This is a genomic window from Botrimarina sp. (assembly GCF_040219535.1).
In the GTDB taxonomy this organism is placed as follows: domain Bacteria; phylum Planctomycetota; class Planctomycetia; order Pirellulales; family Lacipirellulaceae; genus Botrimarina.
Genome location: NZ_JAVJSH010000024.1, coordinates 173014 through 230684, shown reverse-complemented (window position 1 = coordinate 230684; position 57671 = coordinate 173014). Strand labels below are relative to the sequence as shown.

At 68.6% G+C, this 57671-nt stretch carries 40 protein-coding genes (1 of these 40 running past the window's edge); 31 read left to right on the top strand and 9 right to left on the bottom strand.

What is annotated here, in order from left to right:
* Positions 1-530: 530 nt before the first annotated feature.
* From RIC11_RS14690 to RIC11_RS14620, 15 genes are all read left to right on the top strand, one after another.
* Positions 531-1046, top strand: a complete 516-nt coding sequence (locus RIC11_RS14690) for a sigma-70 family RNA polymerase sigma factor (RefSeq protein ID WP_350212590.1) — start codon at positions 531-533, stop codon at positions 1044-1046.
* A gap of 53 nt (positions 1047-1099) precedes the next feature.
* A complete protein-coding gene (locus RIC11_RS14685; protein WP_350212588.1) occupies positions 1100-2971 on the top strand; it encodes a lectin-like protein in 1872 nt (623 codons plus the stop codon).
* A 76-nt stretch (positions 2972-3047) separates the two neighbouring features.
* The gene (locus RIC11_RS14680) at positions 3048-3980 is read left to right on the top strand and encodes a PEP-CTERM sorting domain-containing protein (RefSeq protein WP_350212586.1); all 933 of its coding nucleotides are present in this window, start codon (positions 3048-3050) and stop codon (positions 3978-3980) included.
* Between the two features lie 161 nt (positions 3981-4141).
* A complete protein-coding gene (locus RIC11_RS14675) occupies positions 4142-5344 on the top strand; it encodes a hypothetical protein (protein WP_350212585.1) in 1203 nt (400 codons plus the stop codon).
* 75 nt (positions 5345-5419) lie between these two features.
* Complete coding sequence (locus RIC11_RS14670; RefSeq protein ID WP_350212583.1) at positions 5420-6487, top strand: DUF1559 family PulG-like putative transporter; 1068 nt, start codon at positions 5420-5422, stop codon at positions 6485-6487.
* Positions 6488-6538: 51 nt separating this feature from the next.
* The gene (locus RIC11_RS14665; RefSeq protein WP_350212581.1) at positions 6539-7018 is read left to right on the top strand and encodes a hypothetical protein; all 480 of its coding nucleotides are present in this window, start codon (positions 6539-6541) and stop codon (positions 7016-7018) included.
* Positions 7015-8085, top strand: a complete 1071-nt coding sequence (locus tag RIC11_RS14660) for a carbon-nitrogen hydrolase family protein (RefSeq protein ID WP_350212579.1) — start codon at positions 7015-7017, stop codon at positions 8083-8085. Before RIC11_RS14665 ends, RIC11_RS14660 begins: the two co-directional genes overlap by 4 nt.
* Positions 8033-9415: an SGNH/GDSL hydrolase family protein gene (locus tag RIC11_RS14655; RefSeq protein ID WP_350212578.1), complete on the top strand. Its 1383-nt coding sequence runs from the start codon at positions 8033-8035 to the stop codon at positions 9413-9415. Before RIC11_RS14660 ends, RIC11_RS14655 begins: the two co-directional genes overlap by 53 nt.
* On the top strand, positions 9412-11649 hold the full coding sequence (locus RIC11_RS14650) for a CehA/McbA family metallohydrolase (protein WP_350212577.1): 2238 nt from the start codon (positions 9412-9414) through the stop codon (positions 11647-11649). Before RIC11_RS14655 ends, RIC11_RS14650 begins: the two co-directional genes overlap by 4 nt.
* 239 nt (positions 11650-11888) lie before the next feature.
* Positions 11889-14132, top strand: a complete 2244-nt coding sequence (locus tag RIC11_RS14645; protein WP_350212575.1) for a family 78 glycoside hydrolase catalytic domain — start codon at positions 11889-11891, stop codon at positions 14130-14132.
* Positions 14133-14570: 438 nt separating this feature from the next.
* A complete protein-coding gene (locus tag RIC11_RS14640; protein WP_350212573.1) occupies positions 14571-15461 on the top strand; it encodes an NAD(P)-dependent oxidoreductase in 891 nt (296 codons plus the stop codon).
* Positions 15462-15463: 2 nt separating this feature from the next.
* Positions 15464-16744: a Gfo/Idh/MocA family protein gene (locus RIC11_RS14635; RefSeq protein WP_350212571.1), complete on the top strand. Its 1281-nt coding sequence runs from the start codon at positions 15464-15466 to the stop codon at positions 16742-16744.
* Positions 16745-16839: 95 nt separating this feature from the next.
* A complete protein-coding gene (locus tag RIC11_RS14630; protein WP_350212569.1) occupies positions 16840-17706 on the top strand; it encodes a DUF6807 family protein in 867 nt (288 codons plus the stop codon).
* Positions 17676-19463, top strand: coding sequence for a sodium:solute symporter family protein (locus RIC11_RS14625; protein WP_350212567.1), 1788 nt, complete (start codon positions 17676-17678; stop codon positions 19461-19463). The genes RIC11_RS14630 and RIC11_RS14625 overlap by 31 nt, the downstream gene beginning before the upstream one ends.
* 158 nt (positions 19464-19621) lie before the next feature.
* Positions 19622-22873, top strand: a complete 3252-nt coding sequence (locus RIC11_RS14620; protein WP_350212565.1) for a family 78 glycoside hydrolase catalytic domain — start codon at positions 19622-19624, stop codon at positions 22871-22873.
* A gap of 17 nt (positions 22874-22890) precedes the next feature.
* Here the strand turns inward: RIC11_RS14620 and RIC11_RS14615 are convergent, their stop codons facing one another.
* The 7 genes from RIC11_RS14615 to RIC11_RS14585 all read right to left on the bottom strand — a co-directional run bounded on the left by RIC11_RS14615 (position 22891) and on the right by RIC11_RS14585 (position 33627).
* Positions 22891-25614 (bottom strand): family 78 glycoside hydrolase catalytic domain, encoded by a 2724-nt coding sequence (locus tag RIC11_RS14615; RefSeq protein WP_350212563.1) that lies wholly within the window; start codon positions 25612-25614, stop codon positions 22891-22893.
* 34 nt (positions 25615-25648) lie between these two features.
* Positions 25649-27772: an alpha/beta hydrolase family protein gene (locus RIC11_RS14610; protein WP_350212561.1), complete on the bottom strand. Its 2124-nt coding sequence runs from the start codon at positions 27770-27772 to the stop codon at positions 25649-25651.
* Positions 27773-27843: 71 nt separating this feature from the next.
* Entirely contained in the window at positions 27844-28878 is a 1035-nt protein-coding gene (locus tag RIC11_RS14605) for a substrate-binding domain-containing protein (protein WP_350212559.1), read from the bottom strand.
* Positions 28879-28953: 75 nt separating this feature from the next.
* Positions 28954-29994 carry a DUF1559 family PulG-like putative transporter gene (locus RIC11_RS14600; protein ID WP_350212557.1) on the bottom strand — a complete coding sequence of 347 codons (1041 nt, stop codon included), beginning with the start codon at positions 29992-29994 and terminating at the stop codon, positions 28954-28956.
* A 30-nt stretch (positions 29995-30024) separates the two neighbouring features.
* Positions 30025-30975, bottom strand: coding sequence for a dihydrodipicolinate synthase family protein (locus tag RIC11_RS14595; protein WP_350212555.1), 951 nt, complete (start codon positions 30973-30975; stop codon positions 30025-30027).
* Positions 30976-30985: 10 nt separating this feature from the next.
* Complete coding sequence (locus RIC11_RS14590; RefSeq protein WP_350212553.1) at positions 30986-32542, bottom strand: sodium:solute symporter family protein; 1557 nt, start codon at positions 32540-32542, stop codon at positions 30986-30988.
* Positions 32539-33627 (bottom strand): sialidase family protein, encoded by a 1089-nt coding sequence (locus tag RIC11_RS14585; protein ID WP_350212551.1) that lies wholly within the window; start codon positions 33625-33627, stop codon positions 32539-32541. The genes RIC11_RS14590 and RIC11_RS14585 overlap by 4 nt, the downstream gene beginning before the upstream one ends.
* Positions 33628-34171: 544 nt before the next feature.
* Between RIC11_RS14585 and RIC11_RS14580 the strand changes: the two genes are divergently transcribed.
* The 16 genes from RIC11_RS14580 (at position 34172) to RIC11_RS14505 (ending at position 55222) form a co-directional block, all read left to right on the top strand.
* On the top strand, positions 34172-34915 hold the full coding sequence (locus RIC11_RS14580) for a GntR family transcriptional regulator (RefSeq protein WP_350212550.1): 744 nt from the start codon (positions 34172-34174) through the stop codon (positions 34913-34915).
* Positions 34916-34980: 65 nt separating this feature from the next.
* Complete coding sequence (locus tag RIC11_RS14575) at positions 34981-36039, top strand: helix-turn-helix transcriptional regulator (protein ID WP_350212548.1); 1059 nt, start codon at positions 34981-34983, stop codon at positions 36037-36039.
* A 141-nt stretch (positions 36040-36180) separates the two neighbouring features.
* Complete coding sequence (locus RIC11_RS14570; RefSeq protein ID WP_350212546.1) at positions 36181-37197, top strand: DUF1559 family PulG-like putative transporter; 1017 nt, start codon at positions 36181-36183, stop codon at positions 37195-37197.
* A 71-nt stretch (positions 37198-37268) separates the two neighbouring features.
* A complete protein-coding gene (locus tag RIC11_RS14565) occupies positions 37269-39752 on the top strand; it encodes an alpha-L-fucosidase (protein WP_350212544.1) in 2484 nt (827 codons plus the stop codon).
* Between the two features lie 90 nt (positions 39753-39842).
* A complete protein-coding gene (locus RIC11_RS14560; protein ID WP_350212542.1) occupies positions 39843-41291 on the top strand; it encodes an L-fucose/L-arabinose isomerase family protein in 1449 nt (482 codons plus the stop codon).
* Positions 41288-42154 (top strand): transketolase, encoded by an 867-nt coding sequence (locus RIC11_RS14555; RefSeq protein WP_350212540.1) that lies wholly within the window; start codon positions 41288-41290, stop codon positions 42152-42154. The genes RIC11_RS14560 and RIC11_RS14555 overlap by 4 nt, the downstream gene beginning before the upstream one ends.
* On the top strand, positions 42151-43167 hold the full coding sequence (locus tag RIC11_RS14550; RefSeq protein WP_350212538.1) for a transketolase family protein: 1017 nt from the start codon (positions 42151-42153) through the stop codon (positions 43165-43167). The genes RIC11_RS14555 and RIC11_RS14550 overlap by 4 nt, the downstream gene beginning before the upstream one ends.
* Positions 43164-44639 carry an FGGY family carbohydrate kinase gene (locus RIC11_RS14545; RefSeq protein ID WP_350212536.1) on the top strand — a complete coding sequence of 492 codons (1476 nt, stop codon included), beginning with the start codon at positions 43164-43166 and terminating at the stop codon, positions 44637-44639. The genes RIC11_RS14550 and RIC11_RS14545 overlap by 4 nt, the downstream gene beginning before the upstream one ends.
* A gap of 24 nt (positions 44640-44663) precedes the next feature.
* A complete protein-coding gene (locus RIC11_RS14540; RefSeq protein ID WP_350212534.1) occupies positions 44664-45656 on the top strand; it encodes a D-ribose ABC transporter substrate-binding protein in 993 nt (330 codons plus the stop codon).
* A 9-nt stretch (positions 45657-45665) separates the two neighbouring features.
* Positions 45666-46286 carry a DUF2291 family protein gene (locus RIC11_RS14535; RefSeq protein WP_350212532.1) on the top strand — a complete coding sequence of 207 codons (621 nt, stop codon included), beginning with the start codon at positions 45666-45668 and terminating at the stop codon, positions 46284-46286.
* The gene (locus RIC11_RS14530) at positions 46283-47839 is read left to right on the top strand and encodes a sugar ABC transporter ATP-binding protein (protein WP_350212530.1); all 1557 of its coding nucleotides are present in this window, start codon (positions 46283-46285) and stop codon (positions 47837-47839) included. Before RIC11_RS14535 ends, RIC11_RS14530 begins: the two co-directional genes overlap by 4 nt.
* Positions 47836-48816, top strand: a complete 981-nt coding sequence (locus RIC11_RS14525) for an ABC transporter permease (RefSeq protein WP_350212528.1) — start codon at positions 47836-47838, stop codon at positions 48814-48816. Before RIC11_RS14530 ends, RIC11_RS14525 begins: the two co-directional genes overlap by 4 nt.
* A gap of 11 nt (positions 48817-48827) precedes the next feature.
* The gene (locus RIC11_RS14520) at positions 48828-50090 is read left to right on the top strand and encodes a ribulose-bisphosphate carboxylase large subunit family protein (protein ID WP_350212526.1); all 1263 of its coding nucleotides are present in this window, start codon (positions 48828-48830) and stop codon (positions 50088-50090) included.
* 47 nt (positions 50091-50137) lie between these two features.
* The gene (locus tag RIC11_RS14515) at positions 50138-50791 is read left to right on the top strand and encodes an aspartate/glutamate racemase family protein (RefSeq protein ID WP_350212524.1); all 654 of its coding nucleotides are present in this window, start codon (positions 50138-50140) and stop codon (positions 50789-50791) included.
* A gap of 2 nt (positions 50792-50793) precedes the next feature.
* Entirely contained in the window at positions 50794-52113 is a 1320-nt protein-coding gene (locus RIC11_RS14510) for a bile acid:sodium symporter family protein (protein ID WP_350212523.1), read from the top strand.
* A gap of 43 nt (positions 52114-52156) precedes the next feature.
* Positions 52157-55222, top strand: coding sequence for a DUF6298 domain-containing protein (locus tag RIC11_RS14505; protein WP_350212521.1), 3066 nt, complete (start codon positions 52157-52159; stop codon positions 55220-55222).
* An 8-nt stretch (positions 55223-55230) separates the two neighbouring features.
* Here RIC11_RS14505 and RIC11_RS14500 read toward each other — a convergent pair whose 3' ends face one another.
* Positions 55231-57261, bottom strand: a complete 2031-nt coding sequence (locus RIC11_RS14500) for a glycoside hydrolase family 127 protein (RefSeq protein ID WP_350212520.1) — start codon at positions 57259-57261, stop codon at positions 55231-55233.
* Between the two features lie 10 nt (positions 57262-57271).
* Positions 57272-57671 carry the final stretch of a DUF5060 domain-containing protein gene (locus tag RIC11_RS14495; protein WP_350212519.1) on the bottom strand. 1166 nt of this gene lie beyond the right edge of the window, so only the last 400 of its 1566 coding nucleotides appear in the window; the start codon falls outside the window, past its right edge — the gene reads right to left on this strand; it ends in the stop codon at positions 57272-57274.

The window sequence follows — 57671 nt, the reverse complement described above, 5'->3', positions numbered from 1 at the left end:
GTGGCGAAGCGAGTGTTAGCGCGAGCAGCACCGGCAGGACAGGCTGCGCTGCCGGAACCGAGACCACGTTGGCTGAGTGACGACGAAGCAAACGGAGCGGCGACGTTTAGGTCGATGTTGGCGGAGCAAAAGCGGAGGGTGCAGCCCTTACGACGCCGGCGGAATCGTCCGTCCGGCCGACCCCTAACTGTCTGGCGGTACCAGCAAGTCGTCGCCAAGAGAGAAAACTTAACGGGCAAAACGCGGCGCCAGCTGCCGGCGGGCGTCGGCGCGGGGGTGCTGGCTGTGGGCCGAGGCGAGAAGCGTGTGAAGTGGAAGGCCGGGTAGAAGTTTTCTAAATTCTGGCCGCTCGGGCGCGATAAACCGTTAGTTGCGACACCCCGGCAACGATCAGTCCCGAGGGCGAGGGGTCCGTGGGCCAGGGGCCGGGCGATCGCCTGCGGATGACCGCGGTGCGGACCCCATGCCAGAGTGGCTAACGGGAAAAATGACTCTTGCTGCAGAACTGCACGCCCCGACCGGCAGCCCTGATGTCTTCAACGCCCCAAGACGACTTCGCACGGCTGTTTATCGAGAACCAGGGCAGGCTCTACGGCTATATCGCCACGTTGCTCCCGAATCGGGACGACGCCGAGGAAGTCCTGCAACGCACCTCGATGGTGCTGTGGCAGAAATGGGAACAGTTCGACGCGGAGCGAGGTTTTCTCCCCTGGGCGAGGGCGATCGCGCTGAACGAGATCCGCAACCTGCTGCGGCGGAGTGAACGACGCAACGTGCACCTGTCGGAGCCGGTCATCGAGATGCTGGCTAGCGAGATCGAGCAGCAGCCGGACGAGCGTCGGTCGGCGGCGTTGTCGGGGTGCCTCGACCGGCTCCAGCAGCGCCAGCGGGAGCTGGTCGAGCGATGCTACCTCGGATCCTCAGGGATCAACGCGATCGCTGAGTCGCTAGGGCTGTCCCCGGCGGCGCTGTACATGCGGCTGCACCGCATACGAAAGAATCTGGTCGAGTGTGTGAATCGAGAGCTGAGCCGGAGCCCGGCCTGAGGCCACTACCCAACCAACCCCGATTGCGGCGACCGCCAGCCAAGAGCCTGCTTGTGAGCGACTCATCAGACACGCCGATCACCGAGCAGCTCGACGAGCTGACGCGGCAAGTCTGCGACGGCACGATCGCCCCCTCCGATCGGGACAGGCTCGAGCAGTTGCTGCGAGAGCACCCGAGCCTCCGGCGGCCCTACCTCGATTATCTGCAGGTCAACGCGGGCCTTGTCTGGCGCCACCGCACAGGCCGACTCGACAGCGCGGGAGGCCTCGCCCGCACCCATGGCCGCCCCGCAAGACCGACTTCACCACCGGCACGCCCCGGATCATCGTCGATGCGGTGGCTCCTGGTGGGGGGGGTGCTAGCGACTTCGGCTGCGGTCGCCGCCGTCGCTCTCTTGGCGCCGAAGGACGCGGCGGGACCGGCCGACCAGAACTCGTCGGATCGGATGACCCTTGTAGTCGATGACGGCGGTTTCGTCGCCACGCTTCGCGAATCGACCGCGGCGGTATGGAGCAACGGCGCCGCGCCACTCGATGTGGGGGGACGGGTGGGCAGCGGGGAGCTCCGCCTGGGGGCGGGCCGGGCCGACCTGGTGCTGGATTCCGGCGTGCGGATCGTCGTGGAGGGGCCGGCCGATTTGGCGATCGAATCGGCCGACTCGGCGTTCCTTCGCAGCGGCAAGGTCGCCGTTTACGTGCCGCAACACGCGATCGGCTTCACGCTCACTACGCCCACTTCGACGCTAGTCGACCAAGGCACGGAGTTCGGCGTCGTGGCGGACGACTCCGGCGCGACCGAGGTGCATGTCTTCCGAGGGCAAGTCGACTTGGTTTATCCGGCCGACGGCGACAACGGCCAGACGCCGCGTCACTCGCTGACGGACCGCCAGGCTTGGCGCGTCGCGGAGGCGGGCACACGCGGCGCCGGCGTGGAGTTCTCGCCGGCGACCTTCCGCGGGCTGGCCGACCAGATCGTCGAGCCCATCCTCTGGTCCACCGCCAAGGGCGGCAACGGGCACTACTACCAGATCGTCGTACACGAGGCGCCGCTCACGTGGCAACAAGCCGCGTTGGATGCCTACAACCGCTACCACAAGGGCTTGCCGGGCCACCTGCTCACGGTCACCTCAGAGGAGGAGCACCGGTTCGTCGTCAATCGTTTGATCGGCGACCGCCCGCTGCCCAGCGCGTGGATGGGGATCACGGACGTGTTGCGGGAGGGCTACTTCCGCTGGGTAACCGGCGAGCCAGTGGAGTACGAGTGCTGGGCCGTCGCGCCGCTCAAACAGCCCGACAACTACATCGAGAGGCAAGGGCACGGCGGCGAGGACTACGGGATGTACACCAGCCTGGCCGGCGCGCCGTGGGCGTGGAACGACCTGAGCAACGACAGCATCCACCAAACGGTCTGGGTTTCGCTGGTCGAATACGAGCCAACGTCCGAAGACCGGCGCGACTGCTCGATCGCCTCGGAGCCGATCGGTTGGACGCGCGACCTCGGCGGCGACGGGCAGCACTACCGCCTGGTGATGTCGTTGCAGCCCCTGTCTTGGGACGAGGCCGCCGAGCGGGCGAGCGAGACGAGCTTGCTGGGTGTCGCGGGCCAACTCGCCGCGTTCGAGACAGAAGCCGAGCGTGACTTCGTCGTTGACACGATTCTGAAAGTGTGCGGCGTCGCAGAGAACTTCGTCGGCCTGCGCGGCGAGTCGCCCGACGAGCCGCGGTGGGTCACCGGCGCGCCGCTGGCGTTTGACCCTCACACGACGCCGAACATCCCGACCGACCGCGTGTACGGACAGATGCGTTGGCTCGACGGGGCCTGGCGGTTGCAGACCGTTCCCTGGGAGCGTCGGCCCGCGGGGTGGTTTGGTTATCTTGTCGAGTACCCGGCCCCGGGGTCGGGCGAGCGAGGGGAAGGGAGTTAACAACGAGAGTTACAGCGCTGTGTGTCGGAACGCCGTTTAAGCGGCGACTTATCTTTTCCACCTGAAGGCAGACCTCATGAGAACGACAACTTGGTTTCCCGCCGTGCTGCTGATGGCCGCCGCGCCAATGGCCTCGGCCGAGACGCTCACCCCGTACTGGTTCGACGGCTACGACCTCTCGCAGGACGCGGGGACGGCCAACGGCTTCAGTTCCTTCAACATCAACGCCGAACTGGGAGCGCCGCGGCAAGGCGGCCCGCTCGTGCCCACCGCTTACGTGACCAACACCGCCGACCCCACCAACGACTTCCGCCACCAGTTGTTCCCGCCGAGCAACGGCGTGCAGCCGTTGCAGCTCGCGGGCGACGGCTTCCTGCCCGGGGCGGCGCCGACGCTCGCGTCGCCCGACCTCGACTTCAGCGGCCCGGCCGGCGCCGACGTGTTGGGCAAGCGGGTCACGTTTAGCCTCGACGCGGCCTCGCTCATCCTGCAGCCGGGCAACCCGGCCAGCGCGTTCGTTCAGGCCGGCGTCACCCTCGGTTCGGCCAACCCGCTGGTCGCCGCCGACGCGATCGGCGGTCCGAAGTTCGGCGTCCTCTTCATTGAGGATACCTTCAGTGGCAATGGGGCCTTCCTGCAGTTCTTCAACGGCGAAGGGCTCGTGCAGAATCTGATCGCGAACCCAGCGGGTTTCGGCCCGATGGACGTGCAGATCGACATCGACGACCCGCTCGACGGGGACCCATGGAACGGCGTTGGCTCGACGGTGTTCGAAGTGTCGGTGAACGGCATGCCGGTAGGCGCCCCGCAGGAGTTCGGCGGCGGCGGTCTTACCAGCAACTACCTGACCCTGCTCGCGGGTCGCGACTTCGTGTCCAACGCGACCGTGACGCACCTGTTCGACAACCTGACCGTGTTCTCAGGTCCCGCTATCCCAGAGCCTTCCGCGGCCGGCTTGGCGACCCTCGGCCTCGCCGGGGCGGCTGCTCGGCGCCGCTCGAAACCTTGACTGTTACCAGACATCAACCTTGCGGGGGGACCCCACGCCGGCGACGGCCGGCGTGGAGGTCCCGCCGCGGCCGAGCGGCGGCTCCACGCCGTCGCAACCACACTTCGCTGTCAAGCGATCACCACAACACCTGCCTCACAACTCTTCTCTTGGAGTCCCCGATGCTCAAGCTCCGATCGACCCTCTCCCCGGCCGCGCTGATCGCTGCGGCCACCATCGCCGTGGGCGGCGCGCCGGCGTCGGCACAAGTGACGCCGGTCTTCTACGACGGCTTCAACGTCAGCGAAGCGGGCGGCACGACCTCCGGCGTGAGCAGCTTCAACATCAACGAGGAGATCGGCACGCCGCGGCAGGGCGGTCCGTTCGTGCCCGTGTCGTACGTCACCACAACGCCCGACGCCTCGAACAGCTTCGCCCACCAGCTGTTCCCCCCGAGCAACGGTGCGCAGCCCCTGCAGATCGCCGAAAACGGCAGCAACCCACCCAACGGCACGCCGCCGATCTTCTCGTACAAGACGATGGTCTCCCCCGATTTTAATTTCGACGGGGTGGTCGACGCCGGTGTCGTCGGTAAGCGGATCAGCTTCACGCTGGACGTCGGCGTCATCGCCGAGGAGGGGTTCCCCGGCAGCGGCACTTTCACACAGGCCGGCATCACGATCGGCGCCCCTACCACGCTGATCGACTCGGAGGACCAGGTCGGTGTCCAAGAGGGCCTGCCGATCCGCGACTACTTCTCGATCCACTTCGTCGAAGACAACTTGGCGGGCGGGCTAGGCTCGTTCATGCAGGCGTTCGCCGACGGGTTCATCATCCAAGACGAGGGCAACTCGGGCGTCGTCGTTGACCACATGGCGGGCGACGGCCTGCTCGCGGTGCAACTGGACATCGACGACCCCGCCGACGGCAACCCCTGGGACGGGATCGGCTCAACGGTCATCGACGTGTCGGTCAACGGCCTGCCGGTTTACAGTTACGAGAAGGCCGATGGCGGCTACACCGACAACTACATCACGCTGTTCGGCAGCCGCCAGTTCGCCGGCAACGCCCTGGCGGTCCACACCTTCGACGACTTCACGGTGTTCGCCGCCCCGACGGAGGCCGTGCCGGCGGACTACAACTTCGACGGACAGGTCAACGCGGCCGACTACACCGTCTTCCGCGACAGCGAGGGCGAATCGATCTCGCTGCCCGGTGAGAACCCCGACGCGATCACCCCCGGGCTCGTCGACGCCGAGGACTACGCGTTCTGGGCGTCGAACTACGGCGCCACGGCCGGCGGCGCGACCGCCGTACCCGAGCCTTCCGCGGCGGCGCTCGTTGGTTTCGCGTTGCTGGCTGGCGTGCGTCGCGGAAAGGCCTGAATCCTAACCCGCGAGCCGTCGTGCGCCCGGTCGGGGGCACGGATGAACCTTTTCTTGCTACGAGGAGAATAGCAGATGGCCCTTAGACGCCGCGGCTTCACGCTGGTGGAGTTGCTCGTTGTCATCGCGATCATTGGTGTGCTCGTCGCGCTGCTGCTGCCCGCGGTGCAGGCCGCGCGCGAGGCGGCCCGGCGTGCGCAGTGTGTGTCGCACCTGAAGAACTGGGCGACCGCGATGCACAACTACCACAGTGCACGGAAGCACTTCCCCCAGGGGGGCGTGCACGGCTGGACGCTCGACCCGTCGAGCTTCACGGGAAACGCCCAGACCGGCTGGACCAACGACCACGGCTCGTGGGTTGTGTGGACGCTCCCCTACGTAGAGGAGCAGGCGATCGCGGACACGCTGCCCGAGCTGTCCGATCCCGACATCTTCGACCCGATCGGCATGTGGGTCGCGGATCAGCGTTCGCGGCAGCCTGAATGGTTGCCGCCGTCGCTCGAGATCGGCCGCTGCCCGAGCGACCCGTTCACCTCGCCCGAGCCGGTCTTCAACTACACCGGGAGCACCGGGCCGCTGCTGCTGCCGTCCAACTGCGGCAACCGCGACGCGGCCGCACTCGCCGCGTTCAACGTCAATTGGAGCTCGATCGGGATCACCGTGCCGTTCACGGACCCGGTCTTCTGCGCGGGCGCGCCGCCCGGCGGCGACCCCGAGCGATGCCCGCAGACCGGGATGTTCAGCCGGGTGGCGTACTTCAAGGTGGCGGTGAAGCACGTGACCGACGGCACGACCAACACGCTGCTGCTGGGCGAGACCCTCATCGAGTCGTCGAAGCACACGCTCGACTACCCTCGTATCACGCTCAAGTACTGGGCCGGCAACGACATGGGGACGGCCCATGGCGCGACGACGATCCCCATCAATTGGCCGATCGATCCGGGCATCGACCGCTGCGCCGACGGGCCCGCGTTCTTCCGGGGCAACCACAAGGTGACGATCGGCTTCGAATCGAGCCACCCGGGCGGGGCGAACTTCGCTTACGCCGACGGCTCGGTCGCGTTCTTGCAAGACGACATCGACTTCACGACGTTCCAGTTGCTCGGGTCCAAAGACGACGGGCAGGCGATCTCGAAGCTCTAGACCCGCCGCGGCGGGTTGGCCCAACGCTCTGACCTTCTCTCGAGGTACTTCGTGCTCCGATTCCTATTTCTCTTGCTCGCCGGGACCGCCCTCGTAGGGTGCGGCGAGCCACGGGTCGTGCCGGTCGACGCGACCTTCACCTACGACGGCGAGCCCTTGCAGCAGGCGGCCGTGACGTTCGTCCGCCAGGGAGAGAAGGGCGGCCGCGCGGCGTTCGGCTCCACCGACGACGCGGGGCGGCTGTCGCTCACCACTTACTCCCCGAACGACGGCGCGCCCCCCGGCCAGTACCGCGTCGTCGTGATCAAGCCGCCCGAGAACGAGCAGACCTTCGAAGAGGTCGAGGTCACCGACGCGGAGTCGATGGTGAAGGCCTCGGCGCCGTCCGCCGCGGAAGCCCCGAGCCGCCGCAACAAGTGGGTCCGCACGCTGTTGCCAGAGGCCTACGCGGACCCGGGCACGACGCCGCTGACCTGCGAACTTTCGAGCCGCAACAACGAGTTCCAATTCGAACTGTCGAGCAAGCCGTGAGCCAGTTGTGCTTCAATAGAACGTCCTTCGCCGCGTCGCTCTTGGCTGCGCTGACGCTCGTGTCGGTTTCGGGTAGCCCCCTCTACGCGGACGACGACACAACGCAGATCACCGACACAGCGCGGATCACCTTGGTGCAACTGACGCTTCGTGGTCAGTCGCCCGATACGGTGATTGAGCGAATGCCTGCTTTTTTTGAGCAGGCGGCCGGCTACGGATCGGACCTGATCGTGTTTCCCGAGTACGTGCTCGGCTACCAGATCGATGCGGATCACCCGCGTGTGAAGCGCTTCCGTGAGCTCGCCGCACAGCACGGCATGTACGCGATCGCCGGGCTCGTCGAGAACCACGGTGACCGGTACGCCACGACGGCGCTCGTCGTCGACCGCGGCGGCGCGATCCTCGGCCGCTACCTGAAGACCCACCCCGCGTCGGGCCCCCCGCCCCATTTCTGGCCGCCGGTCGAAGGGTGGGACCAGGAGGCGCGGGGCATCCTCGGCGGGGGGTTCAAGGTCTTCCCGCTCGACTTCGGCACGATCGGCGTGCTGCAGTGTTACGACGGCTACTTCCCGGAGGCTTGGGGGTGCACCTCGTTCGGCGGCGCGGAGATCGTTCTGTGGATCAACGGCCGCGACGGGATGGTCGAGGACAGCCATTGCCGGTTCGCATCGGAGGCCTACGGCTGCGTCGTCGGGGCGAACATCACCGACGGCAAGAACACCGGCTTTGCCGGCCGCTACCTCAGCGCTGAGGGAGAGCCAGAGGAGGCCCGTTTGTTCCCCCGCATCGCCGAACCCGGCGACGCGTGCGTCCATGCGACGATCGACATGGCGGCCCTCCGCCGCCACCGCAAGCACCTCCGCACGATGCACCAGCGTCGCCCCGAGCTGTACGGCTTGCTGACGCGCGATGTGCGCGTCTGGCAAGACTACCCCCAGGTGCCGTGGGACCACCCGGACGCGCCGAAGTTCGTCAACCGATCGCAGCTGCCGCCCCCCGAAACCGACCCCGCCGATGAGCCACTCGCCGACGCCAACCCGCCCAACGCCGCCGCCCTCGACCGATGAGTCGCGTCGCGCGTTCCTGCGTGGCGCCGCCGCGGTCGGCGGGCTCTGCCTCGCGCCGCCCACGGGGGCGTTCGCTTCGCGGCGGCCGCTGCCCGACTCGGTCGCGCGCTACCTCAAGGAGCACACCGTACCGCGCGAAACGGTCGACCGATTCCTCGACCCCGACGCGCGGGTCTGGGCGCGGTTCCACCCGACCTACGGGTACCTGCTGCGTGACGCGTTCGTACGCGACGGCGTCGACGGCGCGCGCACTCTCGGGCGTTACGGCCGCGGGCGCGACTTCGGGGGTCCGCGCCGGCAAGTGAACTTCCCGGACGCGCCCTGCCGCATCAACACCTACGGCGACAGCTTCACCCAGGGCCACCAGGTCTCCGACGGCGAGACCTGGCAAGAGGTCTTGGCGGCGCACTTCTGCGAGCCGGTCCGCAATTGGGGCATCGGCGGATTCGGCGTGTACCAAGCCTGCCGGAGGATGCGCGACGTCGAAGCATCGGACATGGCGGCGTCGCACCTGGTGCTCAACATCTGGGGCGACGACCACCACCGCAGCGTGTACGCGTGGCGGTGGCTGAGCTTCCCGACCGAAGTGCTCTCGTCGATGACCGGCGTGATGTTCCACGCGAACCCGTGGGTGCACGCACGGTTGACCGAGAACGGGGACCTCGACGAGCGCCCCAACCTTTGCCCCACCCCCGAGTCGCTGTACGACTTGTGCGACACCGAGCGTGTGATCGACCTGTTCGGCAACGACGACGTGACACACGCACTGGTCGCGGCCAACACGGGGCGGCTGGACGATGCCGACGCGCTCCGCCGGCTGGCCGACGCGGGGGGAGTCGGATCGCTCGACCTCGGCGACGACGCGTCGCGCCGCCGCGCGGCCCGCCACGTGATGAATCGCTACGCGATCGCCGTGGGCAAGCTGGTGGTGGCCGACGCCGCTCGCCTTGCCCAGAGTAGCGGAAAGCGACTCATGGTGCTGCTGAGCCACCCGTCCGGTTCGGTCTGGCGGCACTGCGCCGGCGAGACGGCCGAAGAGGCCGGCGAGGTCGACTGGCACCCGACCGACTTCACCGAGAGCGTCAGGCGCCGCGGCCTGCCGGTGGTCGACACCGTGGAGGCGCACGTCGAAGACTTCGCCCGCTTCCGCGGCACGCCCAAGGAGTACGTCGACCGCTACTACATCGGGCACTACACGCCGACAGGCAACCACTTTTTTGCGTACGCCGTGAAGGACCAGATGGTCGCGTGGCTCAATCCCCTGCCGCCGTCGTACGCGGGCGCGGGCGACGAAACGCTGCTCCGCTTCGAGGGCTATCTGCCGGAATGAAGCGAGCCGCTCCGACGCTGGCTGTCGCGGCCTTCTGCCTCCTCGCGTCGTTCGCCGACGCGCACCAGAGCCTATCGCTCGACGTGCCGACGGCCGAACTCGGCGACGCGCCGCCGCCGCTACGCGGCTCCACCGAGTTCTTCGCCGAAGCCCTCCCGCTGCTCCGGCCCCGCTGCGATGAACGGGCGGCGGAGCTGCTCGATCGCGTTCGGCAGTTGCTGATGGACGCGCAACGCGTGCGCTGGGGCGCCGCGCCGGGAGCCGATCCGCGGCTGGCCGATCACCTCCGGGCGAAAGCGGAAGCGACGCTCGTCGATCTGTTGGAACGGATGCCGGGCGTGATCGTGATCGACCTGGACCGGGCGCCGCAAAACCTCAGCCGGGTCGCGGTCGATCCCCAACACAACACGCTGCTGCTGCGGGTGACGTCGGGCCGCGACGGCCCGACGGAGCTGCGCGTCATCGACTGGGACCTCACGGGGGAAGCGTTCGATCGATCGACCGAACTGGTGGCGCCCGACGCGGGCGAGGCGTGCGTCGTCGTTCGTCTGGCGGGCGTCCCCGAGGACCCGACGACGATCCGTTTTGCGGTGAGGCGCCGCTCGCAAACCGATCCGACGCTTTGGAACGCCATCGAGCTGACCACCCCGCCGTGGTCGCGGCTGCGTCTGACCCTGCGCGACGAGCGGAACGCGCCGACGCACGCGTTGGTGGCAATCCGGTCGGCCGCCGGCGGCGCCTACCGCGAACCGGCCGGGGCGGTGGACCTCCGCGCCCAGTTGAACGACGTCGTCGGCCCGCCGGTCAGCGAGCCGGGGCGCGGCTATATGTTCTTTTTGCCCGGTGAGAAGCGGGGCCGCTACTGGATCACGCCGCCTGAAACCGACATGACGCTGCCCGCCGGGCAGTGGGAGATCGTGGCGATGCGTGGGCCAGAGCACACGCCCGTGCGACAGCTCGTTGACCTGCGGCCAGAGCAGACGGTTGACGTCGAGCTGTCGCCGCGGCGGTGGACTCGGCAGTCAGACGAGGGGTGGTGGTCCGGCGACGACCATGTGCACGCGCGGCTGATGAGCGGGGCCGACGCCCAGCGGCTGCTCGACTACGCTGTCGCGGTCGACCTGGGCGTCGCCAACGTTCTCGAGATGGGCGATGCGTTACGCACCTACTACCCGCAGCGTGGGTTCGGCCCCGAGTTCCGGGCTCGGCGCGGCGACCACTGGCTCGTGCCGGGACAAGAGGACCCGCGTAGCGACCTGGGCCACGCGATCGGGCTGAACCTGCGCGGCAAAGTTCGCGACCTAAAGCATTACTTGCAGAACGATCGGCTCGCCGAGGCGATCCACGCCGATGGCGGGCTGTACGGCCACACGCACGTGGGCGCGAATGCCTGCTTCGTGCACCGCGAGATGGCCTTGTTCACCCCGCTAGAGATCGTCGATTTCAACAGCATCATGCAGGCAGACCTGGGCCTCGAGCTGTACTACGATTTCCTCAACCTCGGTTTCAAGATGACGGCGTCGGCCGGAGCTGACACGCCCTACGGCGGCACGGTCGGCGCGACGAGGGTTTACGCCCACACGGGCGACCCGACCGAGCTCAACCCCGACGCTTGGTTCGACGCCCTGCGTGCGGGGAAGACGTTTGTCACGAACGGCCCGATGCTGCGGCTGCGAGTCGCCGGCGCGGGGCCTGGTGAAACGGTCGCGGCAAACGAGGGCGAACCGCTGAACGTCGAGGTCCAGGCGGCGGGGGATCCGGGCTGGTCGGCGCCCGAGCGATTGGACCTCGTGTGGCGGGGCAAGAAGGTCGCGTCTGCCGAGTCGCCCGACGCTTCCCGCGAATCGCTACGAATAAGAACCGCGATCGATTGCGATGGCGGGGGGTGGCTCGCCGCCCACGCGATTGGGCACGACGGGTCCGAGGCCCACACGACGCCGGTGTACGTCGCCGGCCGGGACGGCTTCCACGGCGACCGCGAAGCCGTCGGTGCACTTGCGCAGCGGCAGCTGAAGGTGCTCGACGAGGTCGAGCAGATGCTCCAGGACGCCGAGCGGCTGGCGGCGGCGCCGGTGTCTCCTCAGAACCTGATCGCCAAGGTGACCGCCGCGCAGGCCGAAGAGGTTCGGCAGCGCGTAGCGTCGGCGCGCCGGTTCTATACCGAGTTGTCTCGCCGCTTCGAGGAGGCGACACCCGCTTCCAGCGCGGCCGCGGGGCGCGCCGCCGAGCCGTGAGGCGTCTGCCCGCGCTTGCGGAGCGCAGGGCACGCGGGCGCGCTGCCTCGGAGTCCCGCCGAGGCTATACTGCCGCGATGATCGGACCGCGCCACGGGCGTCAACGACGCCAACTCTTTCCGGGACGAGCCCGCTGGACGTCGCTTCCGGGGTCGCTCGCTCTTCTCACCAGCGCGGCGGCTGTGTTGTCGGCTTCGGGCCCTCGCTTGGTGGCGGCGCCGATTGATGGAGGGCCATCGGTGCTGCCGCCACGCACCCTCGCCGCGCTCGGTTACGAGCCCCTGTTCGATGGCGAATCGCTCCAAGGGTGGGGGGAACCCGACGGGCATGGCGGCGTGCAAGTCGTCGATCGGGAGATACGCCTGGCCGGAGACAGGAAGCTTGTCTTGGTAACCGATCGCGCTTTCGCGGACTTCCGACTCCAACTCGACGTCCGATGGCCGCGCGGCGGGGCTGGTTCGGGCGTGGTGTTGTGTTCCCGCGTCGAAGCCGGCGGCGTGAACGGGGCTCGAGAAGCCTTGCCGGATCGCGACTTCATCGGGCCAGCCGTCCGAGATGCCATCACGCCGAACGCGTGGAACCGCTACGACATCACCTCCCGCGGAGGGCGGACCCTCGTCCGCGTCAACGGCGTTCTCGTCAGCGAGCGGCGCGACGAGACACGCGGCGCCGGGCACATCGGCTTGAAACACGGCGGCGCACCGGGGGAGGCATCGCGCTTCCGCAATCTCTACCTAAAGCCGCTCCCCGTTTACCCGGCGCGAGGTGTCGTCGACTTGGTCGAGCAGACGCCGGACTCGATGTCAAAGATCTCCAACGGTACGATCCTCGCCGACTTCGGCCGGGTGGCGTTTGGCAACCTCGAGCTCACCCACCCCGGCGATGGCGTAAGGCGGGTGACCGTGCGGTTCGGCGAGAATTTGGAAGGCGGCCGCGTCGATCGTAGACCTCCGGGCACGGTGCGGTACGCAGAGGTAGAGGCTGACCTGGCGCCCAACCAAGCAACGCGCGTAGCGCCGGCGCCCGACGCACGGAACACGGGGCAGACTGCAGCGAGGCATCCGCCCGCGGTTCTTACACCGCCAGATTGGGGAGTCGTTACGCCCTTCCGATGGGTCGAAATAGAAGGACTGCCGTCGGATTTCCTTTTATCGGAAGGGGCGGCGGACCGGATCGTGCGTCGGGCTGCCTTTCCCTCCGATTGGGATCACCGAGCCGCGGCATTCGACTGCTCCGACCCGCGGCTGAACGCCGTCTGGCGGCTGTGCCGTTATTCGATCAAGGCGACCGCCTTCGCCGGCGTGTACGTCGACGGTGATCGAGAGCGGATCCCCTACGAGGCCGACGCCTACCTTAATCAGTTGAGCCATTACTACGCCGAGGGTGATGTGGGGTTCGCCCGCCGCACGCTTGACTGGCTGCTGGAAAACCCCACGTGGCCGACCGAATGGCAGCCGCATTTGATATTCATGGCGCACGCTGATTGGGTGCGGACGGCCGATGCCGACTGGCTGGGGCCTCGGTACGAAGCGCTGAAGGCGAAAACGCTTGCCTCCGGGCTCGGCCCGTCGGGGTTGGTGGAAAGCGACGACGAAGCTATCCGGCGTAACGACATCGTCGATTGGCCGCCCCCCGAGCGAGACGGCTACGTCCGTTCCCGTATCAACACGGTGGTCAACGCGTTTCATTACGCGGCGGTTGCGAAGATGGCCGAGCTCGCCCGGGCCATCGGCGAAGAGGCCGACGCGGCCGCGTACGAAGAGCACGCCAGCGAGTTCCGCGAGGTCTTCCGCCGCGAGCTGTTCGACCCGTCGTCTGGCCTGTTCAGCGACGGCAAGGGCATCGATCATTCTTCCTCCCACGCCAACTTCTTTCCATTGGCGTTCGGATTGACGCCCGAGCAGAATCGCGGCGAAGCCGCGAGGTGGTTGGCCGACCGCGGGATGCGCTGCTCGGTCTATGGCGCTCAGTACCTTCTCGAGGCTTTGTTCGAGAACGGCGCGGGCGAAGCCGCGGTTGATATGATCCTGGCTCCGGGAGACCGCAGCTGGCGTCACATGGTCGATTCGGGCGCTACGATCACCTGGGAAGCTTGGGATCGCGCCTACAAGCCAAACCTCGACTGGAATCACGCGTGGGGCGCAGCGCCGGCCAACCTGCTGCCGCGGTACGTGCTCGGAGTCGAGCCGGCAAGCCCGGGCTGGAAGCGCGTCCGCATCCGGCCGAAGCCGAGCGGATTAAGCTACGCGAAAGGGGTCGTTCCTTCCCCGCACGGGCCCATCGAGATCGATTGGCAGAGCGACGAGTCTTTCCGGATGGAAATCAAGGTTCCGGAGGGCGCGGTCGCCGACGTCTTCGTGCCACATGCCGCCGGGCGGCGTGGTGTCCGCGTCGACGGGCAGCCCGCTTCCGCGACGCGTGTAGGAGAGACCTGGCGGCTACACGAGCCGCTCTCCGGTCACCGGGTCATCGAATGCGAGTAATCCGCCTCCGGCTCGGCAGGTGGTATAGCCCTAGCGACTGCCGCCGAGCCGTCGCCGGGCCGTGTCGTGGTGGATCACACCGTCGGCTTCCTGCTGATTGGCGGACATCGGCTCGTCGATTGAAGTCCGCCTCGCACCTCGCCGGCCGCGACCCCAGCGCCCGCAGCGGATGTCCGTAAAGCGGAGATGTGACCCGATAGGCACGCCGGCAGGGCCGGCAGGGTCAGCCAAGGAAGCCCGTGATCGCCATAGCCTGCCTCTGGGGCTGACGCCGCCGGTCGTTCGTAGTGGCAACGGTCGTCACGGGAGCGAGCGGATGGGCAATAGGCCTGCCGACAAGCCTCCTTTTGCGACACCGCGGTGTCGAACCTCGCTGTCTGCGGCGAGAATGCAGCGCCACGCGCACGCCCCGCTTCTCTAATCTAATCGCGACCACGCTTGCCCGCCCCCGAAACTAGCGCAGAGAGTCAGCCGCCGATCGGCGTCATTGGTCTGGGCCTGCTAGGCTCAGCCCTGGCGGACCGGCTGCTCGATAGCGGCTTCGCTGTGCGTTGTTGGAATCGCACAAGGGAGAAGGCGGCGCCGTTGCTCGAGCGTGGAGCACAATGGTCGGATAACCCCTTCTCCGACTGCGAGACGGTCGTCGTCTGTGTGTACACGGCCGACGTGGTGCGCGAGACGCTTGAGCGGATGGCGCCCGCATTCCGCGGCGGCCGCCTAGTGATCGACGCCACGACAGCCGGCCCGGACGACGCGCCGCAGATCGGCGCGTGGCTGGCGCGGTCCGGAGTCGGATACCTCGAGTGCCCGATCGCCGCGTCGAGCGAGCAAACGCGACGCGGCGAAGCGGTCGCCTTCGTGGGCGGCTCGGCCGAGGACCTCCGACGCGCCCGCCCGGTCGTTGATGCGCTGGCCGCCTCGGCGCATCACGTGGGCCCGTGGGGCGCCGCGGCCAAGTTCAAGCTGGTCAACAACCTGATCCTGGGCCTCAATCGCGCGGCCCTCGCCGAGGGCCTCGCGCTGGCCGGGCGCCTCGGCCTCGAGCTGACTCAGACGCTCGACGTGCTCCGACAATGCAACGCCTACTCCGGGGTGATGGACACCAAGGGCGCGAAGATGGTCGCCGGCGACTGGTCCACCCAGGCGCGGCTGGCGCAGCACGGCAAGGACGTGCGGATCATCCTCCAGCAGGCTCGCTCACACGGCCTAGAGCTCCCGCTGACGTCGACCCACCTCGGGCTGCTGGAGCGCGGCGAACAGCTCGGCTACGGCGACCTCGACAACAGCGCGATCCTGCGTGTGATCGCCGAATCGAATAAAGACAATTGAGCATGATCGATACCACTCGACGGACGTTTCTGATCGGCTCCGGCGCGATGGCTCTGTCGCTCGCGGCCGCCTCCCGCGCACGTGCGGACGCTCCGTCTGAGCGTGTGCGGCTCGGCCTGATCGGCTGCGGCAGCCGCGGCCGCGCTTACTACGACCGGGCCGTCGCCGTTTGCGACCCCGACTCGGCGCGCCTCGCGGCCGGGGCCAAGGCGGCCGGCGTCGGCTCGTCCGACGCGCACACGGACCTCCGCCGCCTGCTCGACGACCCGGACATCGACGCGGTCGCCATCGCCACGCCGGACCACTGGCACGCGCCCGCGGCGATCCTCGCGTGCCAAGCGGGCAAGCACGTGTACGTGGAGAAGCCGGTCAGCCACAACTTCCGCGAGACGCAACTGCTCATGCAGGCCGTCGATCGGGCGGGCGTGGTCGCACAGCACGGGACGCAGAGCCGCTCGCGCCCCGCGATCCGGGACGCGATCGCCCGGCTGCGAGAGGGCGTGATCGGCGAGGTCTTGGTCGCCAAGGCGTGGAACATCCAGCACCGCGGCTCGATCGGCCATGCGAGCCCGACCGGGCCGCCCGAGGGCGTGGACTACGACACGTGGGTCGGTCCCGCCGAGTGGCTCCCCTACCAAGAGAACCGCTTCCACTCCGACTGGCATTGGTGGTGGAACTTTGGCACCGGCGACATCGGCAACGACGGCGCCCACGAGATCGACTACGCGCGGTGGGGCCTCGGCGTCGACGCGTTGCCAACGCGGGTCAACGCAACCGGTGGCAAGCTCTACTACGACGACGACCAGCAGTGCCCCGACACGGCGACCTGCGCGTTCGAATACGCGGGCGCCGAAGGCAAGCCGGCGAAGCAACTCTTGTTCGAGATGCGCCTCTGGTCGACCAATTACCCGATGAACTGCGACTCGGGCGCCGAGTTTTACGGGACCGAAGGGCAGATGTTCCTGTCGAAGCGGGGCAAACTGCGGATCGTGGGTCCGCGCAATGAGCCGATCGAAGAAAAGCGGTTCGGCCGCGAGAAGGGCTTCGCCCACCTCGACAACTTCCTCGCCGCCGTGCGTGGCGAGGCCGAGCTGAACGCGCCGCTTATCGAGGCCCACCGCAGCGTAGGGCCGATTCACTTGGCGAACGCCGCGATCCGCTCGGGCCAGTCGTTCTCTTTCGACCCCGTGAACGAGCGCGTCATCGACGCCGACGCCGCGGCGGCTTACCTGTCTCGGTCGTACCGCGAGGGCGGGCACTGGGCGATCCCGGAGTCGGCATGAAGGTTGTCCTAGTAGCCTGGCTCGCCTGCGGGTTGCTCCCGTTCGCCGCGACGGCCTGTGCCGGTGATTGGTCGGTCGATCGGAGCGAGGGCGCTGTGCTTGTATCGCTCGAAGGGCAGCCCGTCGTCGAGTACGCGTTTGCCGACGAGGCGATCCCGCGGCCCTACTTCGCGAGCCTCCGCACCCCCGCCGGCGTGCAGGTGACCCGGAACCACCCGCCGGTCGCAGGCGAGGACCGGATGGACCACCCCGACTACCACCCGGGCGTTTGGCTCGCCTTCGGCGACCTGAGCGGCGCCGACAACTGGCGGCTCGAGGCGTCGGTCGAGCACGTCCGCTTTATCCAAGAGCCGACCGTCGGCGCCGAGGCGGGCTCGGTCGTTTGGGCCGTGGAGAATCGCTACTCCGATAGCACCGGCGAGACGATCTGCCGCAGCGTCGCGCGGCACACCGTGCGACTCGCGCCCGAGGGAGTGCTGGTCACCTACGATGTCACGTTCTTTGGCGACAGCGCGTTCGCTTTCGGCGACCAAGAGGAGATGGGCCTGGGCGTGCGCGTGGCCACGCCGCTGCGTGTGGAAGAGGGCGGCCCCGACCCGGCGCCGCCTGGCGCCGGTCAGATTGTCGCCGACGGCGGCCGACGGGGCTCTGCCGAGGTCTGGGGCAAGCCGGCCGATTGGGTCGACTACCGCGGCGAGTTACACGGCGAGCCGGCGGGCCTCGCGATCTTCTGCCATCCTGGGAACTTCCGTCCCAGCCGGATGCACGCCCGCGATTACGGCTTCATCTGCGCCAACCCGTTCTCGCTCGCCGCGTTCGACGCAGGCGAGTCGCTGAGAACCACCGTCAAGCCGGGCGAGAGCTTGCGGTTACGGTACGCGGTGCTGGCGCACGGCGGCGAGCGGCTGACGGACGAACGCCTGGAGTCGGCGTGGCGCGCGTACGCCGAAGACTGTCCCTGACCGACAACCTGGCCACGGAGGCCCGCCGGCCTATGTCGGGCATGCACGCGATCGACTGGGCGATCCTGCCGATCTACCTGATCGGTGTGACGGTGCTGGGCGCATGGACGGCGCGGCGGGTCACCTCGTCGGGCGACTTCTTCATGCCGCGCCGCTTCGGCAAGGCGATGATGATTACCTTCGCGTTCGGCACGGGCACGTCGAGCGACCAGGCGGTAACGGTCGCGTCGAAGACGCTCACCAACGGCCTGTCGGCCATCTGGTGGCAGTGGGTCTGGCTCCCGGCGACGCCCTTCTACTGGCTGCTAGCGCCGATCTTCCGCAGGCTCCGAGCGGTCACCACGGCCGACGTGTACGAGCTGCGTTACGACCGCTCGGTCGGCGTGCTGTTCGCGATCGTCGGGGTGGCCGGCCTCGCCGTGAAGATCGGCCTGCTGCTCAAGGGCGCCGGCGCGATGGTCGACTCGTGCACCGGCGGCGTGGTCGACGCCAACCTGGCGATCCTCGTCGTGACGGGCCTGTTCCTCGCGTACGGCATGGCGGGCGGGCTCGGCGCCGCTGTGGTGACCGACTTCGTGCAGGGGCTGATGACGGTCGCCTTTTCGTTCTTGCTGTTGCCCTTTGTGCTCCATGCCACCGGCGGCATAGAGGGCGTCCGGCGCGTCGTCGGCGACTACAACCCACAGATGCTCTCGCTCCTCGCGCCGCAGAAGATCAACGTTTTCTTCGTCGTGATGTACTCGATCCAGGCGCTTGTCGGGATCGTCGCGCAGCCTTTCATCATGGGCGTGTGCGGGGCCGGGAAGACCGAGATGGACGGCCGCGTCGGCTTCATGGTCGGCAACCTCGTGAAGCGCGTGTGCACGATGGCTTGGGCGATCACGTCGCTCGCAGCGGTGGCGTGGCTCTTGGGGCGCGGCGTGGACCTGTCGACGGTCGAGCCTGACCACCTTTACGGGAACGTGGCCCGCGCGTTCTTGCCAGACATCCTGCCGGGCTTGCTGGGCGTGTTCTTGGCTTGTTTGCTCGCGTCGATCATGAGCTCGTGCGACGCGATCATGATCAGCGCGTCGGCCCTGTTTACCGAGAATCTCTACCGCCCCGCCCTGCCCGGCCGCCCGGACGGCCACTACATCGGCGTGGGTCGCCTGGCGTCGGCCGCGATCGTGGCGGTGGGCGTATGGTTCGCGTTCTGGGTGCCCAGCGTGGTCGAGGCGCTCGACATCTGGTTCAAGGTCGCGCCGCTCGTCGGCATCGCCTTCTGGATCGGTCTCTTCTGGCGCAAGGCGACGCCGGCCGGTGCGTGGGCCGGCACGCTCGCAGCGGTGGGCGCCTGGTGGCTGACAACACGGGAGGGCTTTGCGAGCTGGCTGTGGCAGTTCGCCTGGCTGCGAGACGCCGCCATCGTCCAGAGGCCAGCCGGCGGACCGCCAATCGCCGACGACGCGTGGATCATCGTCGCTTACTTGACAGCGGGCGTGGCCGCGTGTGTCCTTGTGAGCCTCGTCACCAAGCCGACCCCGGCCGAACGGCTCGACCGCTTCTACGATCTGACCCGCACGCCTGTCCGTGAGGGCGAGGTCGTGCCCGGCCCGTGCCGGATGCCCGAAGGGGTCTCTGCGCCGCCGCGGCGTATGCTTTTGCAGGCGGGCGGCTTTGAGGTGCCGATGCCGTCGGGCACGTCGGCGGCGGGTTTCGCCGCCGGCTGGGCGATGGTCGCTGTGATGGTGGCCGGCTTCGTTTGGATCGTCGGCTAGCGTGCCGTCTGCTTCTCAATCGCCATCTGTATGAAGCCCACGAGCCGCCCTCGGATTATGCGGATCGCACGAATCGGAGCCATCCGTGCGACCCGAGTCATCCCTGTTTCAAGCAGTTCAAGAACACGAAGCCCCCGTATCCGGGGAAACCGAATCCCATGAGCTACCCCCAATTCCTCACTTTATTCGCCCGCCGATCGGCTCTCGCAGCGGCGATCCTGGCGACGGCGGCCTCGGCGTTCGCGCTGGACGTCGAACAGACGCTGTGCGAGCACCTCCGCGATCCGCACGGTATCGATACACCGGCGCCGCGCCTCACGTGGCGGCTGAGTTCCGATGTGCGGGGCGACCGGCAGACGGCCTATCAGGTGCTTGTCGCTACGAGCCCGGGCCGCTTGCAGGCCGGGGAGGCCGATGCGTGGGACAGCGGCAAGGTGGAGTCGGACCGAAGTGTCCTCGTGCCCTACAGGGGGCGCGACCTGGAGTCGCACGAGCACCACTGGTGGAAGGTCCGAGTGTGGGACCACCGAGGCGAACCGTCCGAGTGGAGCGAGCCAGCCGAATGGCTGACCGGCGTGCTTGACGACGCCCAGTGGGACGCCGAGTGGATCGGTATCGACGTGCCGGACCGCACGTCCCATCTGAGCCAGGCGTCGTGGATCTGGCATCCCAAGGACGACGATGCACCCTTCGCCGCGCCGATTGGCCGCCGGTATTTCCGACGGGGGTTCAACTTGAGCGACACGCCGGTCCAGGGCGCCGTGCTGAGGATCACGGGTGACGACCACGTCGAGATCTTCCTCAACGGTCGCCGCCTCGGTACGCGGAGCGGGCCTAACTCCACCAAGGAACTCGACGTCACGAACCTCCTTCGCCCCGGCCGCAATGTGCTGGCCGTACGCGGCGAGAACCGCGGCGACGAGCCGAACCCGGCCGGCGTGATCGCGTGGATGCGAGTCGATCACGCTGATGGAGAGCATCAAACGATGGTCAGTGACGGCGATTGGCTCGCCGCCGCCGAAGAACACCCCGGCTGGGAGGCGCCCGACTTCGACGACTCGGGTTGGCAGGCCGCCCGCGTTCTCGGCGAGGTCAACTGCGAGCCGTGGGGCCCTGTCCGCTACGCCGAAGACCGCACACTCGCCGCACGCAACCTGCGGCGAGAGTTTACTCTCGACAAGCCGGTCGAGCGGGCGATCGTGTCGTGGTGCGGGCTCGGCGCGTCGGACCTGTTCGCCAACGGCGCGCCGGTCGGCGACCACGTCCTCTCGCCCGCTATGTCGCAGTACCCCGAGCGGGCGTACTACCTCACACGCGACGTGACCGACCAACTCCGCCAGGGCCGCAACGTGCTGGCGTGCCTGCTCGGCAATGGGCGCTTCTACTCGCCTCGGAGCGAGGTCTACGCGGGCATGCCGAGCTACGGCCCGCCTATGCTGCTGCTGCGGCTGACGGTCACGCACCCAGACGGATCGACGACGGTCGTCACCAGCGACCGCGATTGGCGCGTGACCGACCAGGGGCCGATCGTCGCCAACAACGAGTACGACGGCGAGGAATACGACGCCCGCCGTGAGCTGGGCGACTGGCGAGCCGTCGGGTACGACGAGAGCGACTGGCGCGAGCCGGACGAGCTCGACTCGCCGACCGAGCGGCTCCAGGCGGAGCCGATCGCTCCTATGCGCGTCACGCAGACGATCGAGCCAGTCTCGATCGACGAGCCGCGGCCCGGCGTGTTCGTCTTCGAATTCGGCCAGAACCTGGTCGGCGTGTGCCGCCTGAAGGTGAGCGGCCCGGCCGGGACGACAGTGCGCTTGCGCCACGCGGAGCGGCTAACCGACGACGGCGAGCTCTACCTCGAGAACCTGCGCGGCGCGAAAAACACGGACCGCTACACGCTCAAGGGCGGCGGCCAAGAGACCTGGACCCCGCGGTTCACGCTGCACGGCTTCCGCTACGCGGAGCTGACCGGCTACCCGGGCGAGCCGACGCCCGACTCGCTCGAGGCGCTGGTCGTGCACGACGACCTCGAGCCGGTCGGCCGCTTCGAGTGCGGCAATGACGTCATCAATCGCGTCTACCAGAACGCACGCTGGGGCTTCCGCGGCAACTACCGCACCGTGCCGCTCGACTGCCCGCAGCGCGACGAGCGGCAGGGCTGGCTCGGCGACCGGCTGGAGACCGCCCGCAGCGAGAGCTACGCGTTCAACGTGGCCGCGTTCTACGAGAAGTGGCTCGCCGATGTCCGCGACTCGCAGAAGCCCAACGGCAGCCTGCCGGACATCGCGCCGATCCACTGGCCGCGGTTCTCGGACAACGTGGTCTGGCCGAGCACGTCGATCCTCGCGCCGGGCATCCTCTACGAGCAGTACGGCGACCTGCGGCCGATCCGCGAGCAGTACGACTGCAACGCAAAATGGGTCGAGCACATGGCCGGCTACCTCCGCGACGACGGCCTGATCGCGCGCGACTCGTACGGCGACTGGTGCGTCCCCCCCGAGGCGCCCCACCTGATCCACACCGAGGACCCCGCGCGCATCACCGACACGACGCTCCTCGCCTCCGCGTTCTTCTACTACGACCTGACGCTGCTCGAGGAGCACGCCAAGCTGCTGGGCCGCACCGAAGACGCGCGGCGGTGGGGCCAGATGGCCGCCGACCTCCGCGACGCGGTCAACCGCGTGTACTACGACGCCGAGGCCGGTCAGTACGACAACGGCACGCAAACCTCATCGGTCCTCCCGCTCGCTTTCGGCTTGCCGCCCAGCGGCGAGCGAAACGAGCTGGCCACAACGCTCGCCCGGCACGTCGCCCAGCGCGACGGCGGCGCGATCGCCACCGGCCTGGTCGGCGGGCAGTTCCTCTGCCGCACGCTGACGGACATTGGCCGGCCCGACCTGGCGTACGCCATCGCGTCGCGCAGCGAGTACCCGAGCTGGGGCTACATGGCCGATCAAGGGGCCACCACAATCTGGGAGCTGTGGAACGGCGACACGGCCGACCCCGCGATGAACTCGGGCAACCACGTGATGCTGGTGGGCGACCTCGTCACGTGGCTCTACGAGGACCTGGCCGGCATCGCCGCCGACCCGGCCGCGCCGGGCTTTGAGCGGATCGTCATGCGACCCCAACCGGTCGACAGCCTCCCCTGGGCCCGGGCGAGCCTTGTCTCCCCGCATGGGCGGATCGAGAGCGACTGGCGGAAAGAGAACGGCCGCTTCCGCTGGCGCGTGCTCGTCCCGCCGGGTTCGACCGCGGAGGTCCACCTACCGACGGACGATGCGGAGAAGGTGACCGTGGATGGCGATGCGCTTGACGAAATCGAGGGCGTCACGGTAACGGGCGTACGCGACGGGCGAGTGGTGCTGGAAGCGGTGAGCGGGCGATTTGAGTTCGCGGTCGAGGAGTAATGGCCCGTCATCCGGCCTCACTCGACAGCGAATTCGTACTCACCGGACTCGATCTGCAAAACAGCCCGACCGTTCTGGCGTCCTTCCGCAGCCACGCCTTCGGCCTCGTCGACCTGCTCGCCCGACTCCGTAACCTCCTGCCCCTCCTCCACAGGCAGGTGAACCGTCGCCGTCGTATTGGCCGGGACCGACACGTCGAGCCGCAGCCCTTCGCCCTCGCGTTGCCAGCGCACGCGGATCTGGCCTCGGACTGTGTGGTGGGTCGCCTCGGCCCACTCCAGGTCGCCCACGGGGGTGGGCCGGATGAGGATGTGCTTGTAGCCGGGATGGGCCGGGTCGGGCGCAATTCCGACGAGGTCTTTGTAGAACCACTCGGTGATGTGGCCGAGCATGAAGTGGTTGTGCGAAGCGTTGTGGTTGGCATCCCACGCCTCGGTGAGGCTCGTCGCACCGCGCTCGAGCTGGTAGCCGTAGCCCGGGCGCTCGGTCTGGTTGATCATGTCGTAGACCACGTCCGAGTGACCCCCCTCGGCGAGCGCCTGGAGCAGGTAGCGGAAGCCGACGTCGCCGGCGGTCATCGCGTCGCCCCGTGACCGCACGTCGTCGACCAGGGCGGCGAGCGCGGCCGGTCGGTCGCGGTCCTCGGCCAGGCCCATCACCAGGGCGATCGCGTTGGAGCATTGCGAGCCGGTCGCGTACGTGCCGTCGTCGTTGCGGTACTCGCGGCGCCATGCGTCGCGGATGCTGTGGGCGAGTTGGCGGTACTTGGCCGCGTCGTCCGGATTGTCGAGCAGCGCGGCGATCTGCGCCATCCGCTGCGCACACAAGTAGTAGAACGCGGTCGCGGTCACCGGGGGCGGGGTGAGCTGCGCGTGGCCGGGGCGATCGGCGGGGCCCAGGTCGTACCAGTCGCCGAGGCCCTCGTCGACGATGCCGTCCTCGGCGATCGACGTGAGGTACGCCAAGTACCGCTCCATGACCGGGTAGTACTCGTCGAACAGCTCCGTGTCGCCGGTCGTCTGGTAGTGCTGCCAAGGCACGAGCACGACCGCCGCGCCCCACTCGGCCGCCGCGCGGAACGTGCCGGGGAACTCCACGTACTCCGGGGCGATGTTCGGCACGAGGCCCTCCTTCGCGCCCGAGTCGAGCTGCGAGTCGGCCATGTCACGCATGCCCTTGATGAACAGCCGGTGCGCGTCGAACTCGTAGCGAACGCCGGGGCCATTGAGGTGGTACTGCTCGAGCCAGCCAAGCTTCTCGCGGTGCGGGCAGTCGGTCAGCACCGACACAAGATTCGACCGCTGCGCCCAGCGGACGAGCGTGCGGATGCGGTTGAGCAGGTCGTTCGAGCAGGCGAACTCACCGGCTGGCTCGGCCGTGGTGTGCACGACCACGCCGTCGACGTGCTCGAGCGTGGGCAGCTCGCCGTCGGGCTCGGCCGGAAAGAGGTCGGCCTGCAGGTAACGGCAGCCGGCGTAGAAGAAGCGGGGGAACCAGGTCTCCTCGCCGTCGGTCGCCTTGGTGTACTGCCAGTAAGCGGGGCCGCGGTTGCCGCCGCACGTGCTGCGGTCGATGCGGCCCTCCCCGTCGAGCACTTCCGCGTGGGTGAGGCGGACCGTCGAACCGGCCGGGCCGGTCACCGTGATCCGCGGCATGAACGACGCGTTCTGGCCGAAGTCGAGCACGCTTCGCGAGTCGCTCGAGCTGCTGACCTCGCGGGCGGGCATCGACTCGATCGCGGCGATCGCCGGCGCCGAGGCCGTGTGGCCGCGTAGCTCACCCTTGGGACGCACGAGCTCGACCGCGTGCGGCCAGTCGGAGTCGTCGAAACCGGGCGTGTCCCAGCCTTCGGGCAGCAGGCGGGCGTCGTAGTCCTCGCCGCCGAACACGTCGTTGTAGGTGATCGGGCCCGGGTCGCACCGCCACGTCGGGTCGCTGACGACGCGCTCGCGCGAGCCGTCGTCGTAGAACAGCTCGACCTGCACGATCGCGCGTTGCGGACCGAAAGTGCCCTGGAACTTGCTGAACCGGTTGCGGCGCTCGGTGTGGTACATGCCGTCGCCGAGCACAAGGCCGATCGCGTTGTCCCCGTTGCGGAGGAGGTCCGTCACGTCGTGCGTCTGGTAGAGGCACGTGCGGTTGTACTTCGTCCAGCCGGGCGCGAGCAGCTCGTCGCCTGACTTGCGGCCGTTCAGGCGCATCTCGAAGTGTCCCAGGCCGCACACGTGAACGACAGCGCGCTGGAGTCCGTCGCGGACCTCAAAGCTCTTTCGGAGCAACACGGACTCGGTTTGCCACGGCGCCACGATCCATTCGGCGGACCAATCGTCCTCGTCCAACAGACCCATCGTGAACCGGGCCGGCTCGCTCCAGTCGCTTGGCTCGCCGCGCTCGTCCCACGAGCGGACACGCCAAAAGACTTGCTGGGACGACTCGAGGTCGTCGCCCGCATATGGGACGAGCAACGTTTGGTCGCTGTCGGTCTTGCCGCTGTCCCACAGGTCGGGGTCGTCGAGCCGGTCGGGCGAGGTCGCGGCGACGATCTGGTACGCGGACTGCTTCGCGCCGCGGCGGTCGCTCTCGATCCGCCACGACAGGCGCGGACGGGCTGAGTCGATGCCGAGGGGATCGACCGAGTACTCGCAGCGGAGGCCCTCAATATCGAGCGTGTCGGCGGCCGGCGCGACGCTGACGGCTAGCAGCAGGCACGCGAAACTACGCACAGCGATTCGATTCAGCATGGTTGTCGTGCAACAGGAAAAGAAGGAGCGCGAGCTACTCGGCGAGCACCGCGATGAATCGCTCGATCACCGAGCGGTCGGCCGCGCCGCCGTCGGCGACGACTAGCCGCAGCGTGGCGCCGGCCGCTTGAAAAGCCTGCCTCACGAGGGCGAGGCGGTCGGTCGATTCGCCACACACGATCGTAGCGCGCGGCGCCGATAAGGCGAGCAATCCGGGCAGGTCGCCGTACTTCACGGCGCCTGGGAGAAACCGCGGGTCCCGCCAATCGGTCAGCGAGTCCCAACGGAAGCCGCCCGTGTCGACCAGCGCGGCGTCGACCCGGTCGCCGGCGACGGCCAGCGCGGGCGCCGCGTACGGCGTCGAACCGTTGAGAGCGATCACGCCGACCCTCTCGACGCCGGGCGCCATGCCCTGTGCGGCCGAGACAGCGGCCAGTAGGTCGCCCGCCCGGTGGGCGACCGGCGTGCGGTTGTAGCCGTAGGTGAGCGACGGGACGGGCCGTTGGCCGGGCACAACCGGCGCCTTCTCTAGCGGACCGTCGCTGGGCGCCAGGTCGCCTTGGGCGAACAGGTCGACGCCGATCACCGCGACGCTTCGTTCCAGAAGCATCTCGGCCAGCGGCGTCGGGGCGCCGCCCTCGCCAGCGACCGCCCGTTTCCCCCTGTCCGATGCGATCACGGCGACCGCCGTGGCTCGCTCGGGAACGAACGCAACGGCCGGCAGATCGACGCCCGCCTCGCTGTTCCGGACGACCACTCGGCGCGCTTCTCTGGCGTTTGGCGCCGGCGCGCCGCTGGCGATCAGCGCGCCGGCGCCGGCCGAGCCGGCTGCTCCACCGAGCAGGGCCTCGATGGCGCCGCCGACGGCTCCGCGGTATCGCTGGAGGCTCTCGGCGTCGGTCGGCGCTAGGCGCCGCATCTGGGCCTGCGAGCGCTCATCGATCGTTTGCATCAACTCGACCTCGAACGCGCGATCGACCGGCTCGCCGCGCGACGCTGTGTCGAAGATCGACGCCTCACTCACGTCGAGCGGCCGGAAGGGAGTCTCTTTGACCGGCGCGGCGTGGCCTAGGTCGAGGTGCTCGTTGAACCAAGCGTACATCGCCGCTCGGCTCGCTTGGTTGTAGTTGTGCGGGAATCGAGTAAGCGACGCGTGCGTTACGTTGTCCGGCGAGCCGAGCGTGCGGTAGAGCCGTTGCAATTCGGGCCAGCCGTCCTCGGCGAAGCCGCGGGTCCAGTCGTCGGCCGACGCCATGCCGAGCGGCTTGGGAGCGAACAGCGCGGCGAACTCCACGTTCGATGTGCCGATCCGCAGGCAGCAGGCGTTCTCGCAACCGCACCCGCCCTGCATTGCCGTCGAAACCATCACGACGGGGAACGCCGCCGCGGGCCGCTCGTCGACCGCGCAGAGCATCAACGTCTGCGTGGCGCCGCTGCTGCCGCCGGTCACGGCGATCCGGTCGGGATCCACGCCGTTGAGCGTCGCGAGCCAGTCGTAGGCACATTGGGAGTTGTAGGTCTGGACCCCGAGCGGCCCCTGCAATCGAAGCTCGGCCTGCACGCTGTAGAAGCCCCATCGGTCGGCCGCGTCGAGGATCGTTTCGTCGCTTGGCGCGTGGATAGCGACCAGGTCGAGCTGACGGCTGTCGCCGTAGCCGAGCATGTCGTAGAGGAACACGACGCACCCCATCCGTGCGAGTTGCACGCACCGGGCCTGCAGCGGGTAGCGACCTGCCGGGTCGAAGCTCTCCGCGCCGATCTCGAGCTGCTCGCGAAGGTCGTCGTCGTCCCAGCGGTGAAACCGCCCCCCGCCCCAGTGGCCGTGGGGGGACAAGACCGCGGGTCGGGGCGCGTCGCTCGGTGCGGTGGGCCGGTAGAGGCTGCCGGTGACGCGCAGCCCCGGCAGGCTCTCGAAAGAGACCGCCTCGACGGTGTAACCCTCTCGCTCAACGAGGCGGTGGACCCTCGCCCGTGGCGAGGGCCGCGCCGGCGCGGGCCAGAGGCCGGCCGCAACCGCCACTTGGCGACGCACGCCCTCCCGTCTAGTGGCCCAAGCTTCGGCCGACGGCGGCGGATCGAACGCGAAGCGGTCTTCTCGCAGGTTAACAAGGCCGTCGAGGCGCGGATCGGCTGCGCCGGCGCCAGACACCAGCAACACAGCCGTTATCGCCAGACACCCAAGAGCCACTACCGGTAGGCCGCGGCCCGCCGGGAGCACGCGTCGGAGCATCACTTGGCCGCCGTCTGCTGTTTGAGTGGCGGCTTGCGGCTGGCGAGCCGTTCGCGGTAGTCGGCGAGATTTTCCTTCGTAATCGGCTCGACGCTGATGTGGACCGCCGCGCGGCCGGTTACCGGCAGCGACTGCTCGTCGCCACGGCAGAGGGCGTCGATCATGCCGATCGCCTCGTAGCCATAGCTGTAAGGGTCTTGGGCTATCGCCGCAAAGACCTTCCCTTGCTCGACCGCGTCGAGCGTTTCGGGCGGCGTGTCGAAAGCGATGTGCTTGACCTGCTCGATCTTCCCCGCCGATTCCAGCGCTTCTGTCGCAACGGGGCCCTGGCGGGCGTTCAGGGTGACCAGACAGGCGAGGTCAGGGTGCTCGTCGAGCACGTCGCGGATCAACTCGCGGCACCGGTCGTTGTCGCCGTCGTCGGCGTAAACGCCAATGATCTCGAACCGCGGATCGGTCGCCGACTCCTCTGGAACCGGCGATTCGGCGATACGCGCCTTCAATCCGGCGAGTCGGTCGACGACGTTTTCCTTCGTCTTGTTGGCCAGCAGAACCGCGATCTTGCCCTCGGGAATCGCCTTCTTGACCAACGTCCCGGCGACCAAGCCCGCGCTGAAGTTGCTGGTTCCTACGTATCCGTGGCGCGCCGACTCCGAGGCGTCGGCGTCGAACGTCACGAGGGGCTTCAGGCCGGCCACCTGGGTAATGAGCTTCGTCTGGCGGTCGGCGTCGATCGGGCTGATCGCTACGCCGTCGACCTGTGAAGACCCGGCCACCGACAGCAATTGCATTTGCTGCTCGATGTTCTCGGCGTCGGTCGGGCTGCGGACGTCCAACTCGATGCCCTTGTCCAAGGCGGCCGCTTGGGCGCCCGCGATGGCGGCCTCCCAGTAGTCGCCCGGACCGCCCGTGATGAAGGCCACCCGTTTAGGCGCTGGGCCTTCGGCTTCCTGGGGGGCTGCGAAACCGCGGTAGGCGATCGCCGCGACGACCGCGACGGCCGCGATGGCCCAGAACGATTTGCTCTTCAACATTTGTGTTGACCGCCGTGGAGAGGAGTTTGCGAAAGCGGCCGAAGCGACGCCGCGACGGGCGTCTGTCGGCGCCCGTTATCCGCCGTCGGCCCGGCCGCCTAGCAACGAGAAGACCTGGGGATCGATTGTATACGCGTATGTGTGCACCGAGCCATCGCACAAGGCCATCTGGCATCCTACCGGATGCGCTGAGCCAAATCGGTAGCGAGAAGCGCCGCTGGGCGCCGATCCGTCGCGCAGCGGCGGCATCGGGATGTGGACGGAGCCGGTGACAGCCGAGTTGTCTTGGTCGTGGCCAGTATACAGCGATTGATCGTCGGACGAATCAATACCGGTCTCGTAGTCGGCGGGATTCTGCAGTTTCTCGCCGACGAGGGCGGTCTTCGACGCGCCGTCGGTGACCTCCGCCACGCGCACCTTGCTGCGACGGTGGATGACGCCGTTGAAGAGCACGTTGTCCGGCTGGGTCGACAAGAAATGATCTACGCCGCCCGGCGCGGGGCCGGTGACCTCGTTATTGCCCTTGTTTCCCGCGTTGCTGCGGTAGTCTCCTCGGGCGACGAAGCACTCGCCGGTGAGGCAGTCCATCGTGTTGTAGGCCAGCGCCGGGAAGGCGCCGGTGCGATCCACAAGCGGATACGCCCGCACGCCGCGCTTGGTCGGGCACATGAAGAGCGCGACGGGCGTGGTCACGAGCCGCTGGACCTCGGCGCGTTGCTGCTCGTTGGGCAAGGTCTTCGCGACCAACCCGTCGAGCACCCCGGCGCCGAGGTCGCGTAGCGGGGCGTTGTCGGTGTAGCCCAAGAGGTTGTAGGCCCAGCTGCCGGGCTGTCCGGGACCGTAGCCGCTCGACGCGTCGCCCACCCAGCGATAGCCCCACCCCCCGGTCGGGTAGTGCCCGTGGTCCGACTCGTGGGCCATCGCCGCCAGCGCGATTTGCTTCAGGTGGTTCTTGCACTCGGTGCGGCGGGCGGACTCCCGCGCCGATTGCACGGCGGGCAAGAGCAGCCCGATCAAGACGCCCACGATCGCGATCACGACCAGCAACTCAACCAGCGTGAACGCGGCGGTCGCCGCCCCAGGCCGCTGGCTATGGATCGTTGCTTGAGGAGGCATCGAACGCTCGCGGCGCTCAAGAGAAAAGGTTCAGCAAGAGACCTCGGCGGGATCGGCTGTGAGCGAGGCGTCGATGTCGGCGAGCAGTTCTCGGACGGCCCTCGACTCGCCGTTGCACAGCGCCGAGAACGGGGAGCAAAGCCGCGACGAGCAAATGCCCCGCTGGGCCAGTCCGGCCTTAACGCCTTGGATGACCGCCAGCGCAGGGTTGCGGCCGAGCGTGTAGAGCTTGCTCAGCCGCTCGACTAATTGTTTCAGCCGACGGACTTCGTCGGTCCTGTCGGCGACACACGCCTCGTACAGGGCGACGAACAAGCCGGGGTACAGGTTGGCGCCGCCGCAAACGCCGCCATCGCCGCCGAGGGCGACGGTCTCGGCGAGCAGGTGCTCGGGCCCGGCCATCAGGGTCCAGTCGCTCCGCAAGTGGATCACGCTCTGCACCCGCTCGAAGTAAGCGAGGTCGCCCGAGCTGTCCTTCAGTCCGATCACCTTCGGCTCGTCGAGCAGCTCCCGCACCGTTTCCGGCTCGAAAACGGCCTTGGTCAAGGCCGGCATGTTGTAGAGCATCACCGGCAGCGGCGACTCTTGCGCCAGCCGCCGCGCGGCGATCACCAAGTCGGCTTGGTCGATCGGGAAGTAGCACGGCGGGGCGAAGACCACGGCGTCGGCCCCCCCGTCGGCGGCCACCTCCGCCATGTCGATCGCCTCGGCCAGCGACGTGTCGGTCACGCCGACGAGCACCGGGGCGCGGCCGCTCGCGACCTCGCAGGTCGCCTCGATCATCGCGGCGCGGACGCGATACGGAAGCGACGGGCCTTCGCCGGTCGTGCCTAGCACGAACAAGCCGTTCACCCCGCCGCTAAGAACGTGCTGGACAAGCCGCACTAGGGCCTCGCGGTCGAGTTCTTCGTCGCTGGTCAACGGCGTGACCAGCGGCGGCACGATCCCTCTCAGGGGGCTATCCAGCCGATTGTTCGCCACGACGTGGCTCCTATTGTGACAGTCTTCGAGTCATGCCTAGCCGCGACACGCCTACGCCGACGAGGAACACCGTCAGCGTGCCTACGACGATCGTCATGTGGGCGTGCAGCGGGTTGACGAGCCACTCGGGCAGGCCCGCCGGCCCGTAGAGCAAGTCGGGAAGCGACATCCAGCCGACCACCAGCACGCCAACGATCACCGCGCAGACGGCGGCCGGCCGACGCACTCCGCGGGCGATCGCGCCGAGCAGGAACAGCCCGAGCAGCCCGCCGGCGAACACGCCCGAGAGCGTCCACCACGCGTCCAGCCCGCTCCGGACACCGATCAGCGCCAGCGCGACCGCCACGCCCGCGGCGCCCATCGCCGCCGTGGCGGTGTAGAGGACGATCATCGACTCCCGCTCGCCGCAGTCGGGCCGCAACCGGCGGCGGTAGATGTCGATCAGCGCGACGGTCGCCGCGCTGTTGAGCGAGGTGTCGATGCTGCTCATCGCGGCCGCGAAGATCGCCGCCACCAGCAGCCCGGTCGCGCCGGCCGGCAGCCCGTGGACGATGAAATGGGGCAACACACTGTCGCCGACCTGCGCCGTGGTGACCTCGGCGGCGGTCACCGCTTCGCCGGCGGCTGTCAGCCGCTGGGCCACCTCTTGGCTGACCTGTTGCAGGAACTCGGGGTGCGTCTGGTAATACGCGTAGGCGGCCGTGCCGATGGCGAAGAACACCGCCGACGTTGGGAGGTAGAGCATCGCGCCGATCCACACGCTGCGCCGCGCCAGCTCCTCGGTCGGCGCCGCGTGGTACCGCTGGACGTAGCTCTGGTCGATGCCGAAGTTCTTCAGGTTCTCAAACAACCCGTACAGCAACGGCACCCAGAACGTCGATCGGGTGAAGTCGAGCGCAAAACTACCCAGCGAGAACTTGTCTTCGGCCGCCGCGATCCGGACGGTCTGGCCGGGGCCCTCCGGCATCCCGGACAGCAACAGAGCGAGCAACGTCAGCGCGCCGACCGAAAGCACGACCGCCTGCACGACGTCGGTCCAGATGACCGCTTCGATGCCGCCCAGAACCGTGTAGAGAGTCACAGCCACTCCGGCGACGACGATCACCGCCACCTGCGGCCAGCCGGTTAGCGTGGCGAGCACGAGCGACACGCCGAACAGCACCGCGCCGACCCGGGCCAGCTGCGTCAGCAGATAACAAACGACGCCGTACGTGCGCGCCCAACCCCCGAAGCGCCGCTCCAGGTGGTCGTACGCCGAGATCGAGCCACCGCGCCGGTGCAGCGGCACAAACCAGGTGGTCGCGATCCATGCGGCGATCGGCAGCGAGAGGCTGAACGCGAAAGCGTTCCAGTTTTCCGAGTAAGCCTTTCCGGGCACGAACAGGAAGGTGTTGCTCGACAGGTAGGTCCCGAAGATGGAGATCCCGACCGCCCAGCCGGGAATTCTCCCGCCGCCGACCATGAAGCCTTGGGTCGTGCGGCTGCGGCGAACGAACCAACAGCCCAGCCCCACCACCGCCGCCAGGTAAACGGCAATGACGACAGCGTCGACAACGGGGAGCTTCATTCGCTCCCCCCTGCCCCGTCGGGCCATTGGCCATCGCGGATCGGCGGGCCGTCGAGGCGGTCCGGGTCGAGCACCACGTGCTTGATCCGCTCGCGCCGCCACGTGTAGGTGACGTGAACCAGTCCGTCGTCGGTCTGGATCACCGCCGGGTAAGAGTAGCCGGCCGGGTGCTCTGGGTCGTCTTCCAGCACGAGCGCAGCGCGCCAGTGGACGCCATCGTCGGAGACCGCCACGTTCAGCGGGCTACGGTCCTCAGCGTCGTGGTTGTAGACCAACACGTGCCGGCCATCGTCCAGCGTGACCGCGTCGGTCCCGGAGCTGGGGTTCGGCAAGCCGGTCAGCGCCATCTTCCCCCACGTGCGGCCGCCGTCGTCCGACCAGACCTGGAACACCCCGCTCGCCCGTGTGCGACCGACCGCCTGCAGCCTCCCGTCGGGATGGACGAGCAGGCTGGGTTGGATCGCCCGGATCTGTTCGGGATCGTTGACCGGCGTCATCGCCTCCCAAGTCTTCCCGAGATCGGGGCTCCGCTCAAAATGGACCATCCAGCCCTGATCCTCGGTGCTCGATGGGCTCATCAGCACACCGCCCGGCAGCTCGATGGGCTTGTTCTTGACCGGGCCGATCACGCCGTCGGGTAGGCGTCGAGGCTCGCTCCACGTCCTTCCTCCGTCGGACGATTCGGTGAGCATGCCCCACCAGTCGCGCGGTGTCGGGCCCACCTTGTAGAACAACAGCAGCGGCCCCTCGCTCGGCTTGAACAGCACCGGATTCCACGTCGGGAATCGCTCATCGTCTGTGACCCCGGTCGCAACCTGTTCTGGCTTCGACCACTCCCCGTCGGTCTTCCGGGCCACCCAGATCCCCACATCGGGGTGCCGCTCGTGCGTGCCGCCAAACCACGCCGCGACCAACGAGCCATCGGCTTCTTCGATCGTCGACGCGTGGCACGAGGGAAACGGCGCGTCGTCGTAGATGAACTCCCGGAGCACGATCGCTCCCTGCTCTGCCGGGCTGCTGGCAGCCGCAGCGAAGCAACAAGCGAGGCAGAGCAGCGATGCCCCTGAGGTTCGGTCGGGGCGCATAAGTCGCAGTCGATGAAGCATTTGAGCCAATACAGCGCCGCCTAGCGGCTCGGAGGTAAGGCCCGGCTTGAGTCTCTGGGTCGCCCGCGGCCGGTGATGAAGCCGTTTCAGCTTATTCGGAATCGGGCCTTCGAAGCGTGGAACAGGGGGCCTGTATTTAAGACAGCGCCGGTTGGGGCGCGTGTCGGCTGGTGCGATCGGCTCGCCCAACCCAGGGAGCGCCAGCCGCATAAGGCGAAGAGTTTGTGATTGCGGACGGCCGCATTTGCCCGGTCGAAACGTCGGCTCTATCCGCTCGATCCCCGCCCTGCCCCGGTTTGCGAATTAACGGACTCTTAATGCAATGAAGAGCGGGTTTGAATCGTTGACGGCGCCGAAGTCGCGGCTGACACTGTTAAGGAACGCTATTGGAATTCCAGTGGCAATCTACAAGCTCTTCAGTTCCTTATCCAATTCGGGCCGTCCGCTGTAGGACCCTCCCTATCCCCCTCTTGTGTGGGGGTTGAGAGTCGAGTGGGCCTGAGCGACAGGCGGCACACTTCGTATGCATAAGCCTCCCAGCCGTACCAGCGAGGCCTACGTCCGCCTCCGAGAGCGGATCACGACCGGGCAGCTTGCGCCCGGGGCGGTCGTTTCGGAGGCTTCGCTCGCCAAGGAGCTGGGTCTCAGCCGCACGCCGATCGGCGAAGCGCTCCGCCGGCTCTCGCAAGACGGCCTCGTCGAGCAAGTGCCCCGCTACGGCACCATCGTCCGCGAGATCACCCCCGCGGAGCTGGAAGAGCTGTTCGAGATCCGCGAAGCACTCGAGGGGATGGCGGCCAGCAAGGCAGCCGACCGGATCACCCCCACCGCGCTGGAGGAGCTTGGCGGCCTCTGCGGCACGATCGAGAACGAACTGCACCGCGCCGAAACCTCCGGCGAAACACGCCTCGAGGGCGAGGCCTTGCGGCGGTTCCTTTCGGCCGACCTGGCGTTCCACATGCTGATCATCGCGTCGGCGGGCAACAGCCGGCTGACGGAACTCATCGACAACACGCGCAGCATCTCCTCGATGTTCAACGCCCGCCGCGGCGAACACTCCGTCGAGCGGATCCGTAACGCCGCGGAGGCCCACCGGGCCATTCTCGACGCTCTGCTGCGACGCGACGCGATGGCCGCGCAGGCCGAGGTCGTCGCGCACATCCGCACTTCCTGCAAGCAATCGCTCCAAGCCCCCACGCGGCGTCCGCCGGTGAGCCTGGGCACGCTGAACTTGCCGGATTCGGTCCGTCAGGACCTCGCGAGCTAATTCCGATCACCGACCCGCTGTGCAAGCCGGCGCGGCGAGGTACTCGTCACTGCATCGTCTGAAATATGTCCGCCATTTGTTCTGGAACGCTGCTGTCGCGGCCCCCCGCGTTCGACACCGGGCCGTCACACGAGGGGGCTGCGGCCTCGGCCACGGCGCGGAGAACGCTGCGCCGGTTCGACCGGGTCGCCGGTCGCCGGTTGCCGCACGTGTGCCGCTACTTGCCGCAGCCGGCCGACGCGCCGCTCAAGGCGCCGCGCCTGATCGGTGTCGGCCGTGTCGACGTGCAGCCGGGTGAGGCCTACCCACGCCGCGACCTGCCCAAGCTGTACAGCTACGAGTGGCGCGCCGGGCGCACGCTCCCCGAGCACCAGGTCGTTCTGCTGAGCAACGCCAGCGGCGAGTTCGAGTCGGAGGCCCTCGGCCGCGTGACCCTGCTGGGCGACGCGCTGCTGTTCCTCTTTCCCGGCGAGTGGCACCGCTACCGCCCGCTGGCCGGCGGCGGGTGGAGCGAACGCTGGGTCGCTCTGCAAGGCGACTTGGTCGGCGCCCGGCTGAAGCAGGCGGGCCTCGCGCCGCACAACGCGGTCGCGTTGCCCGACCGGCCGGGCCGCTTACGCGACGCGCTCGACCTGTTGATCGACGCGGTCGAGTCGCGCCCGACCGGCGGGGGACCGCTCACGCCGCTCGCTTTCCGTGTGCTCGACGAATCGGTCCGTCAGGCGACCCGTCTCCCGATTCGGGCGGAGGAACCCGTGGGCAACGACGAATCCGAAGTAGAAGACGAGATCGTCCAGCGGGCACTCGAGATCATCTGGAACCACCAACACTGCCCGCCGCTCAACGTGAGCGACGTGGCGCGTCAGCTGCCGGTCACGCGGCGCACGCTCGACCGCCGCTTCGCCGACGCGCTGGGCCGCACGGTGCTCGACGAGATCACCGCCTGCCGCATCAGCCGCGCCAAGCGGCTGTTGGCCAACACCGACATGCCGATCAAAGCGGTCGCTTACCGGTCGGGTTTCCCCAGTCGGGAGCGGCTCCGGCTGGCGTTCTTGAGCCACGAGGGGATGCCGCCGAGCGAGTACCGCGACTCGGTGCGCCGGCACGGCGCCGAGCGAGAATGACGCGGCACACGACCGAGACTGTCCGGATCCGGGCCCGCGAAACGAGGGCCAATCGACGCGACAAATGCTAACTTAAACATTCGGCGAGAGGCCCGGCAGTCCGTCGGCCAACCGCTGCTTTTCCACACGGAGCACAAACTTATGTTTCCGACCGCCGCACGCCGTCCGCAGCGGGCAGGCTTCACGCTCGTGGAGTTGCTGGTCGTCATCGCAATTATCGGCATCCTCGTCGCGTTGCTGTTGCCGGCCGTGCAGGCGGCCCGTGAGGCGGCCCGCCGCAACCAGTGCAAGAACAACCTCAAGCAGCTCGCCCTGGCGAATCTCAACTACGAGAGCACGCACAAGGAGTTCCCCTCGGGTGGATGGGGCTTCCAGTGGTCGGGCGACCCCGATTGGGGCACCGGTCAGTCGCAGCCCGGTGGATGGATCTACTCGATCTCGCCCTTCATGGAAGAGACAGCCGCACAGCAAATCGGCTCGGAATTCGCGAAGAACGACCTCATCGGCAAACGCGGCGCGCTGACCAAGCTGATCATCCATCCGATCGCGACGGTCATTTGCCCCTCCCGGCGGAGCGTGGCGACCTACCCGGTGCCGACGGGCCACACCAACCAGCTCTTCAACGTGGAGATGATCCCGGGCGAGACGCTCTACGCCAAGACCGACTACGCCGCAAACGGCGGCAGCGTGCCGCACACTCCGGGTCCGTCGCCGGGTTGCTACAACACCTTTCCGGTCTGTAGCCCCAACGTCGATAAGGAGTCGACCAACGGGATCGTCGGGCCTCGCTGGGGCGCCCGGATAGCGCAGGTCACCGACGGCACGTCCAAAACCACGATGCTCGGCGAGAAGTACTTGCCGGTCTCTCTGTACGAAACGGGTGAGCACCGGGGCGACGACAACAGCGCGTACCACGGTTTCGACATCGACACCTGCCGAAACTTCAGTGCGCAGCCGTTCCCGGACAGCGAAACGTTTGCCGGAGAGGCCAAAGGCTGGGGGACCAAGTCCGCCGGCTCGCCTCACCCGGGCGTCGTCCAAGTGGCGCTGGTTGACGGGTCCGTGCAGGGTTACGCGTACGATATCGAGCCGCACGTGTGGCGGAATCTCGGCGACCGGGACGACGGGGATAGCAACAACCCGAACGATCCCTGGTAGGTCGGCGCGTCCCTGCGGCGTCCGATTCCTCGACCAAGACAGTTCCGAGAAATATCAACTCTCACCGTCCGATGCATCACCGCGTCAGCCAGGCCATGCCGCTGGGCGCCTTGGCCTGCCTGGCGCTGGCGTTCCCTAACGTCGCGCCGGCTTCACCCGAGGCCGACCAAACCGCCCGCTCGGTCTACCTCTTCACCTCGTTCCAAGAGCCGGCCGATAAGGGCCTCAAGCTGCTCTGGAGCGACGACGGCCGCCACTGGGAGCGGATCCCGGGCGTGTTCCTGAAGCCGTGGGCGGGCCGCGGGAAGCTGATGCGTGACCCGTCGGTCGCGCGGGGCCCCGACGGTCGCTTCCACATGGTGTGGACGACCGCTTGGCGCGGAGACCAGGGGTTCGGGTACGCCCACTCGGAGGACCTCGTCCACTGGTCGCCGCAGCGCTTCCTCCCGGTGATGGAGCACGAGCCGACGACCGTCAACGTGTGGGCGCCGGAGCTGTTCTACGACGAGCCGCGCGACCGCTTCCTGATCGCTTGGGCGTCGACGATCCCGGGCCGGTACCCCGACGGCGAGGAGCGGCGCGACAACAACCACCGGATGTACTACACGGCGACGCGTGACTTCGAGTCGTTTACGCCCGCCGAGCTGTTCTGCGAGCCGGGTTTCAGCGTCATCGACGCGGTGATCGTTCCTTGGGGCCGCGACGGCGGTCCGGCTTACAAGCTGGTGTTGAAGGACAACACCAGGCCGGTGCTCGCGCTCCGGGTCGCCGAGGGGGATTCGCCCACGGGGCCGTGGCGGAACATCTCTGAGCCCATCACACCGTTCAAGACCGAAGGCCCGTCGGTCGCCCGCGTCGGCGACGAGTGGCTCGTCTACTTCGACCGCTACGGCGACAAGGAGTACGGCGCGCTCGCCACAGACGACTTCACGAACTTCCGCGAAGCGGGCGCCGAGTTCCCAGAGGGCCACAAGCACGGCACGGTGCTCCGCGTCACGCAGAAGGAGCTGGACTACCTGAAGCGGGTTGGCTCGGAGCAAGCGCCCGGCGTCGGCCAAGATTTCGTTCCGCATCTCAGCGAAGAAGAGACCGCCGCGCGATTGGCGGAGATCGACCGAGTCGCCAACGCCGGCCCGTTCAAACCGAACTGGGAATCGCTCAAGAACTTCGAAGCGCCGGACTGGTACGCGGACGCAAAGTTCGGCCTGTTTATCCACTGGGGCGCGTACAGCGTGCCGGCGTTCGCCAGCGAGTGGTACCCGCGGAACATGTACCGCGAGGGCTCGCCGGAGTACGAGCACCACCTGGCGGCCTACGGCCCGCACGACCAGTTCGGCTACAAGGACTTCATCCCGCAATTCAAGGCGGAGCGCTTCGACCCGAAGGAGTGGGCCGACCTGTTCCGCCAGGCGGGCGTGCGGTACGTCGTGCCCGTGGCCGAGCACCACGACGGCTTCCCGATGTTCGACAGCCGCCTGACCGAATGGGACGCATCGGAGAAGGGCCCCCAGCGTGACGTGCTCGGCGACCTGGCCGATGCTTGCCGCGCCGAACAGATCACGGTCGGCGCCTCGAGCCACCGGGCGGAGAACTGGTGGTTCTTCGGCCCGGGGCGGCAGTTCGAGTCGGACGTGCAGGACCCGACCTACGCGACCCTCTACGGACCCGCGCACGACAAACGCGTTAGCGAGAACCAGTCCGAGCCGCCGAGCGAAGCGTTCCTCGACGACTGGCTGCTCCGCTCGTGCGAGATCGTCGACAAGTTCGAGCCGCGGGTGATGTACTTCGACTGGTGGGTTTGCCAACCGGTCTTCCAGCCCTACCTGCAGCGCTTTGCCGCCTACTACTACAACCGGGCCGCCGAGGCGGGCTACGGGGGGGCGATCAACTTCAAAGAGTGGGAAGGGCGATCGTTCCCCCGCGGCACGGGCGTGCTCGACGTGGAGCGCGGCAAGTTCGCCGAAATCCAGCCGTTCCTCTGGCAGACCTGCACGTCGGTGTCGCGGAACTCGTGGGGCTATGTCGAGAAACAAGACTACAAGCCCGTGGGCGAAATCATCGACGACCTGGTCGATGTGGTCAGCAAGAACGGCGTGATGTTGCTGAACATCGGACCGAAGGCCGACGGGACGATTCCCGAGCCAGAGCAGCAAATGCTCCGCGACATCGGCCGCTGGCTCGAGATGAATGGCCCGGCGATTTACGGCACGCGGCCGTGGAAGCGGTTCGGCGAAGGGCCCACCGAGGAGGAGGGCGGCTCGTTCACCGACGCCGAGCGACCCGAATTCACCGGCCGCGACCTCCGCTTCACGACACGGGGCGACAAGGTCTACGCGATCGCCTTGGCGTGGCCGGAAAGCGGTAAGCTGGTCGTCGAGTCGCTCGCGCGCTCGGCGGGCGAGTTCAGCCGTGTCCGGCTGCTCGGCGCCGAGGGCGACCTGCAATTCGAGCAGTCGGAGAAGGGGATCACCGTCTCGCTGCCGGAAGAGCCCCCGACTGAGTACGCTCACGCGTTCGAGATGACGCCGCGCGCGTCAGGATCGGACGGCGAGTAGCGCGGATCGACGCAAACGAAGCAGCGCAGAGTGCGCTGTTTCGTGGCATTCGCGGGCGGGAAACAAACCAAATTTGCCCAAGTCTTCACTATGCCCACACGCGGCGTGAAATCGGGCGAGCGCCCCCACCTCGGGGTGATCGTCGGCAACCGCGACTTCTTCCCGGACCAGCTGGTCACCGAGGCGCGGGCCGACGTGTCGGCCCTGTTCGAGCGGCTCGGCGTCGCTCCGGTATGGCTGTCCGATGAGGAGTCGAAGCTCGGCGGGGTCGAGACCCACGCCGAGGCGCGCCGCTGCGCGGAGCTGTTCCGCCGCCGCCGCGACGACATCGACGGCGTCGTCGTCTGTCTGCCCAACTTCGGCGACGAGAAGGGCGTGGCTGACACGCTCAAGATGGCCGACCTCGGCGTGCCGATCCTCGTGCAGGGCTACCCGGACGACCTGAACCAATTGGGCGTGGCCCGTCGGCGCGACGCGTTCTGCGGCAAGATTTCGGTCTGCAACAACCTGTCGCAAGCGGGCATCCCGTTCACGCTCACCGAGCGGCACGTGTCGCGGCCCGACTCGGATAACTTCGAGCAGGACCTGCGGCGATTCCTCGCCGTGTGCCGTGTGGTGAACGGCCTGCGCGGCGTGCGGTTGGGGGCGGTTGGCGCTCGCCCGGGCGCTTTCAACACGGTCCGCTACAGCGAGAAGATCCTCGAGCGCCAAGGGGTGAGCGTCACGACGGTCGACCTCTCGGAGTTCCTGGCCTCGGCCGGCAAGCTCGCCGACGACGACGCGCGGGTCGCCGCCAAGCTCGACGACATCCAGAGCTACGCCCCCGCGCCCGGCGTGCCGGACGAGAAGATGCTGCAGATGGCCCGGATGGGCGTGGTGCTCTCGGACTGGATCGAGGAGCACGCGATCAACGCCACCGCGATCCAGTGCTGGACCTCGGTGCAGCAGAACTTCGGCTGCAACGTCTGCACACTCATGAGCATGATGAGCGAGCGGTTCATGCCCAGCGCGTGCGAGGTGGACGTCACCGGCACGCTGACCATGTACGCGATGCAGCTCGCCGCCGACTCGCCCGCGGCGCTGGTCGACTGGAACAACAACTACGGCGACGACCCCGACCGCTGCACGCTGTTCCACTGCGGGAACTGGGCAAAGAGCTTCCTGCCCGACATCAAGATCGCGACCGCGCCGATCCTCGGCAGCACGCTCGGAGAGGAGAACACGTACGGCGCGCTGGAGGGCCGCACCCCCGCGGGGCCGCTCACCTACGGGCGGGTCACCACGTGCGACAACGAGGGGCGGATCAAGGCCTACGTCGGCGAGGGCTCGCTCACCGACGACGAGCTGAACACGTTCGGCACCCGCGCGGTGGCCCACGTGCCGGGGCTGCAGAACCTACTGAAGCACATCTGCAAGAACGGCTTCGAGCACCACACGGTGATGACGATGTCGCACTCTGCGCCGGCCCTCGCCGAGGCGTTCGGCACGTATCTCGGCTGGGAGACCCACGTCCACGACCCGGAGGCCGCCACGCGATGAGCCGACCTCTCGAAAAGCGGCGGACCCTCTCCGACGACGACCTCCGCGCCAAGAGCCGCCAGTACCGCCGCGACCTGCTCCGGGCGATATACGCCGCGGGCGCGGGGCACACGGGCGGGAGCCTGTCGTGCGTGGACATCCTCAACGTGCTCTACAACCGCGTGCTGGACGTGTCGCCCGCGAATTGGGACGACCCGCACCGCGACCGGTACGTGCAGAGCAAGGGGCACTCGGTCGAGGCGCTCTACGTGGTGCTCGCCGACCAAGGGTTCTACCCACTGGAGCGGCTGGAGACCCTCTGCCACGGCGGGTCGCCCTTCGTTGGCCACCCGACACGCAAGGTGCCGGGCATCGAGATGAACACCGGCGGCCTTGGCCACGGGCTGTCGATCTCCGTAGGGATGGCGATCGCCGGCAAGCTCGACGACGCCCCCTACCGCGTGTTCACACTCTTGGGCGATGGCGAGCTGGCCGAGGGCTCCAACTGGGAAGCGGCCATGTGCGCCGCCCACTACCGGCTCGACAACCTGACAGCGATCGTCGACCACAACACGCTGCAGATCACCGGTCCCACGCGTGACGTGTGCAGCAACGAACCGCTGGGGGAGAAGTTCGCCAGCTTCGGCTGGGAGGTCCTGTCGATCGACGGGCACGACATCGCCGAGCTGACAGAGGCCCTCTCTACGCCCGCCGCGCCGCGCAAGCCGACCTGTGTGATCGCCAACACGACCAAGGGGCGCGGCGTGAGCTTCATGGAGGGCGTCGTGAAGTGGCACCATGGGGTGCCCAGCGCCGACGAGTACGAGGCCGCGATGGCGGAGCTCGAAACAGGCGACACCAGCCCAGCGGAGGCCGTCCGATGAGCGCCCCCGCCCCCGGTGTGTACTCCGAAGAGGCCCTCGCGATTGCCGACCGGCTCGGGCTGAAGCGTGGCCGCGCGAACCTGGAGGTCTTCGCCGAAACGCTCCAAGAGCTGGCCGAGGCTGACCAGAACGTGCTGGTGGTCACCAGCGACTCACGCGGTTCGGGCAAGCTCAAACCGTTCGGCGAGGCGTTGCCGCGGCAGATCGTCGAAGTCGGCATCGCCGAGCAGAACCTTGTCGGCGTGTCCGCCGGCCTCGCCAACGCCGGCAAGACGGTCTTCGCCGTGTCGCCCGCCTGTTTCCTGGCGACCCGCTCGCTGGAGCAGATCAAGAACGACGTCTGCTATTCCGGCATGCCCGTCACGCTCGTCGGCATCAGCGCGGGCGTGAGTTATGGTGCGCTGGGGAGCACGCACCACTCGCTGCACGACTACGCGGCCCTGCGGGCGATCCACAACGTCACGGTGCTCGCCCCGGCCGACAACCGCGAGACCCGCGCCGCGGTCCGCTGGGCCGCCACGCACGACGGCCCGGTCTACCTACGGTTCGGCAAGGCGGCCCTCTACGACCTGGCGGGCGAGCCCGCGCCGGCCGACCCGCGCGAGGCTTCGGTCCTCCGTGACGGCGACGACGTCGCGCTGGTCGCCACCGGCGAGGCGGTAATCCACTGCTTGCTGGCGGCCGAGAAGCTCGCCGCCGACGGCGTGTCGGCCCGGGTGATCAGCTCGCCGTCGGTCAAGCCGCTCGACGCGGACGTGCTGCTCGCCGCCGGGCGCGAGTGCCGCGCCGTCGTGGCGGCCGAGGAGCACCTCGTCCACGGCGGCCTGGGCGACGCGGTCGCCGCGCTGCTGCTCCGATCGGGCGAGGCGCCCGCTTTCGCGTCGGTCGCGATCCCGGACGAGGACACGTACACCGGTAGCCAGGCGGACATTTTCCTCCGCTACGGTCTGACGATGGAGGGGATCGCCGAGCGAGCCGCCGCCACGCTGGCCGCCGTGGGGGTGACGCCGTGACGTTGCTGCTGGCGATCGACCAAAGCACGTCGGCGACCAAAGCGCTGCTCGTCGACGACCGGGGCGCCGTTCTCGACGCCGCGTCGCTCGACCATCGGCAGCACTACCCACGGGCCGGCTGGGTCGAGCACGACGCCGAAGAGATCTGGCGCAACACCCTGTCGGTTTGCCGGAAGCTCTGCGAGCGCCATTCGGCCGAAGTAGCCGAGGTCGGGGCCGTCTGCCTCACCAATCAACGCGAGACGTTCCTAGTATTCGACCGGGCCACCGGCGAGCCGCTCGCGCCGGCGATCGTGTGGCAGTGCCGCCGCGGCGACTCGATCTGCGAAGAGCTGCGCGGCGCCGGTGTCGACGGTCCGCTCCGCGAGAAGACCGGCCTGCGGGTCGACTCCTACTTCAGCGGGCCAAAGATCACCTGGCTGATGCGCGAGCGGCCCGACCTCGCCGCCCGCGCGCGAGAAGGCGCCGCGGCCGTGTCGACCGTCGACGCCTATCTGGTGCACCGCCTCACTGGGGGCGAGGTCTACGCGGCCGACCCCACCAACGCGAGCCGGACGCTGCTGTACGACATCCGCCGCCGCGCGTGGGACGACGAGCTCTGCGCAGCTTTCGAAGTCCCCCTCGACGCGTTGCCCGAGGTCCGCGACAGCACGGCCGAGTTCGGCCAAACGGACCTGGGGGGCGCCCTGCCCCGCCCCGTGCCGATCCGCGGCGTGATGGGCGACTCGCAGGCGTCGCTCTTTGCGCAGCGGTGCTACGCCCCCGGCGAGGCGAAGGCCACGTTCGGCACCGGCACGTCGGTCCTGCTCAATGTTGGCCCGGAGTTCGTGCCGCCCGCCGAGGGCGCCGTGGGCGCGCTGGCTTGGGTGGCTGGTGGCGAGCCGACCTACGCGTGGGAAGGCTTGATCAACTACTCGGCGGCGACGCTCGCTTGGCTGAAAGACGGCTTGGGTCTGATCCAATCGATCGACGAGGTGGAGCCGCTCGCGGCGTCGGTCCCCGACTCCGACGGGGTTTATTTGGTCCCGGCATTCGCCGGCCTCAGCGCCCCGCACTGGCGGCCCGATGCGCGGGCGGCGATTGTCGGCATGACCGGGCGGACCGGCAAGGCGCACGTGGTGCGCGCCGCGCTGGAGTCGATCGCGTTGCAGGTGGCCGACGTCGTTGAGATGCTCGCCGCAAGCGGCGCGCGGCCCGAGTCGCTCCGCGTCGATGGCGGACCAACCCGCAACCGCCTGCTGATGCAAATGACGGCGGACGTCGCCCGTTGCGAACTCGTCGCCACGAAAGAGACGAACCTCTCGGCGCTCGGCGCGGCGATGGCCGGCATACTGGGCCTGGGCCTCGTCGACTCGCTCGACGGTCTCCGCGAGTTGCCGCGCGAGACATCCCGCTACACGCCGCAGGCCGATCCGGCCGCGGTCGACAAACTCCTCACCGGCTGGCGCGACGCGGTCGCACACGTGCTGTAGCCGATCTATTGGAATAACAACGCCATGAAGTCTCCTTCACGCAGGTTCTGCAGCGGTGCCCTCGTCCTGATCGCCTCGCTAGCGGCCGCGGGCTGTGGCTCGTCTCCCGGCGAGCCGGAACGATCCGCGGCCGGCGCCGCGTCCGGCGACAAAACCGGCAAGATCGCCGTGGTGGTTTCGACGCTCAACAACCCCTGGTTTGTCGTGCTCGCCGACACGGCCAAGGCCCGCGCCGAGCAGCTTGGTCACCAAGCGACCATCTTCGATTCGCAGAACGACCCGGCGACCGAGGCCTCGCACTTCGACAACCTGCTGGCCTCCGGGTACGACGCGGTCCTATTCAACGCGACCGACTCGGACGGCTCGGTCGCCAGCGTGCGCAAGGCGCGCGAGGCCGGCGTGCCGGTTTTCTGTATCGATCGTGAGATCAACGCCGACGACGCGGCCGCCGCCCAAATCCTGTCGGACAACTACGCGGGCTGCGTCGAGCTGGGCCAATACTTCGTCGAGACCGTCGGCGAGCGAGGCAAGTACGCGGAGCTGCTCGGCCTCCTCGGAGACAACAACACGACCAACCGCTCCGACGGCTTCCACAGCGTCGTCGATCGCTACGAAGGCCTCGAGATGGTCGCCCAGCAGAGCGCCGCGTTCGATCGCACCAAGGCGATGGAAGTCACCGAGTCGGTCCTCCAAGCCAACGGCGACATCGTCGCCATCTTCTGCGGCAACGACGCCATGGCCATGGGCGCTTACCAGGCGATCGCCTCTGCGGGCAAGCAGGACCAGATCAAGGTATTCGGCTTCGACGGCGCGGCCGACGCGATCCAGGCCATCCGTGATGGTAAGCTCGCCGCCACGGCGATGCAGTTCCCGAAGAAGATGGCAAGGCAAGCTGCCGAGTACGCCGACGAATGGATCGGCGGGCGCCGCGACTTTCCCCAGAAGACGCCCGTCGAGGTCGAGCTCGTCACGCAAGAGAACGTCGAAGACTACGTCGCCTACGGCGCGAAGGAGTGACCCCCGCCCATGCGCGTGTGGATCAGGCGAATAGCGATCACCGCGGCGCTGGCGGCCGGGCTCTGGTTGGTCCCGCTGGTGCGCCTCGTGCCGATACGGGCCGAGCCGACGCCACCGCCGGACGATTGGGACACGTCGGCCTTCGCCGAAGCCCTGTGGACCGAGAGGCTCCCCAAAGCCATCAAAACTGCCGCCGACGCCGACACGGTGCTCGCCCGACTCGCGGACGACCCCGCGGCCACAGCGCAAGAACACGGCCGCCGCGTGGGCGTCAGCCGCGGTTATTTCCTATTCGTCCGCGGCGAAGGGGTGCTGGGCCCAGCGGAGGGCAAGGGCCGGTCGTTACGCACCCCCGGCGGGCGCCAGCTCGTGCTAGAGACCGGGCCGATCTTCGGCTCGGCCGTCCGCGACGCGACCGGACTCGTCCGCTCGTCCGACGCACCGTCGTCGCGTGAGTACAACGAATTAGCCGACACCCTCAGCCGGATGGCCGAGGCGCGCGCCGCCGTGAAGCTGAAGGCGATGCCCAACGGCGCCCGCGTCCGCTTCGCCGCGTGCGCCAAGGTCACCAGCCCAGCGCGTTTCGAGCCGCCGCTCGCGGCCGTCCCGATCCTCGTCGAAGAGCTGTGAGCCTTCCCGCCTGCACCGCCGAACCGGTCCCGGTCCTCGAGGCGCGGGGCGTCGTGAAGACGTTCCCCGGCGTGCGTGCGCTCGACGGGGTCGACCTGCGGCTGCGCGCCGGGCGGCTCAACGCGCTGATGGGCGAGAACGGCGCCGGCAAATCGACTCTGATGAAGGTGATGGCCGGCGTGCACCCGCCGGACGCGGGCGAGGTGCTCCTCGACGGCGCGCCGGTCAACTTCCGCAACACGCGGGAAGCGCAGGCGGCGGGCGTCGCGATAATCCATCAAGAACTGAACTTGGCCGACAACCTGTCGGTCGCGGAGAACCTGTTCCTCGGCCGCGAGCCCACGGGCCCGCTCGGTTTCATCAACCGCTCGCGCATGCGCGACGAGGCTCGCCGGCTCATGCGACGGATGGGCGTCGACATCGACCCCGACACGCGAGTGGGGCGCCTTTCGGTCGCCACGCAACAGGTGGTCGAGATCGCCAAGGCGCTCGCGCTGGACGCGCGGGTGCTGATCCTCGACGAACCGACCTCCGCGCTGACGGCCCGCGAGACCGACGCGTTGTTCGAGCGGATCGCCCAGCTGAAGTCCGAGGGCGTCGCCCTGGCTTACATCACGCACCGCTTCGAGGAGCTGGAGCGGATCGCGGACGACGTGACGGTCTTCCGCGATGGCCGCCTGGTCGGCGAGCGGCCGTACCCCGAGCTGTCGCGCGACGAGCTCGTGCGGATGATGATCGGCCGCGAAGCGCCGTCGCAGGCGCCGGTCGCTCCCAAGCCCCGCGCCGACGCGATGCTCGTGGTGCGCGGCCTCACGCTGGCCTCCTCAGCCCCGGCGCCCCGGCCGCTGCTCGACGGCGTATCGCTGGAGGTCGGCCGCGGCGAGGTCGTCGCTTTGTTTGGGCTGATGGGCGCGGGGCGGACCGAGCTGCTCGAGGCCCTCTTCGGCCTGCACGCCAAGCGGACGACCGGCGAGGTCATCGTGGACGGTCGGCGGCTCACGCCCCGCTCGCCCCGCCAAATGCTCCGCTCGGGCGTCGGACTCGCGCCGGAAGACCGCAAGGCGGCGGGGCTCGTGCTGGGGCTGAGCGTCGAAGAGAACCTTACGATGGCGACCCTCCGCCGACTGCAGCGCGGCGGCCTCCTCAGCCGCCGCGCCCAACACGACTGCGCAAACCGGTACGTCGAACGCATGCGGATCAAGACCCCCTCGCTCGCGGCGCGGGTGCGGAACCTTAGCGGGGGTAACCAGCAGAAGGTGGTGCTCGGCAAGGTGCTCGCGACCGATCCCAAGGTCCTGCTGCTCGACGAGCCGACCCGCGGCATCGACGTCGGCGCGAAGCAAGAGGTCTACGCGCTCGTCCGCGAGCTGGCCGCCGAAGGGCGCGCCGTGCTGGTCGTTTCGTCCGAAGCCCCCGAGGTGCTGATGCTCGGCGACCGTATCTTGGTGATGAGCGAGGGCCGGCTGACGGCCGAGTTCGGGCGCGGCGAAGCAAGCGAGCATCACCTCATCGAAGCCGCCCTCCCCTCCGACCACCCCCGGGAGGCGGCATGACCGCACTACGTGGCCTCGGCGTGCACGCCGCGCAGCTGCAATCGCTCACCGCGCTAGCGGTCCTGGTGGTCGTGCTGTCGGTATCGACAGAATCGTTCATGTCGGTCGAGAACGGCGTCAACGTGCTGAGGCAGATCTCGGTCAACCTCTGCCTGTCGATTGGTATGACGCTGGTGATCCTCACCGGCGGCATCGACCTCTCGGTCGGCTCGGTCCTGGCGCTGGCCGGCGCGGTCGCGGCCGGGCTGGTGAAAGAGGCGATCCCGCTGCCCGCCCTCGGCTATGCCCTCGAGTTCACCGCCGCCGGGGCGATCGTCGCCGGGGTCGCGGTCGGCCTCGCGTGCGGGGCGTTCAACGGCGCGATGGTCACGCTGTTCGGCTTGCCGCCGTTCGTCGCGACCCTCGGCATGCTCAGCATCGCCCGCGGGCTCACGCTGCTGTGGACCGGCGCGCGTCCGATCACCGGGCTGGGGGAGGTTTTCGAAACGATCGGTTCGGGCGTGTGGCTCGGCCTGCCGGTGATGGCTTGGGTGGTCGGCGGGTTGGCGGTGTTGTTCGCGGTGGTCACCCGGCGGACACGCTTCGGTCGACACCTGTACGCCGTCGGCGGATCGGAACGCGCCGCGGCCTTGTCGGGCGTGCGGGTCGGCTTTGTGAAGCTCTGGGCTTACACTCTGTCCGGGGCATTGGCCGGCGTGGCGGGCGTGCTGTTGGCGGCGCGCCTGGACTCCGGCACGCCACAGGCGGGCATCGCGTTCGAGCTCGATTCTATCGCGGCGGTCGTCATCGGCGGCGCTTCGCTGGCTGGGGGGCGCGGGACCATTTTCGGCGCGGTGATCGGGTGCTTGATAATTGGCGTGCTGAACAATGGGTTGGTGCTGCTCGGCGTGTCGTCGGTCTGGCAGCAGGTGATCAAGGGAGTGGTTATTCTGGCCGCTGTGGCGATCGACCGTGCGGCGAACCGTGAGCGTTGTTAGGGACCGGGAGTATGGACCGACTCAAAGCGACTTACCTGATCGAGACCTCGGCCAGCCTGGAGGACGCGGCTGCGCAGCTAGCCGGCGAACAGTCGTCCGGCACGTTCGTCGCCGTGCCCGGCGAGACCGAAGAGCTCAAGGCCCGATTCGCCGCCAGGGTCGAGTCGGTCACCGCCCTCGAATCGCTGCCCGACCCGACCTTGCCCGGCGGTCGCGAAGGGAAAACCTACCAACGCGGCGAGGTGGTGATCTCTTGGGCGCTGGAGAACTTCGGGCCAAATCTGTCGACGATCATCTCGACGGTCCAGGGCAACCTTTACGAGCTGAAGTGCTTCACCGGTCTGAAGCTGATCGACCTAGATTTCCCCCCGAGCCTCGTCGACCAGTTCGCCGGCCCCCGGCACGGGGTGGAAGGGACGCTCCGGCTAGCCGGCGCCGAGCGTGGGCCGCTGATCGGAACGATCATCAAGCCGAGCGTCGGCTTATCCCCGGCCGACACGGCCGAAGTCGTGCGCACCCTGGCCGAGGCGGGGATCGACTTCGTCAAGGACGACGAGCTGATGGCCAACCCGCCCCACTCGCCGTTCGACGAGCGCGTCGACGCCGTCATGCGGGTGCTCAACGACCACGCCGACCGCACCGGCAAGCGGGTGATGTACGCGTTCAACACGACCGACGACCTCGACGCGATGCTCCGGCACTACGACAAGATCGCCGAGTCCGGCAACACGTGCGCGATGGTGAGCCTCAACAGCGTCGGCGTGGCCGGGGTGAAGAAGCTGTGCGAGCACGGCGAGTTGACGATCCACGGCCACCGCAACGGCTGGGGAATGCTCACCCGGCACCCGCTGCTGGGGATCGAGTTCCCGGCTTACCAAAAGCTCTGGCGGCTGGCCGGCGTCGATCAGCTCCACGTGAACGGCATTGCCAACAAGTTTTGGGAGCCGGACGACTCGGTCGTGCGGTCGATCGGGTCGTGCCTCGCGCCGATGGCCGGACTCCAGCGCGTATTGCCGGTCGTGTCCTCCGGCCAGTGGGGCGGTCAGGCGTTCGAGACCTGGCGCCGCACGCACACGACCGACCTGCTTTACATGGCCGGCGGCGGGGTGATGGCCCACCCGGGCGGCCCGGCGGCCGGGGTGACCGCCCTGCGACAGGCTTGGGCCGCGGCGGTCGAGGGCAAGTCGCTCGGCGACGCCGCCAAAGAGCACGCCGAGTTCCGCCAAGCGGTCGAGCGCTTCGGCGACGAGGCGTCCCGTCGGCAGCTCGCCTGATCCCGGTCGGCAGACCCCGCTTTTCTTCAACTACTCGAGGCGACCGCGTGAAAAAGCTTGGCTTGATCCACACGTCCGCGACGCTGGTCCCGGTATTCGCAGAGCTCTGCCAACAGCGGCTGCCTGGGGTGGCTACGTTCAACATCGCCGACGACAGCCTCATCAAAGAAGTGATTGAAGCCGGCCGGCTAACCGCTAGCGTGTCGCGCCGGGTTGTGTCGCAGGTGGTCTGCGCGGCGGAGGCCGGGGCGGACCAGGTGCTGGTGACCTGCTCGTCGATCGGCCCCGCCGTTGAGCTCGCCGCTGGGCTGGTCGACGTGCCGGTCCTGCGGGTCGACCGGCCGATGGCCGACGAGGCGGTCCGTACCGGCGGCAAGATCGGCGTCGCGGCGACGCTGCCCACCACACTCCAGCCAACCGCCGAGCTGATCCGCCGCCGCGCGGCCGCGGCCGGCGCCCGGGTCGAACTCGTCGAGCGGCTCTGCGAAGGCGCGTTCGACTGCCTCATGTCCGGCGACGCCGCCACGCACGACGCCCGCGTCGGCCAAGCGATCGTCGAACTCGCCGAACGATGCGACGTGGTCGTGCTGGCCCAGGCGTCGATGGCGCGGGTGGTCGAGGGACTGGAGGGCCTGCCGAGCGACACGCCGATCCTCTCCAGCCCCGCGCTGGCGATCTCTTATCTGGCGGACGCGTTGTGAACTTGAGGAAGCTGCAAACCGCGGGGCTGGCGGCCGCGCTGATCGCGGTGTTGGTCGCCGTGGCGGCCTACGCGATGGGCCAAGCGCCGCTCGATCGGTACGCGCTGGTCAGCGGCTTGGTCCTGCTGGCGCTGGGGGTCGGGACGATCGGGTCGCTACGCACGCTCACGTTCACCGCGTGGGTCGTGGCCGCCGTGGTCGCCGCGGTCGTGACGCCGGCCATCTTCCAGCCCTTCCCGCCGGGCAGCGCGAGCTACAAGCTGCTGTTGCTGCTGTTGATCCAGGCCGTGATGTTCGGCATGGGCACACAGATGGGGCTGCGCGACTTCGCCGGCGTGGCCCGCTCGCCCGCGCCGGTCGGCATCGGGCTGCTGTGCCAGTTTTCCATCATGCCGCTGCTGGGTTACACGCTGGCGGTGGTGTTCCGGCTCCCCGCGGAGATCGCCGCCGGGATGGTGCTGATCGGTTCTTGCTCGAGCGGTCTGGCGTCGAACGTGATGGCCTACATCGGCGGGGCGAACCTCGCTCTGTCGATCACTTTGACCGCCGTAGCGACGCTCCTGGCGCCGGTCGTCACGCCCTTTTGGATGACAACGCTCGCGTCGTCGCTGCTGGAGGGAACGACCGTCGATCTCAGCTTCCTGAGCATGATGGCCGGCATCGTCAAGATCGTGCTCGTGCCGACCGGTGCGGCCCTGGTGCACGACTACCTGCTCAACGCCGGCCGCGCCGGCCGCGGGGTCGTCTACGCTCTGGCGGCGGCCGGCGTCGCCGTGCCCGCGCTCTTGATCGGCGGAGTCGTCCAGCCGTCCAGCGACACGCGGTTGCTGGTCGAAGTCACGGCCTGGGTCCTTGGCGGGGTCGCCTTCGGCGTCGCCTACCACGCGGCGGTCACCGCGCTGCCGCTGATCGCACGGGCGATGCCCGCTGTAGCGATGGCGGGGATCGTGTATGTGACCGGGATGACGACGGCCGAAGGCCGCGAGCACCTGATGACGGTCGGCGTGGCGCTGGTCGCAGCGGCCGCGCTTCACAACCTGCTCGGCTTCGTTCTGGGCTACTGGATGAGCCGCGGCCTCGGCATGGACCGGCAATCGGCCCGGACCGTCGCCTTCGAGGTCGGCATGCAAAACGGCGGCATGGCGACCGGCCTAGCCGTCGAGATGGGCAAGCTCGGCACCCTCGGGCTGCCCGCGGCGATCTTCATCGCTTGGATGAACATCAGCGGGTCGCTGCTCGCCACCTTCTGGCGCCGCCGCCCGGTGGACGGCGAACACGCTGCATCGGTGCGATCTCCCGCCGATGGCGCTAGCCCCAAGTAGCAGCCTTTAGCGATCAACACGAACAGCAACTCCGATCTTCGCTATGCTCCCAAAGAAAATTCTCCTCGCGCTGCTCCTCTTTGCTACACCGAGCGTCGCGCAGCCGTCGGTGCGTCTCGGCGCCGATGGGCGGCTCGAGTACTCCGCCGGCGACCGGGGCGACCGCGTGCCCGACTTTTCTAGCAGCGGCTACGCAGGCGGAGACCGCGAGCCGCCGATCGCGCCGGTCCGCGTCGTGGTGTCGCCCGCCGACGGCGACAACACGCCGCCTATCCAAGCGGCGCTCGACCGAGTGGCTGAGCTCCCGGCAGCCGAGAACGGCCTGCGCGGCGCGGTGCTGCTGGCGCCGGGCGAGCACCGCGTCGACGGGCGGCTGCGGATCGCGGCCGGCGGAGTGGTCCTGCGTGGCGCCGGCGCCGACCGGACCCGGCTCGTGGCCACCGGCCCGAGCCGCGCGCCGGTCGTGCGGATCGGCGCCGCCGCCGACCAGCCGGTCACCACGGACGAGGCCGTCGAAGTCACCGACGACTACACCGCCGTGGGCGCACGAGAGCTAACTCTCCCGGCTGGCCACGGCTTGGCCGCCGGCGACTGGGCCGTGGTGACGCGCCCCTCGACCGACGAGTGGATCGCCACGCTCGACGCCCGCCGCGACGGTGTCGGCTGGCGGGCCGGGCGGACCGACGTGCGCTGGGTGCGCCGGGTGGAGGCGGTCGACGGCGGCGCCGTCACGCTCGACGCTCCGATCACCAGCTCCCTCGACAAGCGGCTCGGGGGCGGGACCGTGGCTCGAATCACCACAGACAAACGAATCGCCGAGGTCGGCCTCGAGGACTTGACGCTCGTCAGCGAGTCGACCTCCGACAACCCTCACGACGAGGACCACGCCTGGCACGGCCTCGTCGCGGACGACGCGCGGAACCTGTGGGTTCGCCGCGTCCGGTTCAAGGGCTTCGCCGGCGGCGCGGTCCTGTTGCGCGAGGGCGTGCAGCACGCCACGGTCGAGGATTGCTTGTCGATCGAGCCGGTTTCGGAGCTGGGCGGGTACCGGCGGCACACGTTCTTCACCCAAGGGCAGCAGACCCTCTTCCTCCGTTGTTGGAGCGAACACGGGCTGCACGATTTCACCGTCGGCCACTGCGCTGCCGGGCCGAACGCGTTCGTGCATTGCTACGCTCACGAGGCGCTCGGCGACAGCGGGCCGCTCGAAAGCTGGGCCTCTGGCGTGCTCTACGACAACGTGCGGATCGATGGCGGAGACCTGTTCCTCGGAAACCGTTGGATCAACCCCCCCGGCGCCGGGTGGTCGGCCGCCAACTGCATGGCTTGGCAGTGCCAGGCGGCCCAGCTCCATTGCTACTCGCCGCCGAGCGCGCAGAACTGGGCCGTCGGCTACTGGGCGCGGCCCATCGGCGACGGCCTGATGAGCGGCCTGAGCGACTTCGTCCGCCCGACGAGCCTCTTCCAGGCGCAGTTGTCTGAGCGGCTCGGCGATCAGGCCGCCCGGCGTGTCGAGCCGCTGCTGCTCGAACCGGAGGCCTCGACCAGCCCGACCATCGACGCGGCGGCCGGGTACGTCGCCCGCTCGAACGAGCCGCCTCCGACGCTCCGCGACGTGGTCGAGGAGCGGCTAGCCGCCGCGGCCGAGCCAGTCGCACGCGACGCAGAAGAAGCCGAGGGTCTCGCCGCCGTCTCCGCGGCACAGGCCGGCGAGAAGACGCTGCGGATCGAGAATGGCTGGCTGACGATCGACGGCCGCGTGGTCACCGGCGGCTTGGTGAGCCCCACCTGGTGGCGCGGCACGATCCGCCCCGACGACGCGCAGGCGTTCGGCCCAGCGATCACCCGCTACGCACCGGGACGATACGGCGTGGGCCTGACCGACGAGCTGGACCAAGTCGCGGGCTGGATGCTTCGCGAGGGCCGGGTGGTCTACGACCACCACTACGGTCTCTGGTACGACCGCCGGCGCGACGACCACCTGATGGTCCGCCGCGCCACGGGGGAGGTGGCGCCGCCGTTTTACGAGCAACCCTTCGCGCGGACCGGCCGCGGCGCGGCGTGGGACGGCCTGAGCCGCTACGACCTCTCGCGGCCGAACCCTTGGTACTGGAATCGGCTCGCCGATTTCTCGGACCTTTGCGACCGGCACGGCCTCGTGCTGATGCACCAGTGCTACTTCCAGCACAACGTCCTCGAGGCCGGAGCCCACTGGGCCGACTCGCCCTGGCGGCCGGTCAACAACGTGAACGGCACGCCGTTCACCGAGCCGCCGCCATACATCGGCGACAAGCGGATCTTCATCGCGCACCAGTTCTACGACCTCGACAAGCCGCGCCTGCGCGAGCTGCACGAGGGGTACCTGCGGCAGTGCGTCGACGCCTTCGCCGAGAATTCCAACGTCATCCAGCTCACCGGCGACGAGTACACCGGCCCCTACGAGTTCACACGGTTCTGGCTCGAGACCTTGGCCCGGCTTCGCAAGCAAGCCGGCGGGGGGGGGCTGATCGGGCTCAGCGCCACCAAGGACGTGCAAGACAAGCTTCTGGAAGACCCCGCCACAAGCGACGCGGTCGACCTCATCGATATCCGCTACTGGTGCTACACACGCGACGGCGGCCTCTACGCCCCGCCGGGCGGAGCGAACATGGCCCCGCGGCAATTCCAGAGGCAGTCTCGCGCCGGGGCCGGCGACTTCGCGTCGGTCGCCCGCGCGGTCCGCGACTACCGCACGGCTTACCCGGACAAGCCGGTCACGTTCTACGCGGACCGCTTCTGCCGCACGCCGCGCGACGGATGGGCGGTGCTGATGGGGGGCGGCTCGCTGGCGGAGGTCCCGCCGTTGCCCGAAGGGCTGGCCGAGGCGCTCGTCGCGATGCGGCCGATCGACGACGGCGCCGACCGCCTGACGCTGGCCGACGACCGCGGCGGCCGATTGGTGTACGCAATGGAATCGGGGGGGCGCCTGCGGCTGCCTGCCGGCGCCGCGCAGCGGTACGAGGTGATTTGGATCGATCCCGAGACCGGCAAATCGGCCGGCCGGACGCGCGCGGCGGCCGGATCGGAAACCACGATGACAGCCCGGGTCGCGTGGGTGCGACCGCTCTAGCGCCGCGGCTAAAGCCTTGGCAGCCAGACCGACATCTCCGATGGCCCCCGGTTGCCCCACGCGTAGTACGGCACGAGCCGCGCGCGAAAGGGCCGCGTGTCGCCGGCGGCGGCGGGCCGGTAGAGCGCGTCCCACGCCGGTTGCGGGGCCGCGTGCAACTGGGCCTCGATCGCCGCGCAGCCGCCGAGCAAGTCGGGCTCGTGGGTCACCGTGAACCCCGCGCCGGGGTCGAGCCGCACCGAGTCGATGTCGACGCCGTCGGGAAGGTCGACCGATTCCAAGCAGTACACGATCGGCCCTCGCTGCACGGCTAGCTGGTTGCGGGTCTCCTCGACCAGCGGGTGTGACTCCATCGGCGTGACCGGCATCGGCAGCGTCAGCTCGACCCGATCGCCTGGGCTCCACGCGCGCTCGATCACCGCGTAGCCCTTGCTCGTCGCGGCGTCGACCGCGTCGCCGTTCACGCGGAGCTCCATGCCGGTCGCCCACGCCGGGCGGCGGAGCCGCAGAGCGAAGGGCTCGGCCGGCGCGGCGTCGATCGTGACCGCAATTCGGCCCTCCCACGGGTACTCCGTCGACTGCCTGAGCGTCAGTCGGCCGCCATCGACCTTCGTGTCGAGGCGGTTCGCCCCGTACAGGTTGACCCACACGCCCGAGTCGTCGACCGCGTAGGCGTAGCCTCCGAGCTGTGCGAGAGTCCGCACCACGTTCGGAGGGCAGCAGAACGACACGATGAACTCTTCTCGGCGTCGCGACCAGCGGATGTCGGTCGGCGGGTTGTCGGTCGCGCGCAGCGGGTTGGTGTAGAAGTACTCGGTCCCCCGCAGGCTCACGCCGGCGAGCACCGCGTTGTGCATCGCCACCTCGATCCAGTCGATGTGCCGCCCTTCGCCGGTGGCGAGGAATCGCCGCCAATTCCACAGCACCGCGCCGACCGCGGCGCAGGTCTCGTTGTGGGCGGTGATGTTGGGCAGCTGGTAGTTGCGGCCGTAGGCCTGGTGCACGCGGGTGATCTGCTCCTGGCTGGGCGACGCGTCGGGCGACGCGCCGTCGTACAACGCGCCGCACGCGCCGGTGATATAGAGCTTCTTCCGGACCACGTTGCGCCACACGGCTTCGAGCGGCTCGCGGAGCGAGTCGTCGCCGTTCTCTAGCAACACGTCGGCCGCGCCGGCGTAGAGGTAATTGGCGCGCACCGCGTGGCCGACCGCCTCGCGCTGGTCGACGAACGGGACACGGTCCTGGTTGTCGTCGCCGCCGCCGCCGTCGACGCCCGCGGCCACGTTGCGGAGGCCGATCACGTGCTCCGCCAAGCGGAGGTAGCGCTCGTCGCGCGTGGTGCGGTAGAGCTCCACGAGCCCCATGTAGTGCGAGGGGCAGACCGCCTGTCGCGCCATCTTTTCGGATGGGTCGGCGAACGCCTTCTCTAAGAACTGGGCGGCCCGCTCCGCAGCGGCCAGCAGGCGGCCCTCGCCGGTGGTGCGGTGGTGGATGCAGCCGGCTGTCATCAGGTGCCCGAGGTTGTAGACCTCAAAGTCGTGCCGGTCGGCGAACGGGCGGGCCGACCGGTCGCCGTTGCGGCGGGCGATCAGGACCGGCGTGTGCAGGTAGCCGTCGTCGCGCTGCGCGGCGACGACCGCGTCGACCGCCTTGTCGACCGCCGCCCGCAGCGACTCGTCCGGCGCCACGGCGAGCGAGCTGCACGCGGCCTCGATCCACTTGTAGAAGTCGCCGTCGTTCCAAGCCGCGCCGTGGTAGTCCCCCTCGGCCCGGCCCGCGGCGATCAAGAAGTGCTCGTAGAACGGCTTGTGCTCCGAGTCGCGCATCAGCTCCCACATCGCGGGGAGCGACCGCTCGCGGTTCACGCCCGTCCGCTCAGCCCAGAAACCCTCGGTCCAGCGGACCTCGTCCACGCCGACCGGCCGCGCGACCGCGTGCGGGCTCTGCGTGGTGTCGGCGACAACCACCGGCGCCGCCGCAGGGCACGAGGGCGTTGCGGCCAGCGTTGCGGCGGCGCTGAGGGCGAGTGTGCGGAACATGCTTGGCGGTTTACTCCTTCACCCGGGTGATCCGCAGCGCGACCCACGGCTTGCCCGGCAGGTCGACCACGCGGCCCGACTCGTCTTTGAAAACGTACTGCGAGTCCTGCTTCGCGACGAACTCGCCGTCGACCGGCGTGGTGGTCATGTTCCACGTGTCGAGCACCTCGACCTTAAACCGCATGCCGTCCTCGAGCTCGTGCCGCGGGAGAGAGAACTCCCATTCGGTCGGCTCCCCGGCGCCCAGGTAGACCAGGTAGTACTCGGCCGGCTTGCCGCACACATTGGTGTGCTGCCACTTGTCGATCAGGTTGAGGCCCTCGCGGGGCGACGCGTCGAGCACCTCCTTGAGGAAGGCGATCCGTGCGGGGCTGTCCCCCTTCAGCACCCCGCCCTTGGCCCACCAGAGC

Excerpts from the sequence above, each read along its gene's own strand:
- RIC11_RS14690 (WP_350212590.1), top strand. The coding sequence starts at position 531 with ATGTCTTCAACGCCCCAAGACGACTTCGCACGGCTGTTTATCGAGAAC.
- RIC11_RS14680 (WP_350212586.1), top strand. The coding sequence starts at position 3,048 with ATGAGAACGACAACTTGGTTTCCCGCCGTGCTGCTGATGGCCGCCGCG.
- RIC11_RS14675 (WP_350212585.1), top strand. The coding sequence starts at position 4,142 with ATGCTCAAGCTCCGATCGACCCTCTCCCCGGCCGCGCTGATCGCTGCG.
- RIC11_RS14670 (WP_350212583.1), top strand. The coding sequence starts at position 5,420 with ATGGCCCTTAGACGCCGCGGCTTCACGCTGGTGGAGTTGCTCGTTGTC.
- RIC11_RS14655 (WP_350212578.1), top strand. The coding sequence starts at position 8,033 with ATGAGCCACTCGCCGACGCCAACCCGCCCAACGCCGCCGCCCTCGACC.
- RIC11_RS14650 (WP_350212577.1), top strand. The coding sequence starts at position 9,412 with ATGAAGCGAGCCGCTCCGACGCTGGCTGTCGCGGCCTTCTGCCTCCTC.
- RIC11_RS14635 (WP_350212571.1), top strand. The coding sequence starts at position 15,464 with ATGATCGATACCACTCGACGGACGTTTCTGATCGGCTCCGGCGCGATG.
- RIC11_RS14620 (WP_350212565.1), top strand. The coding sequence starts at position 19,622 with ATGAGCTACCCCCAATTCCTCACTTTATTCGCCCGCCGATCGGCTCTC.
- RIC11_RS14615 (WP_350212563.1), bottom strand. The coding sequence starts at position 25,614 with ATGCTGAATCGAATCGCTGTGCGTAGTTTCGCGTGCCTGCTGCTAGCC.
- RIC11_RS14605 (WP_350212559.1), bottom strand. The coding sequence starts at position 28,878 with ATGTTGAAGAGCAAATCGTTCTGGGCCATCGCGGCCGTCGCGGTCGTC.
- RIC11_RS14600 (WP_350212557.1), bottom strand. The coding sequence starts at position 29,994 with ATGCCTCCTCAAGCAACGATCCATAGCCAGCGGCCTGGGGCGGCGACC.
- RIC11_RS14590 (WP_350212553.1), bottom strand. The coding sequence starts at position 32,542 with ATGAAGCTCCCCGTTGTCGACGCTGTCGTCATTGCCGTTTACCTGGCG.
- RIC11_RS14585 (WP_350212551.1), bottom strand. The coding sequence starts at position 33,627 with ATGCGCCCCGACCGAACCTCAGGGGCATCGCTGCTCTGCCTCGCTTGT.
- RIC11_RS14580 (WP_350212550.1), top strand. The coding sequence starts at position 34,172 with ATGCATAAGCCTCCCAGCCGTACCAGCGAGGCCTACGTCCGCCTCCGA.
- RIC11_RS14575 (WP_350212548.1), top strand. The coding sequence starts at position 34,981 with ATGTCCGCCATTTGTTCTGGAACGCTGCTGTCGCGGCCCCCCGCGTTC.
- RIC11_RS14570 (WP_350212546.1), top strand. The coding sequence starts at position 36,181 with ATGTTTCCGACCGCCGCACGCCGTCCGCAGCGGGCAGGCTTCACGCTC.
- RIC11_RS14565 (WP_350212544.1), top strand. The coding sequence starts at position 37,269 with ATGCATCACCGCGTCAGCCAGGCCATGCCGCTGGGCGCCTTGGCCTGC.
- RIC11_RS14560 (WP_350212542.1), top strand. The coding sequence starts at position 39,843 with ATGCCCACACGCGGCGTGAAATCGGGCGAGCGCCCCCACCTCGGGGTG.
- RIC11_RS14555 (WP_350212540.1), top strand. The coding sequence starts at position 41,288 with ATGAGCCGACCTCTCGAAAAGCGGCGGACCCTCTCCGACGACGACCTC.
- RIC11_RS14550 (WP_350212538.1), top strand. The coding sequence starts at position 42,151 with ATGAGCGCCCCCGCCCCCGGTGTGTACTCCGAAGAGGCCCTCGCGATT.
- RIC11_RS14540 (WP_350212534.1), top strand. The coding sequence starts at position 44,664 with ATGAAGTCTCCTTCACGCAGGTTCTGCAGCGGTGCCCTCGTCCTGATC.
- RIC11_RS14535 (WP_350212532.1), top strand. The coding sequence starts at position 45,666 with ATGCGCGTGTGGATCAGGCGAATAGCGATCACCGCGGCGCTGGCGGCC.
- RIC11_RS14525 (WP_350212528.1), top strand. The coding sequence starts at position 47,836 with ATGACCGCACTACGTGGCCTCGGCGTGCACGCCGCGCAGCTGCAATCG.
- RIC11_RS14520 (WP_350212526.1), top strand. The coding sequence starts at position 48,828 with ATGGACCGACTCAAAGCGACTTACCTGATCGAGACCTCGGCCAGCCTG.
- RIC11_RS14505 (WP_350212521.1), top strand. The coding sequence starts at position 52,157 with ATGCTCCCAAAGAAAATTCTCCTCGCGCTGCTCCTCTTTGCTACACCG.
- RIC11_RS14500 (WP_350212520.1), bottom strand. The coding sequence starts at position 57,261 with ATGTTCCGCACACTCGCCCTCAGCGCCGCCGCAACGCTGGCCGCAACG.